Genomic DNA, 57,671 nt, shown 5'->3' with positions numbered 1-57,671 from the left:
TATGGATATTATTTTATGAAAAAAGCGCTTCTTCTCTTTTTACCTCTGGTGGCGACCAGCGCTCATGCAGTATATGTCGACGTTCGTCATGAGTATCTGGATGATAGTAAAGCTAATTATGACCGTGCTTATATCTCCCATCGCTTTGGGAATGGCTTCGGCTTTGCTATTGAAGCTATTGCGAAATCAGGCGGTGATGATACTGACCGTCCGTTTAACGATATGGAGACGCAGGGCAATGAATATACTGTAAGCTATCAGTTTAAAACCGGCGATGTTGCCTGGCAGCCCGGTTTTGTACTGGAGGCGGGTAACGGTTATTCGAACTATAAACCCTATTTACGAGCGACCTGGACACTCAATGAGAGTTGGTGGTTGGGTGCTCGTTACCGTTTTGAATATGTTCGCCGCTCTTCCGATGATCGCGAAGACGATAAGATTAACCGTATGGATGTCTGGGCCGGATATAAATGGAATAACTTTGACTGGACGCTGGAGGGTATCTATAAAAAAGCCGATAAATATGACCAGTTTGATAATGGTAAAACTAATTATGAATACAATTTCAGAACGGCATATCTTATTGGCCAATGGTCTCCGTTTGTTGAAGTCGGTAACGTCTCCGTAAGAAGTACCAGCGACGAACGTCAAACGCGTTTCCGTGTCGGTATTGGTTATACTTTCTGATAATTAATTCCTCTGCTTTTGCTTTTACTTTTCTTTTTTCGGTTATCCTTGCGGATAACCGATTTTTTTGCCCCTGCATAAGTGAGAGGGGCTTTTGTTTTACATGACGCCGAGCAGGCGCGGCAAGAACAGGGTTAATTCAGGCAGGTAGGTAATCATGAGCAGTACGCCGATAATTGCAATGTAGAACGGCATCAGGGGCTTCAATACCTCTTCCACTTTTACCTTCCCGACACTTGCCCCCACGTACAATCCGCTGCCGACGGGGGGCGTGATGGTGCCGATCGCCAGGTTGTAGATCATGATGATGCCGAAGTGAACCGGATCAACCCCCAGTTTCACCATAATCGGCAATAAGATAGGTGTGAAGATCAGAATGGCCGGGCCAATATCCATAAACGCGCCGATAATCAACAGGAAGATTGTGATAACCAGTAAAATCAGCGTTTTACTTTCTGATATGCCAAGAATCATCTGACTTAATGCGCCAGGAATATTGGTAATCGACATCGAAAAGGACATGGCTGAAGATGTTGCCAGAAGAAACATGATGACGCCGGTCATGACGACTGTCTGAATAAATACGGACGGCATATCTTTAAGTTTTAGCGTCTTATAACAGATTAGCGTCAGGAACATCGTGTAGACCACAGCAATAGCAGAGGCTTCAATCGCCGTAAAAATCCCCTTCACGATGCCGCCTACGATGATCACAATTAACAGCAGACTCGGTACCGCTTCGAGCGTTACCTTCAGCGCCATCCCCTTTTGCAGAGCAAAAAAGACACGATAGTTATGGCGTTTCGCTACGATCCAGGTGACAACCATACAGCCAAAACCCCACAGCAGGCCAGCAACCATTCCACCTGCAAAAAGTGCAGCGATAGAGGTGCCGCCGCTGGCCAGAGCGTACAGGATGAAGGCCGTGGTGGGGGGAATGAGCATTCCGGTGGGGGCAGAGGCGATGTTGACGGCGGCCGCAAAGCTACGGTTATAGCCCTCTTTCGCACTCATGGGCACCAGTACGCCGCCAATAGAGGTTGATGCGGCAATGGCTGAGCCAGAAATTGCGCCAAACATCATATTGCCGACGATGTTGGTGTAAGACAGCGCGCCGGGCAGGCGACCGGTGAACAGTTTGGCAAAATTGACCAGTCGGGTGGCGATGCCGCCGCTGTTCATTATTACGCCGGAAAGCACAAAGAAGGGTACGGCCAGTAATGCAAAGCTATCAAGGCTGGAGAACATCTTTTGTGCGGTTGCGAACATAGAAATGTCGAACGGCAGCACCAGCATCATCGTGCAACTGGACGCGATGACGATACAGAGGCCAATTGGCGCGCCCATTGCCAACAGAACAATAAAAACGCCGATCAAGGTTAATGAGGCGGTAATCGGATCAATCATGTTGTTTCTCCACATGCAGTGAGGAAGGTGAAGAGATGGCGCGCAGAGAATCAATAATGTTCATTACGCTATAAATGATGATTAACACGCCTGCAATCGGCAGTGCGTAATAGACTTGCCCCATGGGGATCTGCAATGCGGGTGAAACCTGTAACATCGATATTGCTGATATTTTTAGTCCGCCGATAATCAAAATCCAGACAGAGAAGGCCATGAAGGTCAGTTGCAGGACGATAGTCCAGATATTAAGTAACTTTGCCGGTACTTTATCGACGAGAATAGTCAGGCTGATATGTTGCTGTTTACCTGCGACATAGGCCATCCCCAGCATGGAGATCCAGACCAGAGAAAAACGCAAAAGCTCTTCGGTAATGGTGCTGGGTTGGCCAACAATATAGCGGCTGATGACCTGCCAGCAGGAGACGGCGACCATCATCGCCAGCACCAGGCAGCAGGCTATTTCCAGCAGCCTATCAATCCATTTTCTGATTATATCCATTTCTTATCCTTACTTATCAGTGCTTAGCAGCCTGTATTTTCTGATAAAGCGCATCCAGCTCGGGCCGGCTTTTCAGGTCGGCGTAAATCGGTTGTACCGCTTGCTGGAAAGGTTTGATGTCGATATCAAAAAACTCCACGTTGAAGTCTTTGATTGCCTGCTGCCGGTTTTTTTCAATTTCGGCGTCCCATGCTGATTTCTCAAACTCAATGGATGCTTTAATCGCATCCTGAACAATGCGCTGTTGTTCGGGCGTGAGTTTCTCCAGCGTCAGTGAACTCATCAGCAGGATATCGGGGATGCGCGTGTGCATGTCGTAGGTATAAAAACGGGCGACTTCACCATGCCGGGCGATGGTCAGCGCAAACTCATTATTTTCAGCTCCATCAAGGATCCCTTGTTGAAGTGAGGTATAGACTTCAGCCTGACTCATTGCGATAGGGGAAGCGCCTAATAACTTCATAGTGCGTATTGCGGTTTCGCTTTGCATGACGCGGATCTTTTTGCCCTTAAGATCGGCGATGCCGCGCACGGGGGCTTTACTCATGTAAAAGTTACGTGCGCCGGAGTCATACCAGCCAACACCGATAAATCCCTGAGCCGCGGTCGATTGATAGACCGATGCCATGACTTCCGGGTTATCCATCACTTGATAATATTCGTCGCGATCGGCGAAAAGATAGGGAAGAGAGAACACCCCGTACATCGGGGAAAAGCTTTCCATCAACCCGGATGACACTTTCGTAATATCCACTACGCCAACCTGAGTCAGTTCAACGAGTTCACGTTCACCGCCCAGTTGGCCGTCAGGGAAATACATCACTTTGATATCACCGTTTGTTTTTTCTTCTATCTGGTCGCCCAGATAGCGCAGCGCATCTTTCACCGGTTGGCTATTTTCTGCGTAGGCGAGACGTAACATTGTCTCCGCATGTGATATAGCGGGTAGTGAAAGACAAAACATCAGCACTATTTTGACTGTCCGTAGTAATTTCATAGGGCCCTCAACGTTATGTAGTTTCGCGGCGAAATTACCGACAAAGACGGGCAATGACCTTGTAATTACTGCCATCTCCACGCAAGAAATGGCAAAAAAAGCGTAATCGCGCGTTAATGGTCTTAAAAGCGTAACTTTAGGAATTTGTTTAGTTGTAAAACGATTTATTTTTCTTATATGTCAATGACATAAATATAATTTATGTCATTTGAATTAGTTGAAATCATGGGCGTTATGAATCAGTGATGCATTCCGGCAAAAAAAGATTGAATTTCCCCCTGCAACCAGCGAGCCTTTAATTCATCATTTTCGTGAAACAGGGTGGCGAAATGCAGTATCCGGTTGATGTTTTTATTGGCTCGATCCGTGACTACAAGGGCAGTCGCCCGAGTGCGATTGCTAAAGTACAGGTGGATGGTGAACTTACGCTGACTGAGCGGGGATTAGCGGGTGATGAGCAGGCAGAGAAGAAAATTCACGGCGGCCCGGAGCGCGCGCTGTGTCACTATCCTCGCGAGCATTACGCTGAGTGGATGCGCGAATTTCCCGCTCAGGCCGATCTCTTTTTTGCGCCCGCGTTTGGCGAAAATCTTTCTACGCACGGTTTGACCGAAAAAGAGGCCTTTATCGGCGATATCTTTCGCTGGGGTGAGGCGTTGATTCAGATCAGCCAGCCGCGTTCACCGTGTTTCAAGCTGAACTACCATTTTGGCATTGCCGATATGTCCTCACAGATGCAAAGCCGTGGCAAAGTGGGCTGGTTGTATCGCGTGATTGCGCCGGGGCTGGTGTCGGGCGACGCCCCGCTGGAGCTGGTGTCGCGCCTGAGTGAGGTTTCCGTGCATGAAGCGGCAGCGATTGCCTGGCATATGCCGTTTGATGAAGAGCAGTATCATCGGTTGATGTCGGCGGCAGGGCTATCGACAAGCTGGACAAGAACGATGCAGAAGCGGGTACTTAGCGGCAAGATTGAGGATAGTTCGCGGAGATTGTGGGGGTAAGTAGAGGGGAATCCGTGCGGTTTGATGCCCTCACCCCGGCCCTCTCCCACAGGGAGAAAACCGCACATGCCTACCCCTCTTCTCCCTACGTCCGCTTATACAGCGGCAACCAAATCGTTAACCGCAACCCGCCGAGCGGGCTGTCATCGGCCTTAACCCAGCCGCGATGCTGCTGAATGGCCGCTTCGACAATCGCCAGGCCAAGCCCGGTGCCGCCAGATTCACGGTCACGTGCTTCATCGGTGCGATAGAACGGACGGAAGATTTGCTCTCTGTCCTCCGGGCTGACGCCCGGGCCATCATCATCAACGTTGACGGTGATGCCGTCTTTATCGACCGAAAATGCCACAGCGATTTTGGTATGCGAGTAACGCAGCGCATTGCGCACGATGTTTTCCAGCGCGCTTTCCAGCGCATTCGGGTTCCCGTACAGCGGCCACGGCCCTGGCGGGTAATCGATGCTGAAGGATTTACCCATCTGCTCGGCTTCGAATGCGGCGTTATCCAGCACCTCGCCCCACAGTTGGTTGGCTTTCATCGTCTCGCTGACCAGCGCGTTATTGGCCTGATTGCGTGACATCACCAGCAGGTCATTGATCATGCTGTCCAGACGCTGTGCTTCTGTTTCAATACGCTCCAGCTCTTTGCTCTCGCCGCTACGGCGACGCAACAGGGCGGTACCGAGTTGCAGGCGCGTTAATGGCGTGCGCAGCTCGTGGGAGATATCGGAAAGCAGGCGTTGCTGCGCCGTCATCATGCGTTCCAGCGCCGTCACCATCTGATTAAAGCTGGTGCCTGCGGCTAAAAATTCCTGCGGGCCGGCCTCCAGTTCAGGATGCTGACGCAGATTACCCTGAGCCACTTCATCCGCCGCATTTTTCAGCTTACGTGCCGGTTTTGCCAGACTCCACGCCAACCATAACAGTAATGGCGAGCTGACGAGCATGGTGACGATAAGCAGCAATAACGGGCGGTCAAACAGCAGGTTGATGAAGTCTGACTGTGAACTACTGGCCGGGCGAATCAGGTATAGCTGGTAGTTATCTTCCCCGTCGCGGATGGAGAACGGGCCTACCAGCTCAACGCGGCCATATTTTTTCTTCTGCGGGTGATCTGAGTTATCCGATTGCCCGATAAAGTTGCGAATAATCTGCATTTCGCTGCGTTCTGCGCCGATCACGCGGCCTTCGCTGGTCACCAGCAGAAGGCGTTGGCCGGGCGGCGCCCATTTATCAATGGCACGGAACAGGCGGCGCCACCACATCAAATCGTTCGGTGGATCTGCCGCCAGCTCTTCCTCAACGTGTTGCTCGATCATCATGCCCTGGCGCTGTTCGCTGTCCAGTAGCTCGGTCATCTGGCGAGAATCGAGCTTTGGCAGCATCAGAACCAGCATCAGCACCAGCGCCAGCGTTAACCAGAAAATGGCGAAGATGCGAGCGGTCAAACTTCCAATCATGAAGCCGATACCATCAGATAACCGCGACCACGCAGGGTTTTAAACCATGGGTGCCCATCTTTACGTTCTGGCAGTTTGCGGCGCAGGTTAGAGATGTGCATGTCGATAGCGCGGTCGAACGGGGTCAAGCGCTTGCCCAGCACTTCCTGACTGAGGTGTTCACGAGAAACAACCTGTCCGAGATGCTGAGCCAGCAGATAAAGCAGAGTAAATTCGGTACCGGTCAGTTCAAGCACCTGTCCATCAAAGCTGGCTTCCTGACGACCCGGGTTCAGGCTCAGGGAATCAACTTCAACGGTAGGGGAGCCGACGTCGCTGTTCTGTTGCTGTTCGCTCCAGTGAGAGCGACGCAGAATCGCGCGTATACGCGCAACCAGTTCGCGATCGTTAAACGGTTTCGGTAAGTAGTCGTCTGCGCCCAGTTCAAGGCCCAGAACGCGATCCAGCTCGCTTCCGCGCGCGGTAAGCATAATAACGGGGGTCTGGTGTGTCTGACGAAGCTCTTTAAGCGTGTCGATACCGTTTTTCTTAGGCATCATCACATCGAGCAAAAGCAGGTCGATGCTGTCATCCAGAAGCGCCAGCGCCTGTTCGCCGTCATGGGCTACCAGAACGTTGAACCCTTCCATGTCGAGTAGCTCCTTTAACAAAGAAGTCAGCTCGCGGTCATCATCAACTAATAAAATTTTATTCATATTTTAAATACCTCCGAGGCAGAAATTACGTCATCAAGGCCCGCTAATCCATGACTTTACGTTGTTTTACACCCCCTGACGCATGTTTGCAGCCTGAATCGTAAACTCTCTCTCGTTGAATCGCGACACAAAAGTTTTTGGGAGCAAGTGATGCGCAATGTTATCGCTGCCGTCATGGCCTCAACACTGGCGCTAAGTGCTTATAGCCAGGCTGCTGAAGTCGTCACCAGCGTTAACTGGCACCCCGGTGAGGGTAGCACGCAGCGTAGCAGTCAGGGTCATATGTTTGACGGCATAAGTTTAACCGAACATCAACGTCAGCAAATGCGAGATTTGATGCAACGTGCACGGCATGACCTGCCGCCCGTTAATGTTAGCGAAGTGGAGACAATGCATAACCTTGTCACCGCAGAAAAATTTGATGAAGCCGCTGTTCGCGCTCAGGCCGAAAAGATGGCACAGGAGCAGGTTGCCCGCCAGGTTGAAATGGCGAAAGTGCGCAATCAGATGTATCACCTGTTAACGCCAGAGCAGCAAGCGGCTTTAAACGAGAAACACCAGCAACGTATGGATCAGTTGCGTGAGGTTGCCGGGATGCAGAAAAACCCAACGACAATGTTATTTAGTAGCACCCGCAGTAACCAGTAACAAACCCTGTTTTTCCTTGCCATAGACACCATCCCTGTCTTCCCCCACATGATGTGGGGGTTTTTTTTGCCCAAATTTTAGGACGACCTCCGCTATACTAGCCGCAGTATAAATGGCAGGAGCGTTTATGAATCAATCATATGGCCAGCTTATCAGCCGCGCAGCGCTTGCCGCGACGGTGATGGCCTCAGTGTTACTTTTGATCAAAATTTTTGCGTGGTGGTACACCGGGTCAGTCAGTATTCTGGCGGCGCTGGTGGATTCGCTGGTGGATATTGCCGCATCCCTGACTAACCTGTGGGTGGTGCGTTATTCCCTGCAACCCGCCGATGAAGAGCACACATTTGGTCATGGTAAAGCGGAATCGCTGGCCGCGCTGGCGCAGAGTATGTTTATTTCAGGCTCGGCGCTGTTTCTGTTTTTAACCGGTATTCAGCATCTGGCGCAGCCGCAGGTAATGAATAAACCGGGGATTGGCGTCATCGTTACGGTGATTGCGCTGCTGAGCACGCTGGTGCTGGTAACCTTCCAGCGCTGGGTGGTCAGAAAGACTCAAAGTCAGGCGGTAAGGGCTGATATGCTTCATTATCAGTCTGATGTTATGATGAATGGCGCCATTCTGGTTGCGCTCGGCCTTTCCTGGTACGGTTGGCATCGTGCTGATGCGCTGTTTGCTTTAGGAATTGGCATCTATATTTTATATAGCGCATTACGTATGGGTTATGAGGCGGTGCAGTCTTTGCTGGATCGCGCATTGCCCGATGGCGAGCGTCAGGAAATTATCGACATCGTCACCGCCTGGCCTGGGGTGAGTGGTGCGCACGATCTCAGAACGCGGCAGTCAGGGCCGACCCGCTTTATTCAGATCCACCTGGAAATGGAAGATAACCTACCCTTAGTTCAGGCACATGTGATTGCTGAACAGGTGGAGCAGGCTATTTTGCGCCGTTTTCCTGGTTCTGATGTGATTATTCACCAGGATCCGTGCTCTGTAGTCCCTGATGGTGGCAGGAGCGTTTGAACTTTCGTAAGTCGTTGTAAAAGTGTGGAGTTGATCGGCATTTTTTGTTCAAATAACCACCACTTGGCCTGACCTGAATCAATTCAGCACGAAGCGCTTGATATACTATCTGTAATAAGGTCGTTCTCTCCCTACAGGGAGCGCTTCGGGCAGAAGAATTAATTTTTAGCATTCCTAAGTTCAGAGGTAGTCATGATTAAGAAAATCGGTGTGTTGACAAGCGGCGGTGATGCGCCGGGTATGAACGCTGCCATTCGTGGTGTCGTGCGCGCTGCGTTAACGGAAGGTCTGGAAGTTTTTGGTATTTATGACGGTTACCTTGGTCTGTATGAAGACCGCATGGTACAGCTCGACCGTTACAGCGTCTCCGATATGATCAACCGTGGTGGTACTTTCCTCGGTTCAGCGCGTTTCCCGGAATTTCGTGATGAGAATATCCGCGCTGTGGCTATCGAAAACATGAAGAAACGCGGCCTGGATGCGCTGGTGGTTATCGGCGGTGACGGTTCTTACATGGGGGCGATGCGCCTGACTGAAATGGGCTTCCCCTGCATCGGCTTGCCGGGCACCATCGATAACGATATCAAAGGCACTGACTACACTATCGGTTTCTTCACTGCCCTTAGCACTGTGGTTGAAGCAATTGACCGTCTGCGTGATACCTCCTCTTCTCACCAGCGTATCTCTGTGGTGGAAGTCATGGGCCGTTACTGCGGCGACCTGACCCTGGCGGCAGCGATTGCTGGCGGCTGCGAATTTATCGTGGTGCCGGAAGTTGAGTTCAAGCGTGATGACCTGGTCAATGAAATCAAAGCCGGTATCGCGAAAGGTAAAAAACACGCGATCGTAGCGATTACCGAACACATGTGTGATATCGACGAGCTGGCGCATTTCATCGAAAAAGAAACCGGCCGTGAAACTCGTGCGACCGTCCTGGGCCACATCCAGCGCGGTGGTTCCCCGGTTCCTTACGACCGTATTCTGGCTTCCCGTATGGGCGCTTACGCCATTGAACTGCTGCAGCAGGGCTTTGGCGGACGCTGCGTCGGTATTCAGAACGAAAAACTGGTTCACCACGACATCATCGATGCTATCGAAAATATGAAGCGTCCGTTCAAAGGTGACTGGTTAGACTGTGCGAAAATGCTGTACTAATTTTGTCTGCGTTGCCCGGTGGCGCAAGCGTATCGGGTCTACACATCAAAAAGCCTTCCTGTCCGGAAGGCTTTTTTGTCTGAAGAAGGTGTTGCTTTCACCTGGTCTCGCTTCTGACCGAATTAATCATCGCCATAATGGCCTGACGATTTTGTTCATGCTTCTCTGGGGTGGTGATCACCGTAATGATGACGGTTTCTTTGTCGTCAGTGAGATAAAAATAGTCGACATCTTTTAGCAGGCCAACGGACGTTTCTACGGTGGTTTCCTGGTGAGCACAGGTAAAGTGCTCCGTATTGCAACGCTGCGCGGGCTCAAACTGATCGCCAAGTATCTTCTGGCTATAGGAATTAATGTCCGCCAGCGAGTGTATAGCGCTGATACGTTTGCTTACAACGGCAACAGAGAGATCTTGTGAAAAGAGGATCTCGGGGGCATCGCTTCCCTTTGAGGCCTCCGCCATTTTCCAGTAGCCATCTGGGGCAGTGATAGCCACCTGTGTATCTGCGAACTGGTAGCGCTGAGGGCTCATCAGGCGTAATGCATTGCCCGCGGAAGAGAGCAGTACCAGGCCCAGAACCCAGCTACAGCCGCGGATAAAGCAGCCTTTTGTCTTGTTTTTACGAAAAGCGCAAACTATCGCAGATATCATAGCGGGTAAGAGCAGGGGGCCAAGGATCACCGCGCCAATAAATTCGCCTATGGCGCCTGGATCGCTGCCGGTTGTCTGTAATAAATAACTTTCGCTAATGAATTTGATGAATATAACAATTATAAGCAATATTATATATATAACGTAGCGCATACAATTCCCTGTAATTTAAAAAGTAATGACGTTATTTCACCACTGCTTTTGCCGTATTCATAATTGCCATGACTTCATCGTAATACTCATCAGTATATTTTTCATCGATGATGGCAGCGATTTGTATTAAGTGGATATCATCCAGTAAAAACATACTGATATTGGTTTTTTCTTTTCCGTTTTCGGCAGTCCGGATGTACTCCTGGGTGGCACATTTAAAGCCCTCGATCTTACAGGGCTTGAGTTTAAAGGCGTCCCCTTTGTAATTCTCTTTAAACCTGATTTGTTGGGAGGTAAGTAATTCATCGAAATTGTGAATATTATCAGCATCCTGACTGGTGACGAACACCGATATTCCCACATGGGTGCCCTTCATGACTACCGTCATCCGGTAACCGTGCGGGTTGGTCACAACTGTTTTCCACTCGCCATTCGGAAAAGTCAGGGTAACAGGCGCGTTAGGCGCGGTGTAAGTCCAGCGCCAGAATGTATTTTCCCATAAGTAGAGAGCACTGCTTACGGTCAGAATAATGCCCATCATTACGTTGGTGGCCATGATGATTTGTCGCTGAGCGGTTTTGCGTAATATAACGCAAAATGCCGCACCGACGAGGCATGCGGTTGCCAGAGGATAAAAAAAGACAATATTGATGTATGAAAGGATTTCCCCACTTTCACCAGCAAGTAAATTTTTCCATTGCAGATGTTTGATAATGATAACTGCAATATATAAAACAGTTAAAACTATAAATCGCATATATACATCCATGTATAAAAAAAGGGGAAATAAATTTCCCCTTTATCATATGCGAATTATTTACTCTATATCCAGCGGATCTTCAGACAGGATAATGCCGGTGTTGTCGGCATAAAGATGGTCGCCAGAGAAGAAGGTGACGCCGCCGAAATTAACGCGCACGTCGCTTTCACCAATCCCTTCGCCCGCCGCGCCAACCGGAATGGCGGCAATGGCCTGAATACCGATATCCAGCTCTTCGAGATCGTCCACCTGACGCACCGCGCCGTAGACGACAATGCCTTCCCACTCGTTCTGGGCGGCGAGACGCGCCAGTTCCGCATCGATCAACGCGCGACGTACAGAGCCGCCGCCATCGACCAGCAGAATGCGGCCACGGCCATTCTGTTCGAGCAGATCGTACAGCAGCCCGTTATCCTCGAAACACTTCACAGTGGTGATTTGCCCACCAAATGACAACCGCCCGCCAAAGTTGGAGAACAGGGGTTCCACGACGTTGACATCTTCCTGGTAGATGTCACAAAGCTCGGAAGTATCGTATTTCATAGGTTTAAGGCTCAGTTGCGGCGACTTGTTTCAGTATATCGCGCTCAGCGTACTGTTGGCAAAATCATCAATTGTTAATTGATATTTGTCAGTTAACCCAGCAGCGTACTCAGCACAATCCCTACAATAAACAGGACGTTAGTCAGTAACGCGCCTTTTACCGTTTTTTCCAGCATTGGGCGCATCGCCACCGGCTCGCGCTCAGTGAGGACGTAGCGCGCCTGTTTCAGCAGCAGCGGCGTGGCGAGAATAAACAGCCATCCCCACACGTTTTGCAAAGAGATAAGGTTAAACAGCGCGAGGCACAGTAACGAACCGGCAAGCAGGCAGGCGTGGTAGCGACGCGCGCCAACCGGGCCCAGGCGCACGGCGAGTGTGTTTTTGCCGTTTTCGCGATCGCTGTCGATATCGCGCAGGTTATTGATATTTAACACCGCCGTTGCCAGTAAACCGCAGGCGGTGGCTGGCAGAATAATCGCGGTGCTCAGCATATGCGCCTGCAGGTACCAGCTACCGATAACGCTTAACCAGCCAAAGAAAATCAGTACCGAAATATCACCCAGGCCGATATATCCGTAGGGGCGTGTACCCACGGTATAGGTAATGGCGGCTACGATAGACAACAAGCCCAGCACCAGGAAACCGATAAAATCGCCGATAGTCTGATAAGCCGTGAACAGCAGCCCAAGACCAGAAAGGCAGATCAGAACGACCGTGATAATCAGTGCGCGCTTCATCTGCGGCTGGGTAATCGCGCCTTTTTGCATGCCGCGCAGCGGCCCGATGCGATCGGGTTTATCGCTGCCTTTCACCGCATCGCCATAATCATTGGCGAGGTTAGAAAGAATTTGCAGCAGGCCTGCCGTAACCAGTGAGAGCACGGCCACTGTCGCATCGAAATGCCCCTGCCACCAGGCGAGCGCAATGCCCACAAGGATGGACGCGAAGGCCAGAGGTAACGTTTTAGGTCGCAGGCTTTCCAGCCAGGCCTGGGTGCGGCTGATTTCAGTCATAGTGATTTTTTGCCAATAAAAATGGGGCTTTTCAGCCCCATCAACAGTGATGAATATGCATTGAACGCGATTATAGGATAAAACGGCTCAGATCTTCATCTGCAACCAGCGCATCCAGGTGTTTGCTCACGTATTCCGCATCAATTGTGATGCTTTGGCCATTCAAATCACTGGCATCGTAGGAAATATCTTCCATCAGACGCTCCAGAACCGTGTGCAGACGACGTGCACCGATGTTCTCGGTGGTTTCGTTAACCTGCCATGCGGCTTCGGCAATACGTTTGATACCGGATTCCGTAAATTCGATATTCACGCCTTCGGTCGCCATCAGCGCTTTGTACTGAACGGTAACGGACGCGTTTGGCTCGGTCAGGATGCGTTCGAAATCGCTGGTGGTCAGCGCCTGCAGCTCAACACGAATTGGCAGACGACCCTGCAGTTCCGGGATCAGGTCAGACGGCTTCGCAACCTGGAATGCACCAGAAGCGATAAACAGGATGTGGTCAGTCTTGACCATACCGTGCTTGGTGGAAACGGTGCAGCCTTCAACCAGCGGCAGCAGGTCGCGCTGTACGCCTTCACGGGACACGTCCGGGCCAGAGGATTCGCCGCGCTTACAGATTTTATCGATTTCATCGATGAACACGATACCGTGCTGCTCAACAGCGTCGATGGCGTCCTGCTTCAGCTCTTCCGGGTTCACCAGCTTCGCCGCTTCTTCTTCAATCAACAGCTTCATCGCATCTTTGATTTTCAGCTTACGCGGTTTCTGCTTCTGCCCGCCCAGGTTCTGGAACATGGACTGTAACTGGCTGGTCATCTCTTCCATTCCCGGAGGCGCCATGATTTCAACGCCCATCGGTGCGGCAGCGAGATCGATCTCAATCTCTTTGTCATCCAGTTGGCCTTCACGCAGTTTTTTGCGGAATGCCTGACGCGCGGCAGACGGTTCAGCCTGCTGTTCCGCCTGGCCCCAGTTGTTTTTTGCCGGTGGGATCAGCACGTCGAGGATGCGCTCTTCCGCCATCTCTTCCGCGCGATAGCGGTTTTTCTCGATGGACTGTACGCGCACCATTTTGATCGCAGAATCGGTTAGATCGCGGATGATAGAGTCCACTTCTTTACCGACATAGCCCACTTCGGTGAACTTGGTCGCTTCCACTTTGATGAACGGCGCATTCGCCAGCTTCGCCAGACGGCGAGCGATCTCGGTTTTACCAACACCGGTTGGGCCGATCATCAGAATGTTTTTCGGGGTCACTTCGTGACGCAGCTCTTCATCAAGCTGCATACGACGCCAGCGGTTACGTAAGGCGATCGCAACGGAGCGTTTGGCCGCGTCCTGACCAATAATGTGTTTGTTCAGTTCGCTGACAATTTCGCGTGGGGTCATTTCAGACATGGTCAATCCTTACGCTTTAGACGGTAATTCTTCAATGGTGTGGAAGTGGTTGGTGTAAATGCAGATATCACCTGCAATATCCAACGCTTTCTCAGCAATGTCGCGCGCGCCCAGTTCGGTGTTTTCCAGCAGAGCACGGGCTGCGGCCTGGGCGTATGGGCCGCCAGAACCGATAGCAATCAGGTCATTTTCCGGCTGCACGACGTCGCCGTTGCCGGTAATGATGAGTGACGCGGTTTCATCCGCGACGGCAAGCAGGGCTTCCAGCTTGCGCAGCATACGGTCAGTACGCCAGTCTTTCGCCAGCTCAACGGCGGCTTTCACCAGGTGGCCCTGGTGCATCTCAAGCTTACGTTCGAACAGCTCGAACAGGGTGAAGGCATCAGCGGTGCCGCCAGCAAAACCGGCGATCACTTTGTCGTTGTACAGGCGACGAACTTTTTTCACGTTGCCTTTCATCACGGTATTGCCAAGCGTAGCCTGTCCATCACCGGCGATTACGACGTGGCCGTTACGGCGAACACTTACTATTGTTGTCACGAGCAGACCCCTTGTTGCAAATACGGAATAGGGGCCCCGCAAGCTTTGCGGGGCAGAATGTCATTATAGATGGGGGGTATTTCGGGGGTTTCAACCCCCGGAAGCGAGTCTTATGCAGTTTCCGTGACCGGCCATTTTCAGGCGGCTGAGGGTGCCATCGGCGTTGTCTTTGCCTTTGATAGGCCCAATGACCACGCGGTTCCAGCCGTTATTGGTAGTGATTTTTGAGTCGAAGCCTTCAAACGCCAACTGAGCGCGCACGGTTTCAGCCTGCTCTGCGCCTTTAAACGAACCACACTGCACCATCCAGCGGCGTTCGTCTTTTTTCTCTGCCGTTTGCTTTGGCGGAGTTGTTTCACGCGTGACTGGCGCGGCAGCCTGCTGTTTTGGCTGCGTTGTCGTCGTGTGCGCAGGCGTTTGCAGCAGATCCTGATATGGCTCCTGGTTAGAGGCGGCGGCTTTCGGCTGCTGCGTCTGACGCGGCGGCTGGGTTTGCTGCTGGCGCGCAGGTTGTTGCGTTTGCGTGCGTGGCTGCTGCACAGGTTGGGTTTGCGCCCATTGCTGCTGCTGCGCTTGCTGCGCCTGTTGGGCTAAACGTTGGCGTTGCAGCGTCTGCTGGCGCTGTTCCGGCGTTTGTTCGTTCCACGGCACTTCCGTCAGTTGCGTCGGCTGCTGGCGCATATCCGCCTGCATTTGCGCAAGTAACTGACGTTGCTCATCGGTCAACTGGTTCGGGTTCATCACATCACCGCCCGCAGACGGTTCTGTAGGCGCGCGAACGCCCGGCTGGCGACTTTCCAGCTCTTTAATGTAGCGCCAGCGCTCTTCCGGCTTCGGCGGCAGGCCATTCCCCGTCATCTGACGGCTTTGCAGCGTTTCAGAATCTTCTTTTTTATGATGGGTAATAAAGTACAAGCCACCGATAAAGGCGACGACTACCGCGGCGGCAATGGCCACCATCGCCGGTGAAACCGCCGGGAAGCTACTTTGATTTTTCCGCGAACTCCGCGAGGTGCTCTTTTTGCGCCGCGAAGGAGCCTGTTGGCTGCGGCGTACATAATCTCGTTGTGCCACTATCGTTTCGCTGTATTTACTCGTTCGTGAACCCGACATGTTACTTAAGCGACGAGGCTTTGACCAGACAAGCAGTCCGAAAGCCCTGTTCTTTTATGTCATATTTTTTGTGTACTGCCGCGAATCACCAGTTCACAGTCAAGTAAACGCGATCCGCTGTCGACATATTGCCCGCTGAGCTGATTCAGTAACAGGAGCATGGCTTCCCGACCAATGTCGAAACGTGGCTGGGCGACGGTGGTCAGCGGCGGGTCGCAAAACTCGGACAATGAGATGTTATCGAAACCGATAATTGATAGATCTTCCGGTACTTTCAGCCCGTTGCGTTTTGCGCAGGAGAGTGCCCCCAGCGCCATAATATCGCTATGGCAGAAGACTGCCGTTGGCGGATGCGGCAACGCCAGCAACTGTTCGAGCGCATGTGAACCCGCTTCATAGGTGAAGTTGCCGCGCGCAATGTAGTGCGGGTCAACCTCGACCCCACTGCGACGCAGAGCCTGCACATAGCCCTGCAGGCGGTAGTGGCACAGGGGCATCTCTTCTGGCCCGGCGATACAACCGATGCGCTTGTGCCCCAGTTCATGCAGATAGTTGACGGCGTTGAAGGCGGCGGTGAGGTTGTCAATATGCACCGTCGGCAGCCCCAGTTCAGGGGCAAATTCGTTAGCCATCACCATCGGCGGCAGGTTGCGCTGTTCTTCAATACTGGCGTCGAACGGCAGGCGGGAGCCGAGCAATAGCATGCCATCGATCTGTTTGGTGATGATTAAATCAATGAAGGTTTTTTCCTGCTGATTCTGATGCGCGCAGTCGCCAATCAGTACCAGATAGCCCTGTGCGGCGGCAGTCACTTCAATACCGCGAATTACTTCGCTGAAGAAAGGGTCACAAATATCGGGCACGATGACCAAAATCGTCCGGGATTCATTTCGTTTCATGTTACGCCCCTGCGCCTGCGGGAGGTAACCCACTTCCAGTGCGGCCTGCTCAACGCGATTTCTCGTTGCCTGTGAGACCTTTTCGGGGTTCATTAATGCGCGTGATACGGTTGCCGTGGAGACTTTCGCCTGCAAAGCAACGTCTTTCATGGTTGCGGCCACAACCGGTTTTTTAGCCTTCACCTGATTCTCTCCTCGCTAACTGGCGCAGACACGTCCTCTGTGTCTGACATCACCAACACTTTTATCAGATAGTTAATCCGATCTGTTACAGAATTTTCATAAAAAGTGTGATGATTGTTAGATTCCTCGATCTTGCTCGCAACCCTGGCACTTATCCCTCAATCGGGTCGACATCGAGAACCCATTTGACTTTGCGCGCTTCGGGCAAGGTGTTGATGAGAACAATTGCGCCGTTAACAATATGTTGCAGACGCACGCGGGAAGGGTGTTGTAGCAGTATTTGCCAGCGATAACGGCCGCCACGTTTAGGCGCGAGAGCGGGAACCGGGCCGAGAACCCACAGTTTTTCATCCGCCAGCGGGCTTGCCTGTAGCAGGTTGCGCAGTTGCTGTAAAAATACGGGAGCCTGCTGATTATTGTGATCTTCTGCACGAATCAATACATGGCTGGTCCACGGCGGCAACTGCATGGTTTGGCGTTCAGCCAGCGCCTGCTCGGCAAAGGCATCGTAGCCTTTATAGAGCAGCGTTTGCAGCAGCGGGTGATCCGGGTGGTGGGTTTGTAAAACCACTTCGCCCTGCTTCCCGGCACGCCCGGCGCGCCCGGAAACCTGAGTATAAAGCTGGGCAAACCGCTCTGCGGAGCGGAAATCGGCGGAGAAGAGCGCGCCATCGACATCCAGCAACGCTACCAGGGTGACATCCGGAAAGTGGTGCCCCTTCGCCAGCATTTGGGTGCCAATCAGAATACGCGCGCCGCCGCGATGTACTTCTGCCAGATATTGCTCCAGCGCGCCTTTGCGACTGGTGGTGTCACGGTCGATGCGCGAGAGCGGTACGCCAGGGAAAATTGGAGCCAGCACCTGTTCAAGCTGCTCTGTGCCCAGCCCAACCGGCACCAGGTGCGTAGAGCCGCAGGAAGGACACTGGCGCGGGATCGGGCGTTGGCTGTCGCAGTGGTGGCAGCGCAGGTGATGCTGGGACTGGTGAAGCGTGTAGTAGCTGTCGCATCGTGGACATTCGGCAATCCAGCCGCAGTCGTGGCAGAGCAGTGTGGGCGCGAAACCGCGACGGTTCAGGAACAGGATCACCTGGTTGTCGGCCTGTAAATGCTGGCGCATACGGTTTATCAACGCCGGAGACAATCCAGCCTGAAGCTGTTGGCCTTTTAAATCCAGTACGTGCTGCGTGGCCGGGCGCGCATTACCGGCGCGGCGCGTCAGGCGCAGCAGATGATATTTATGCTGGCGCACGTTGAGCAGCGTTTCCAGCGCCGGCGTCGCAGAGCCGAGAATAATCGGGATTTGCTCACTATGCGCGCGCCAGACAGCAAGATCGCGGGCGTGATAGCGCCAGCCTTCCTGCTGCTTGTAGGAGCTGTCATGCTCTTCATCGATAACGATCACGCCAAGATTTTTAAACGGCGTGAACAGTGAAGAACGCGTACCGATAACAATCGCCGCCTCGCCGCTTTTCGCTTTCAGCCAGGCGTTCAGACGTTCGCTGTCGTTGAGCCCCGAGTGCAGCACTTCCACCGGCGCATTAAAACGTTCACGAAAACGCGCGATAGTTTGCGGCGTCAGGCCAATTTCCGGCACCATCACCAGCGCCTGTTTCCCCTGCGCCAGCACGTTCTCCAGCACGCTGAGGTAGACTTCGGTTTTACCAGAACCCGTCACCCCAGCTAATAACCAGGCGGAAAAACTGTCCGAGGCGCTGTGTATGGCGCCGACAGCGGTAGCCTGTTCGGTATTGAGCCGCAGACGTTCGCCAATAGAAGAGTAGCCTTCGCGCCAGTCGATTAACGCGGGCGCTTCGCTCGCCAGTTCGCTTAAACCTTTACTGCGCAGCGACTGCAAGGCCGCTTCGGTAAATTCCAGTTCAGCGACCTGATGACGCCAGATTTTCCCCTGACGCAGCGCAGCCAGCGCCTGTTGCTGTTTTGGCGAGCGCTTCAGGCTGTTGATATCCACCGCCTGGCCCTGCTCGGTGGCAAACCAGTACCACAGCGGCGCGTGGCTGGCCGGTTTCCCCTGGCGCAGCAGAATCGGCAGCGCGTGGAACAGCACATCACCAATGGGATGATGATAGTAATCCGCCGCCCACAGCAACAGTCGCCATACCGAGGTGGTGAACACCGGTTCGCTGTCGAGCACCTCAACAACCGGCTTCAGTTCATCCAGCGGCAGTTCGCTTTTTTCGCTGACTGATACCACCATGCCAACGCGTTCCTGTTTACCGAACGGCACGCGAACGCGACATCCCGCTTTGGCGCTGAGGCCTTCAGGCAGCAGATAGTCAAACGTACGCGGCAGCGGAACGGGCAGGGCGACGTGGGCAACAGGCATTTTTTCTTCCTGGACTTGAAAAGTGGCGGGTTAGTATACACATTGTCTTCAGGTGAAGAACGGATCAGTTTGCATACACTGCTCAGATTCTGTATGATCCGCCGCCTTTGATGCAGAAAAAATGCGTCGAAAGCCGAGAAGTTTACTATCAACATCGCGTGGTGTCTGGCGTTAGGGCTGGAAGAGCGACGCGGCCTTAACTGAGGTTTCCCATGAAAAAAGGTATTCACCCGAATTACGTAGAAATTACTGCAACTTGTTCTTGCGGTAATGTTATCAAGACTCACTCCACTGCGGGTCATGATCTGAACCTGGACGTTTGTGGCGCATGCCACCCGTTCTACACTGGTAAGCAGCGTGACGTTGCTACCGGTGGCCGTGTTGACCGCTTCAACAAGCGTTTCAGCATCCCGGGCAGCAAATAAGTTTTGCTTCTCAGAAAAAGGCGCCGAAAGGCGCCTTTTTTGTGGCTGAAAGAAGGGCACACGCCAGAGTGAACCCTGCTTACATCAATATTCCCACGTCTCCGGGTCAATACCCAGCTCACGCATAATCACCTTTGCCTCTTCCGGGATTTCATCGCTGCGCTCTTTTCGCAGGTCTTCATCGTTAGGTAACGGTTGGCCTGTAAAAGCATGCAGGAACGCTTCACACAGCAGCTCGCTGTTGGTGGCGTGGCGCAGGTTGTTCACCTGACGACGCGTGCGTTCATCGGTGAGGATCTTCAACACCTTCAGAGGAATGGAAACCGTAATTTTTTTTACTTGCTCACTCTTCTTACCGTGCTCAGCGTATGGGCTGATATATTCGCCGCTCCATTCAGCCATGAGATACCTAATCCTCTTCGTCATTAGTAAAAGGCCGGGCGTTAACCCTGACCATAATCGCGCGTAGTTTACCGTAGTGGCGCGGCTCTGACACGATATGAGCCGTCGCAGTTGTGCGCTAATGCATATAATTTTAACGGCTATTCGCCTTTTGCTCAATCTATACGCAAAGAAGTTTAGATGTCCAGATGTATTGACGTCTATTGTTGCAATGTTTACTCTGGAGCCTGACATTTCACCGATTAAGTCAGGAACGAATCACCATGACCCGTAAACAGGCCACCATTGCAGTGCGCAGCGGTTTAAATGACGACGAACAGTATGGTTGCGTTGTCCCGCCGATTCATCTTTCCAGTACCTATAATTTTACCGGTTTTAATGAGCCGCGTGCTCATGACTACTCTCGTCGCGGCAACCCGACGCGTGATGTGGTGCAGCGTGCGCTGGCCGAGCTGGAAGGTGGCGCGGGCGCGGTGATGACCAATACGGGCATGTCAGCAATTCATCTGGTGACAACCGTGTTCCTGAAACCGGGCGATCTGTTAGTTGCCCCGCACGACTGCTATGGCGGCAGCTATCGCCTGTTCGACAGCCTGGCGAAACGCGGTTGCTATCGCGTGAAGTTTGTCGACCAGAGTAACGAGCAGGCGCTGCTTGCGGCCCTGGAAGAGAAACCAAAGCTGGTTCTGGTGGAAAGTCCGAGTAATCCGCTGTTACGCGTGGTGGATATCGCGAAAATATGCGAACTGGCGCGTAAAGTTGGCGCAGTGAGCGTGGTGGATAACACCTTCTTAAGCCCGGCGCTGCAAAATCCGCTGGCATTGGGCGCGGATCTGGTGTTGCATTCATGTACGAAATATCTGAACGGCCATTCCGATGTGGTCGCCGGCGTGGTGATTGCTAAAGATCCGGACATGGTCACTGAACTGGCGTGGTGGGCGAATAATATCGGTGTGACCGGTAGCGCCTTCGACAGCTACCTGCTGCTGCGCGGTCTGCGCACGCTGTCGCCGCGTATGGAAGTGGCGCAACGCAACGCTTATGCGATTGTCGATTTCCTGAAAAAACAGCCGCTGGTGAAAAAACTGTATCATCCTTCTTTGCCGGAAAATCAGGGGCACGAGATTGCCGCCCGCCAGCAGAAAGGGTTTGGCGCGATGCTCAGCTTCGAACTGGACGGCGACGAGCAGACGCTGCGCCGCTTCCTGAGCGGGCTGTCGTTGTTTACGCTGGCGGAATCGTTGGGTGGGGTCGAGAGCTTAATCTCCCACGCCGCAACGATGACTCACGCGGGCATGGCGCCGGAAGCGCGCGCCGCCGCCGGGATTTCTGAGACGCTGTTGCGTATCTCAACCGGTATTGAAGATAGTGAAGACTTAATTGCCGATCTGGAAAATGGCTTCCGGGTTGCAGCCGAGGGATAAAAATGAGTGTGATTGCGCAGGCAGGGACGAAAGAACGTCAACTGCATAAATTTGGTGGCAGTAGTCTGGCGGATGTGAAGTGTTACCTGCGTGTTGCCGGGATTATGGCGGAGTATTCTCAGCCTGGCGATATGATGGTCGTTTCCGCCGCCGGTAGCACCACTAACCAGTTGATTAGCTGGCTGAAGCTTAGCCAGAGCGATCGTCTTTCTGCGCATCAGGTTCAACAAACGCTGCGTCGTTACCAGTCAGAACTGATCAGTGGCCTGCTGCCCGCAGAGGTTGCCGATGGCATGATTAGCGAATTTATTCACGACCTGGAACGTCTGGCTGTACTGCTGGACGGCGGCGTGACCGACGCGGTGTATGCGGAAGTGGTGGGGCATGGGGAAGTGTGGTCGGCGCGCCTGATGGCTGCCGTGCTGCAACAGCAAGGGCTGGAATCCGCGTGGCTCGACGCGCGCGAGTTTTTACGTGCCGAACGCGCCGCGCAGCCGCAGGTGGATGAAGGTTTGTCTTATCCGTTGCTGCAACAGTTAATGGCGCAGCATCCTGGTAAGCGCCTGGTGGTGACCGGGTTTATCAGCCGCAACAACGCGGGCGAAACCGTGCTGTTGGGGCGTAATGGTTCGGACTACTCGGCGACACAAATCGGTGCGCTGGCGGGCGTGTCCCGCGTGACCATCTGGAGCGACGTGGCTGGCGTTTACAGCGCCGACCCACGCAAAGTGAAAGATGCCTGCCTGCTGCCGCTTCTGCGTCTTGATGAAGCCAGCGAACTGGCTCGCCTGGCGGCCCCGGTGCTGCACGCGCGTACTTTACAGCCGGTCTCCGGTAGCGATATCGACCTGCAACTGCGCTGCAGCTATACGCCGGATCAGGGCTCCACGCGCATCGAACGCGTACTGGCCTCCGGCACGGGCGCGCGCATTGTCACCAGCCATGACGACGTCTGCCTGATTGAATTTCGCGTGCCGGCAAGCCAGGATTTTAAACTCGCGTACAAAGAAATTGATCAGTTGCTGAAACGCGCGGGTATCCGTCCGCTGGCTGTAGGTGTGCATAACGATCGCCAGTTGCTGCAGTTCTGCTACACCTCTGAAGTGGCGGACAGTGCGCTGAAACTTCTTGATGAAGCGGGGCTGCCAGGCGAACTGCGTTTGCGCCAGGGTCTGGCGTTGGTGGCGATTGTCGGAGCGGGCGTTACCCGTAATCCGCTGCACTGCCACCGTTTCTGGCAGCAACTGAAAGGCCAGCCAGTAGAATTTACCTGGCAGTCGGAAGAGGGCATCAGCCTGGTGGCCGTACTGCGCACTGGCCCAACGGAAAGCTTGATTCAGGGTCTGCATCAATCTGTGTTCCGCGCAGAAAAACGCATCGGTCTGGTTTTGTTCGGCAAAGGCAACATTGGTTCTCGCTGGCTGGAACTTTTCGCCCGCGAGCAGAGCACGCTTTCGGCACGAACCGGGTTTGAGTTTACCCTCGCGGGCGTGGTGGACAGCCGCCGCAGCCTGCTGAGCTATGACGGGCTGGACGCCAGCCGCGCACTGGCATTCTTCGAGGATGAAGCGGTCGAACAGGATGAGGAGTCTCTGTTCCTGTGGATGCGCGCTCATCCCTATGACGATTTAGTGGTGCTGGATGTGACCGCCAGCGCACAGCTTGCCGATCAGTATCTCGATTTCGCCAGCCATGGCTTCCATGTTATCAGCGCCAACAAACTGGCCGGGGCGAGCAGCAGCCACAACTATCGTCAGATCCACGACGCGTTCGAAAAAACCGGGCGTCACTGGTTGTATAACGCCACCGTCGGTGCGGGGTTGCCGGTGAACCACACCGTGCGTGACCTGATCGACAGCGGCGACAGCATTCTGTCCATCAGCGGGATTTTCTCCGGCACCCTTTCCTGGCTGTTCCTGCAGTTTGATGGCACCGTGCCATTCACCGAACTGGTGGATCAGGCCTGGCAGCAAGGCTTAACGGAGCCTGACCCGCGGGACGATCTCTCCGGCAAAGATGTGATGCGTAAGCTGGTGATCCTGGCGCGTGAAGCGGGTTATGACATCGAACCGGATCAGGTGCGTGTTGAATCGCTGGTACCTTCCCACTGCGAGGATAGCTCTATTGACCACTTCTTTGAAAATGGCGATGAGCTGAACGAACAAATGCTGCAACGCTTTGAAGCGGCACAGGAGATGGGTTTGGTGCTGCGTTATGTGGCGCGCTTCGATGCTAACGGCAAAGCGCGCGTCGGCGTCGAAGCCGTGCGCCCGGAACACCCGCTGGCAGCGCTGCTGCCGTGCGATAATGTCTTTGCTATTGAAAGCCGCTGGTATCGCGATAACCCGCTGGTGATCCGCGGCCCTGGCGCGGGGCGTGATGTAACGGCCGGGGCGATTCAGTCGGATATTAACAGGCTGGCGCAGTTGTTGTAGTCCTGGGTGAGAGAAAGCAGTATTTGCGTTACGCGCCCTGCGGAAAGCGGGGCGCTGTGAGTAAATTTTGTCTGTTGATGTAGCCAGTGGATAAAGTGTCTGCTGGTTGCTAAAGAGAGCATTTTTGCTTTGCTGTTATTTCCGCCTGTTAATGCACACACCATCTTACGGTTTTTTCCCTGCTCCCAGCGTTGCCACTGATTTTTCCACCAACCATGGTATGTTGTTCCCTGGAAATGCCATGGCGTATCGGCGTTACTGTCACTGATTTCCTCTTCAATAAACCAAATCTCACCTTGTTGTTGGCGGAACTGGTCTGCCCAGGCTGTAATAATTGCGCCTCTGAGAAAACATTCGTGTGAGATGATATGTGTTTTGATATCTGGAAAGCGGATTTTCAGTATTCTGAAATGCCCGTGTGCCGTGATAACCGGGCGTAGTATGGCTCCCTTGCCGTTGCGCTTGAGCACCGCGCTTCCATACTGAATTTCATCGAACTGGCTCCGGCGCAGGAATTGCGCTTCACGCATATCTACCCTCTGCACGATATCGCTGTGCTGCACAGTTGGCTCTGTGTTGCCCCTGTAACAGTACCGCAGACTGTCTCCTGTCTGATGTTGCGTATAATTCGTGGAGAGATGAAGAATGTTGCCGCGAGCGGCGTCAAGACTGACTAAAACATACAGCTTTTGTCCCGCGCTGGCTCCCTGAAAGGGTAGGAGCAGTGGAACGGTTTCAATGGACCGGGGATGCGTAATTTCTCTTGCTGGCTGCTGTTTCGGCGTCCAGACCTTTTTGCACGAACGACATTGAATGCGCTGTGTTCCCTGTGGGTTGTGTCCATAAAAAATCGTTTCTTTACAATAGCATGATGGGCAAAAATGCCCTTTTTCTGCGGCATACGCAGTCAAGTGAACCGACAACCAGTCACGAAATTGTTGTTCGTCAAACAAAGGGGGGTAACTCCCGCATGCCTGGCAGTGCAGTGCCGGATAACCCAGTTTATAGTCTGGCCAACTGTAATCTGCCGATGAGGCCAATCCCAGATTTCGGCAACCGAACGTTTTACAGACATTAATCGCAAACGGATTTGTCATATATCACCAACGATTTTATAAGGTCGTTGATTTTGTCCTGCAATTATCGCCTGCGGATGTGAGTATTCTCACATAAAAAAGCCTTTCAGAACGTAATGTAGCAAACCTTAATACGACTGAAAGGAACTCTTCATGAAAATTAAAATGCTTGCTGTGGGTATCGCATTAACACTGCCGTTTTGGGCCTGTGCCAAAGATGTCACGATTATTTATACCAACGATCTCCATGCGCATGTTGAGCCTTACAAAGTTCCGTGGATCGCTGATGGCAAAAGGGATATTGGCGGGTGGGCAAATATCACCACCCTGGTAAAACAGGAAAAAGCAAAAAACAAAGCTACATGGTTTTTTGATGCCGGAGATTACTTTACCGGGCCATATATCAGTAGCCTGAGCAAAGGCAAAGCTATTATCGATATTATGAATACCATGCCCTTTGATGCCGTCACGATGGGAAATCACGAATTTGATCATGGCTGGGATAACACCCTGTTGCAGTTGAGTCAGGCTAATTTTCCCATTGTGCAGGGTAATATTTTCTATCAGAACAGCAGTAAATCATTCTGGGATAAGCCTTATACCATCATTGAAAAAGACGGCGTGAAAATTGGTGTTATTGGTTTGCACGGTGTATTTGCTTTCAACGATACGGTATCTGCCGCCACGCGCGTGGGTATTGAGGCGCGTGATGAAATTAAGTGGCTGCAACGCTATATCGATGAACTCAAAGGCAAGGTTGATTTGACCGTTGCATTGATCCACGAAGGTGTTCCGGCTCGCCAGTCCAGCATGGGTGGAACAGATGTACGCCGTGCGCTGGATAAAGATATTCAGACGGCAAGTCAGGTGAAAGGGTTAGATATTTTGATCACCGGACACGCGCATGTGGGGACGCCGGAACCGATTAAAGTTGGTAAGACGCTGATCCTCTCAACTGACAGCGGCGGAATCGATGTGGGTAAGCTGGTTCTGGATTACAAAGCGAAGCCGCATAGCGTGACAGTCAAAAATTTCGAGCTTAAAACCATTTATGCAGATGAGTGGAAACCCGATCCGCAAACGAAACAGGTGATCGATAGCTGGAATAAAAAGCTTGATCAAGTGGTGCAGCAAACGGTGGCGCAATCGCCGGTTGAACTGAAACGCGCTTACGGCGAATCGGCTTCACTGGGTAATCTGGCGGCGGATGCATTGCTGGTCGCCGCGGGTAAAGACACCCAGTTGGCCTTAACCAACTCCGGGGGTATCCGCAATGAGATCCCGGCTGGCGCGATTACAATGGGCGGCGTCATCAGTACGTTCCCGTTCCCCAATGAACTGGTCACGATGGATCTCAGCGGCAAACAATTGCGCAGTTTGATGGAACATGGCGCGAGTTTAAGTAATGGCGTTTTACAGGTCTCTAAAGGCCTGGAAATGCAGTACGACAGCAATAAACCAGTTGGCCAGCGGGTCGTCACACTGACTCTTAATGGCAAACCGATTGAAGATACGACGGTTTACCATATTGCCACTCAGAGTTTCCTCGCTGATGGCGGCGATGGTTTTACCGCGTTTACCGAAGGTAAAGCGCGCAATACGACGGGCGGTTATTACGTTTATCACGCCGTGGTTGATTACTTCAAAGCGGGCAACACCATCACGGATGAACAGCTAAACGGTATGCGCGTGAAGGATATTAAATAAAAGTCCATATTGTGGCTGCCTTATCCGACCTGCGCAAAAACGGAGGTCGGATAAGTTTGGCGTTATGGTTGATGAGCAAAGACTTCTTTTGCCGCGAACAAGCCATTCAGCGCCGCCGGGAAACCAGCATAAACCGCCATCTGCATGATCACCTCAGTAATTTCTTCCTGCGTTAACCCCACATGAAGCGCCGCCGCAATATGCACTTTCAATTGTGGCGATGCGTTTCCCAATGCGGTCAATGCCGCGACGGTGGCGATTTCACGACTGCGCAAATCCAGACCCGGGCGGGAATAGATATCACCGAAGGGAAATTCAATCAGGTAACGGGCAAAGTCTGGAGCGATATCTTGCAGACTTTCGACAACTGCATTGCCTCCTTTACCATCCACTTTCTGCAACATGTTCCGGCCGGTAATAAAACGTTCTGAATGCATGGGGTAATCCTCATTTATCTCAGGTGTGACACGAGGATAGGCCGCCGGAAGCTGTTTGGATAATACCGTTTCCGTGATACCTTTTCGGTATGACAAACGCCTCCATTCATTCTCTTGATATTCGCCTGCTACGCTACTTTGCCGTGGTGGCGGAAGAGAACAACATGAGCCGGGCGGCTCAACGACTCTTTATGTCGCAACCGCCGCTCAGCCGTCATATTCGCCAGCTTGAGGAACGCCTGGGGGTAACGCTGTTTGTCCGCCATACCCGCGGGCTAACGTTGACGGAGGAAGGGGCGCGCGTACTGGCGATCGTGCGTCCGCTGCTGGCGATGCAGGAGAAAACCTATGCTGCGCTCGATAAACTGGGTGTGGCAAAAGGCCCGCTGCTGCGTATTGGGCTGACCACGGCGTTTGAACAGGGTGTTTTTACGCCTTTAGAAGATCGGTTACGTGCGCAGGTCGATTCGTTGCGTATTGTGCGCCGTGATTCTCTGGAACTGGTGCGTCAGGTGCAGCGAGGAAAACTGGATGCGGCGCTGGTGGCGCTGCCGCTTGAGACCAGCGGATTATCCGTTATATCACTCGACTGGCAAGAAGCGTTGATTGCTGCCTTACCCGCCATCTGGCCTGAGGCAGAATCGGCTTCGCTCTCTTTACTCTCGTTAAATTCGCGTCCTTTATTCTGGTTCAAGCGAGAACGTAATCCGGCTTTTTTTGATTACACCCGGCAGCGTTTCCAGCGCGCCGGTTATGTGCCATCCTGCATCGAAGAGCCTCTCGAACATGATGTTCTGCTCGCCAGAATCGCAAAGGGAGAGGGGCTTAGTCTGCTTCCGGCATCTTTCGCCGCCATTCAGCGGCAGGGCGTTGTTTTTCGGCCATTATCAGACAAGAGTCTGCGGGTCAGCGCAGGCGTTGTGGTATTACCAGAAAAGCAGGCGAAACTTGAGTGGCTGATTGCGTTATTGAGAAGCCACTGTATCGCACCTGAGTAAGATGAATATTTTTCATCTTCCCTGAATATTCCTCACCGTTTACGCGGATCTTTCTATTGACCTTATCTGCCTTTTCCTTCATCTTTACTTCTAGACGTCTAAATGGATGGATGTTTACAACACAACAAATAATGACACGCGATTGATGAGGTAAGGTATGAGCTTTTTTCACGCCAACCAGCGGGAAGCCCTGAATCAGAGTCTGGCCGAAGTCCAGGGGCATATTAATGTTTCGTTCGAATTTTTCCCGCCGCGCACCAGTGAAATGGAGCAAACCCTGTGGAACTCTATCGATCGTCTGAGCAGTTTGAAGCCAAAGTTCGTCTCCGTCACCTATGGCGCCAACTCTGGCGAGCGTGACCGCACACACAGCATCATTAAAGGCATTAAGGATCGCACCGGCCTGGAAGCGGCACCGCATCTGACCTGTATTGATGCGACGCGTGATGAGCTTCGCACTATCGCACAGGATTACTGGAACAACGGCATTCGCCACATCGTCGCCCTGCGCGGCGACCTGCCGCCAGGCAGCGGTAAGCCAGATATGTATGCGGCGGATCTGGTCGCTCTGCTGAAAGAGGTTGGCGATTTTGATATCTCCGTTGCCGCTTACCCGGAAGTGCATCCGGAAGCGAAAAGCGCACAGGCCGATCTGCTGAACCTGAAACGCAAAGTGGATGCGGGTGCGAACCGGGCTATCACTCAATTCTTCTTCGATGTAGAGAGTTATTTGCGTTTTCGCGATCGCTGTGTCTCAGCCGGCATTGATGTCGAAATTATTCCAGGCATCCTGCCGGTCTCCAACTTTAAACAGGCGAAGAAATTTGCAGACATGACCAACGTGCGTATACCGGCGTGGATGTCGACGATGTTTGATGGCCTGGACGACGACGCGGAAACGCGCAAACTGGTTGGGGCAAACATCGCGATGGATATGGTGAAAATTTTAAGCCGGGAAGGAGTGAAAGATTTTCATTTCTATACACTTAACCGCGCTGAAATGAGCTACGCCATCTGCCATACGCTGGGCGTCAGACCTGGCTTATGATGAAAGAAGCCCTCTTCGTAGGGCTTTTTTACATTCGTTTTGATCTACATCTCTGTCACTAAAAATTAAACGTTTCTGGCTATCGAATCTGTGGATTATTTCAATTATAACTAAACTCTAATGCTGTATATCGTAACGGTAACATTGTAGAGGGAGCATATTGATGAGTACGTCAGACGATATTGAGAACAAAACATCTGCAGGGAAGTGCCCTTTCCATCAGGGCGGACACGATCAGAGTGCGGGTGCTGGGACGACCAGCCAGGATTGGTGGCCAAAACAGCTTCGTGTGGATCTTCTTAATCAACACTCCAACCGTTCTAACCCGCTGGGTGAAGACTTCGATTATCGCAAAGAATTTAGCAAACTGGATTACGCTGCTCTGAAAGGCGACCTGCGTGCGCTGTTGAGCGAATCGCAGCCGTGGTGGCCTGCCGACTGGGGTAGCTATACCGGTCTGTTCATTCGTATGGCGTGGCACGGCGCAGGGACTTATCGTTCCATCGATGGTCGTGGCGGTGCTGGTCGCGGTCAGCAACGTTTTGCGCCGCTAAACTCCTGGCCAGATAACGTGAGCCTGGACAAAGCGCGTCGCCTGCTGTGGCCAATCAAGCAGAAATATGGCCAGAAAATTTCCTGGGCTGACTTGTTTATCCTTGCCGGTAACGTGGCGCTGGAAAACTCCGGCTTCCGTACCTTCGGTTTTGGTGCCGGGCGTGAAGACGTTTGGGAACCGGATCTCGATGTCAACTGGGGTGATGAGAAAACCTGGCTTGCTCACCGTGACCCGGAAGAGCTGGCGAAACGTCCGTTAGCCGCCACCGAGATGGGCCTGATTTACGTAAACCCTGAAGGCCCGAACGCCAGCGGTGAACCGCTTTCCGCGGCTGCGGCGATTCGCGCGACCTTTGGCAATATGGGGATGAACGACGAAGAGACCGTGGCGTTGATCGCCGGTGGTCACACGCTCGGTAAAACCCACGGCGCAGGCCCGGCAACCCATGTAGGGCCAGATCCGGAAGCCGCACCGATTGAAAACCAGGGCCTCGGCTGGAAGAGCGATTTTGGCACCGGCGTCGGTAAAGATGCGATTACCTCTGGTCTGGAAGTGGTGTGGACGCAGACCCCGACCCAGTGGAGCAACTACTTCTTCGAGAACCTGTTCAAATACGAGTGGGTTCAGACTCGCAGCCCGGCTGGCGCAATCCAGTTTGAAGCTGTTGATGCGCCTGAAATTATTCCAGATCCATTCGACCCGTCGAAAAAACGTAAGCCAACTATGCTGGTGACTGACCTGACGCTGCGTTTCGACCCGGACTTCGAAAAAATCTGCCGTCGTTTCCTCAACGACCCGCAGGCGTTTAACGAAGCCTTCGCGCGTGCATGGTACAAGCTGACGCACCGTGATATGGGGCCAAAAGCGCGTTATATCGGGCCGGAAGTGCCGAAAGAAGATCTGATTTGGCAGGATCCGCTGCCGCAGCCGACCTACCATCCGACGGAAGAAGATATTCTGAGCCTGAAAGCGGAAATCGCTGCTTCTGGTCTCTCGGTGAGTGAACTGGTTTCCGTGGCGTGGGCCTCTGCGTCTACCTTCCGCGGTGGCGACAAACGCGGTGGGGCGAACGGTGCGCGTCTGGCACTGAACCCGCAGCGCGGCTGGGCGGTGAATGCCACTGCAGCTCGCGTGCTGCCGGTGCTGGAAAAAATCCAGCGCGCCTCTGGCAAAGCGTCTCTGGCTGATATCATTGTGCTGGCAGGCGTTGTCGGTGTGGAGCAAGCGGCAAGCGCCGCAGGCGTTAGCGTTCATGTGCCGTTCACGCCGGGCCGCGTAGATGCGCGCCAGGATCAGACCGACATCGAGATGTTCGAACTGCTCAAACCTATCGCTGATGGTTTCCGTAACTATCGTGGCGAGCCGGGTGCGGCGACCACCGAATCCCTGTTGATCGACAAAGCTCAGCAACTGACCCTGACCGCGCCGGAACTGACGGTGCTGGTGGGTGGTCTGCGTGTTCTGGGCGCGAACTTCGATGGCAGCAAGCACGGCGTCTTTACCGATAATCCGGGCGTACTCAGCAACGATTTCTTCGCGAATCTGCTGGATATGCGTACCGAATGGAAGGCAACTGACGACGCCAGCGAACTGTTTGAAGGCCGCGACCGCCAGAGCGGCGAAGTGAAATACACCGCTACCCGTGCGGATCTGGTATTCGGTTCTCACGCCGTACTGCGCGCGCTGGCGGAAGTGTACGCCAGCAGCGATGCCCACGTGAAGTTTGTGAAAGACTTCGTGGCGGCATGGGTGAAAGTGATGGAACTTGACCGCTTCGACCTGCAGTAATGTCATAGCGTAACCCTTCAGCGACTGCTTTGCGGTAGTCGCTGAAGTTTTTTTTGAGGCGTATAGTGCACGCAGAAATCGTCACTCTACGGGATTCATTATGTCTGCCTCAGGAAAGAGCAACCCCCTGGCCATCAGCGGCCTCATCATTCTGACCCTCATCTGGAGCTATAGCTGGATTTTCATGAAGCAGGTCACGGGCTACGTTGGCGCGTTCGACTTCACTGCTTTGCGCTGTATTTTTGGCACCCTCGTTTTATTCCTTGTCTTGCTGCTACGCGGTCGCGGCCTGCGCCCGACGCCGTTTAAGTTTACCTTCGCTATCGCCTTACTTCAGACCTGCGGCATGATTGGATTCGCCCAGTGGGCGCTGGTGAGTGGCGGTGCGGGGAAGGTCGCTATCCTCACCTATACCATGCCATTCTGGGTGGTGATCCTCGCCGCGCTGTTGCTGGGCGAGCGTTTGCGACGCCTGCAATACGCTGCGATTGGTATCGCTGCTGTAGGATTGATATTCGTGATGCAGCCGTGGCAGCTTGATTTCAGTTCAATGAAAAGCGCGCTGCTGGCGATTCTTTCCGGTATAAGCTGGGGAGCGAGCGCTATCGTCGCCAAGCGGATGTACACCCGTCATCCGGGGATTGATCTGCTGTCGTTAACCGCCTGGCAAATGTTATATGCCGCGCTGGTGATGAGCCTCGTAGCCTGGCTGGTGCCACAACCGGAAATCGACTGGCAGCCTATCGTTTTCTGGGCGCTGGCCTATAGCGCGATACTGGCGACGGCGCTGGCCTGGAGTCTGTGGCTGTTTGTGCTGAAAAATTTACCGGCCAGTATCGCCAGCCTGAGCACCCTGGCTGTACCGGTCTGCGGCGTACTGTTTTCCTGGTGGCTGCTGGGTGAGAATCCAGGCCCGGTCGAAGGTGCGGGGATTGTGCTGATTATCCTGGCGCTGGCGGTGGTGAGCAGGAAGAAGCGTGAAAGGGTGGTCGTGAAACAAAGCTAAACCATTGTTGGTCGGGTAAACGTAGCGCCACCCGACCAACAACGATCAATCAGGCCTTATTAGCCATTATTCCCACTCATGCAGAAAACGTTGACCGTACTGGTCGGCAACCAGCAGCGCTGCGTAAACGCGATCCGGGTCGGCACCGCCAGGCATGTTGTGGATGGTTTCGCCTTCCGCGCAGGACGCTTCAGCGACTTTACGCATTTTCGCCGGGATATCCTCTTTGATATCCAGTTGCGCGAGGGTAATCGGTAGGCCGACTGAGTGGCACAGGGCGGCGACGGTTTCAATCTCTTCTACCGGCGCGTTCTCGAAGACCAGTTGCGCCAGCGTACCAAACGCCACTTTCTCACCGTGATAATAATGATGCGCATCCGGAATGGCCGTCAGACCGTTGTGGATAGCGTGCGCAGCCGCCAGGCCGCCGCTTTCAAAGCCGACGCCGCTCAGGTAGGTATTTGCTTCAATCACGCGTTCCAGCGCCGGGGTAACGACGTGTTGCTCCGCCGCCAGCATCGCTTTTTCGCCTTCTTCAATCAGCACGTTGTAGCACAATTCGGCCAGCGCCAGCGCGGCCTGCGTGCAATTCCCGCCCGCCATGGTGGTAGCGCCGCTACGTGAACAGGCGCGGGCTTCAAACCAGGTCGCCAGCGCATCGCCGATACCGGCGGCCAGCAGACGAGCCGGTGCGCCCGCGACGATTTTGGTATCGACAATGACCACGTTCGGGTTGTGCGGCAGCAGCAGATAACGATCAAATTCGCCGTCGTCGGTGTAGATAACAGACAGCGCGCTGCACGGCGCATCGGTAGAGGCGATGGTCGGTGCGATAGCGACCGGAAGTGACATAAAGTGCGCCAGCGCCTTAGCCGTATCCAGCGTTTTACCGCCGCCGATGCCCAGCACGGCGCCACATTGCGCTTTTTCCGCCACGCCGCGCAGGCGGTCGATTTCGTTTTGTGAACATTCGCCGCCGAATGGGGCGATTTCCAGCGCCAGACCCGCGTCGCGGAAGCTTTTCTCCAGTGCGGTCTGGGCAAAACCTAAAACAAACTTATCGCCGACAACCAGCCAGCGCTCCGCCATCGGTTTCAGGTAGTCGCCCAGACGGGTGATGACATCGGCGCCCTGGATGTATTTACCAGGTGATTGAATAATGCGATCCATACTCTATTTCCCTCACAGGTTGATGTGACCAAATGCGTTATTCCAGTCCTGCTCAAACTTCTCTATTGCCGACTCTACCGCAGGGGTATTGAGCATTTGTTGCGCTACATCTAAAGGAAGAGTGATCGCTTCACATCCTGCCAGTAGACAATCGAGCGCCTGGCGCGGCGTTTTGAAGCTCGCCGCCAGTACCATGCTTTCCGGCGCGTGGAGTTCCAGCAGGGATTGCAGTTCCTGCACCGTGCGAATACCGTCGCCGCCCTGGGCGTCAACGCGGTTGACGTAAGGCGCAACGTATTTCGCCCCTGCCAGCGCGGCGAGCAGACCTTGCGATGCGCTGTAAACCGCTGTGCCAAGCGTAGTAATTCCCTCTTTTTTCAGCATCTTAATAGCAGCCAGCCCTTCAGTCGTGACCGGGATTTTCACCACAAGCCCCGGGACGGCTTCGCTCAGACGTTTTGCTTCCGCCACCATGCCCGCCGCATCGCGGCTCATGGTCTGGGCGAACAGAATCCCTTCCGGGCCGACCGCTTTTTGCAGACGCGGCAGTACGTCCCAGATCGATTCTTTGCTGGCCGCGACGATGCTTGGGTTGGTGGTCACACCCGCCAGCGGGAAAATACGCGCCAGGCGTTCAACTTCCGCCACGTTGGCGGTATCCAGATACAGTTCCATGATTCGTCCTCTTACAGTTCCAGTTCGTGTTGCAGCAGGCTGGCGATGGCGTCAGCGGACGCGGCATTCACCAGCGCGTTGCGGAAATCTTCGTGCATGATGCGGCGCGCCAGGCGGGAGAAAATTCGCATGTGCTGGTCGCCCGCAGCGTGTTTATTGAGCGTCAGCATAATGATGAACTGCGCCTCTTCGTCGCCCCAGCGCACCGGCGCTTGCAGGCGCGCAACGCTAATGGTCGATTGCTCAATATGTTCTGATTTGCTGTGTGGAATGGCGAAGCTGAAGCCCAGCCCGGTGGAGAACACCGCCTCGCGCGCCCACAGATCCGCCTCCAGCTTGCGCGGGTAGCGGCAGCGTCCGGCCAGCAGCAGATTGTCGGTCATCCCTTTGATCACTTCTTCTTTGCTCTGCCAGTCGTTATCCAGCGAGATGCAGGAGGCGGCGATCAGCGGCGCGTCCTGCTGGCTCATGCGGAACTGCGCCAGCAGGTGTTCCACTTCCAGCGAGGTGCGGCAGGCCATCGCCTGATTGAGCAACTGGCGGCAGGCGCGGCTGTCGAGCTGTGCGAGGCGTGATTTGGTCGCCGGAATTGACGGCGCGCTCATGCTCAGTTCATCCAGCCCCAGGCCAACCAGCAGCGGCAGCACGGAACCTTTTGCGCCCAGTTCGCCGCACAGGCCAATCCATTTCCCCTGGCGATGCACCGCCTGCACGGCGTAATCGAGGGCGCGCAGGAACGCCGGGTTCAGGCTGTTGTAATGACGGGTGACTTTGGCGTTATCGCGGTCGACGGCCAGCAGATACTGGGTTAAATCGTTACTGCCGATACTGAAGAAGTCGATCTCTTCGCAGCACTGATCGATGATGAACATCACCGACGGCACTTCCAGCATGATGCCCAGCGGGATACGTTCATCAAACGGAACGTGCTCGTTGCGTAGTTGCTGTTTGGCTTCTGCCAGTTTCTCTTTTACCCACAAGATCTCTTCCATTGAGGAGATCATCGGGATCATGATCTTCAGCTTGCCGTGGGCCGAAGCGCGCAGGATCGAACGGAGCTGAGTGGTAAACAGTGCCGCATACTCTTCGTAAATACGCACCGCGCGATAACCAAGGAACGGGTTGTTCTCCGCCGGAATATTGAGGTAGTCCACCGGCTTATCGCCGCCGATATCCATGGTGCGCACGATAATGCTGCGGCCATTGGCGGAACCCAGCGCCTGGCAGAAAATGTTATATAACTCGTCCTCGCCCGGCGCGCTGGCACGATCCATATAGAGCATTTCGGTGCGGAACAGGCCGACACCTTCCGCGCCGTTGCCAAATGCCGCCTGCGCTTCTACCGAGTGAGCGATGTTGGCCGCCACTTCGATGCGTAAACCATCGGCAGTACGCGCTTCCTGATTCAGCCAGACGCTTTGTTGCTGACGCAGTTGTTCCTGTACCCAGGCTTCCTGCTGATAGTAGCGGGTAACGGCGTTTTCCGGCGCGACGACAATCGCCCCGGCGTTGCCGTCGAGAAAAATGTGCTGCCCCTGCCAGGTGTGAAGAGCGTCGATATCCACACCAACCAGCGTTGGGATGTTGAAAGAACGCGCAAGGATCACCGTATGCGAGGTGGTGCCGCCGCTTTGCAGCAACAGGCCCTTCAACAATGTTTTATCCAGTTCGAGGAACTGGCTTGGGGTGAGTTCTTCCGCCATGCAGATGGTCGGCTGCGTGAGCTTGCCGGGGGCCGGGAAACGCTGCTCGCCGTAAATCTGCTGCAGCAGTTGATAGCCGACATCGCGCACGTCCAGCGCGCGTTCCTGTAAGTAAGCGCTGCTGGAGCGGGAAAATTCGTCGCAGAAATGGTTGGCGGTACGGATGATTGCCTCCGCACAGCTTAGCCCTTCGTTCACGCCTGCCAGCAGATGCTGGCGAAGAGAGGTATCGGTGGCGAGTGAGCGGTGCGCTTCCAGAATCGCACTGGCGGTAGCGCTGCTGTCGAGCAGATGCAGTTCCAGCATTTTCGTAAGCCGCGCCAGGCCGCTGTCCAGCGCGCTCTGTTCCGCTTCAACGGTGCCTGCTTCAGGTAAATCGGTCAGACGATTCAGATCCAGCGAGGCAAGGCGCGTCAAAACTCCGCCAGCGCTGCCGCTACAGACCGGTTGCGCGCGGAATAGCGTTGGGTTGAGACGGGTGAGTGATTCCGGTAGTGGCGCCTGTTCGACAGTGGTGGCCTGCGCCAGCGGCGCGTCGCACAGGGGAAATTCTTCGTGCAGCCAGCGGGAGAGATGCAGCCAGGCAGCCTGTTCATCTTCGCCGGAAATCAGTAGCTGGCAGGCATCGTTAACCAGCGTATCGGTGCCGATCAGCGCAAGGGCGCTTTTAGCATTGCCTTTACGGTCGGTACGCAGGTTGTGCCATTCAATCGTGCTGGTGAATTTATTGCACTGCGTTTCGACATGGCTGGCGGGGCGCGCATGGACGCCGTTCGGTAATTCACAGACAAACTCAATAACCTGAGCCATCACTTTATCTCCCAAATCATTCGATATGGGGAACAGGATGGAGCGTTGAGTGCGGCAGGGCTATCTGACAAATCTGTCAAAAACTGGATAAATGTAATATCTAGCGCAAAGTGCGAGTTGCTTCACAAGTTACCATTTTAAGGCAGTTCCGGGGGTGGGATGAACTTTTGAGTCCGATCGCATTTTTCTTCTGCGATCACAAATATCCAGTAAATGCAGCTTTTATCCACTGTCTGTCTCTTTGCCAATTGCCTATTGTCTCCACAACTTCTCTATGGATATGGGCAGTAATAGCCCGGGAGCAACTGATGAAAGAGTTGGTGCAAATATTAAAAAACACCCGTCAGCATTTAATGACCGGTGTGTCGCACATGATCCCGTTTGTTGTGGCGGGTGGGATCCTGCTGGCGGTTTCCGTCATGTTATACGGCAAGGGCGCGGTGCCAGATGCCGCTACCGATCCCAATCTGAAAAAGCTGTTTGATATTGGTGTGGCGGGGCTGACCTTGATGGTGCCGTTTCTGGCGGCCTATATCGGTTACTCCATCGCCGAACGCTCCGCGCTGGCGCCTTGCGCCATTGGCGCGTGGGTCGGTAACAGCTTTGGCGCTGGTTTTTTCGGGGCGCTGATCGCCGGGATTATCGGCGGGATAGTGGTTTATTACCTGAAGAAGATCCCCGTGCATAAAGTGCTGCGCTCGGTGATGCCGATTTTCGTGATCCCGATTGCCGGTACGCTGATCACTGCGGGCGTCATGATGTGGGGGCTGGGTGAACCAGTGGGCGCATTGACAGCCAGTTTGACCCAATGGTTGCAGGGCATGCAGCAGGGCAGCATTGTGGTGCTGGCGATCATCATGGGTCTGATGCTGGCCTTTGATATGGGCGGCCCGGTGAACAAAGTGGCCTACGCGTTCATGCTGATCTGCGTATCGCAGGGCGTGTATACGGTAGTGGCGATTGCTGCCGTCGGGATATGCGTACCGCCGCTGGGGCTGGGCCTCGCGACGCTGATTAATCGTAAAAACTTCAGTAGCGAAGAGCGCGAAGCGGGCAAAGCGGCGCTGGTGATGGGCTGCGTGGGCGTGACGGAAGGGGCGATTCCCTTTGCGGCCGCTGACCCGTTGCGCGTGATCCCGTCCATTATGATCGGCTCCGTTTGTGGCGCAGTGACGGCAGCGCTGATGGGCGCACAGTGCTACGCCGGGTGGGGCGGGCTGATTGTACTGCCGGTGGTGGAAGGCAAGCTGGGCTACATCGTGGCGATTGCTGTTGGCGCGGTGGTGACGGCGGTGTGCGTGAATCTCCTGAAAAGTCTGGCACGTAAAAATGCGAAACCGGTCGCGGAAAAAGAAGACGACCTGGATCTGGATTTCGAAATTAACTGATTGAAGAGGTAGTTATTATGACCATGATTATCGCAGTAACAGCTTGCCCGTCTGGCGTCGCACATACTTATATGGCGGCGGAAGCGCTGGAAAGCGCGGCGAAAGCCAAAGGCTGGGACGTGAAGGTTGAAACGCAGGGTTCCATTGGCCTCGAAAATGAACTGACTGCAGGCGACGTAGCCGCCGCGGATATCGTGATTCTGACCAAAGATATCGGTATCAAGTTCGAAGAGCGCTTTGCCGGGAAGACCATCGTGCGGGTAAATATCAGCGATGCAGTTAAACGCGCAGACGCTATTATGAATAAGATAGAAGCGCATCTGGCGCAAATCGCATAAGCAGCATGAACGGGCTGGTGGTAAGCGCGCCAGCCCGCAGCGGGCAATAAGCAGGAGAACCCGATGACGGTAAGACGGTTAGTCGCAGTCACTGCCTGTGTGAGTGGTGTGGCGCATACGTATATGGCTGCCGAGCGGCTGGAAAAGCTGTGCCAGCAGGAGAAGTGGGGGATTAAAATTGAAACTCAGGGCGCGCTGGGGGTTGAAAACCTGCTCACGGCTGAGGATATCCAGCTCGCTGACGCGGTGTTGCTCATTACTGATATCGAGCTAAGCGGTGCGGAGCGTTTTTCCCACAGCCGCTATGTGCAATCCGGCATTAATGCTTTCCTGCGCGAGCCGCAAAAGGTGATGAGCGCAGTGCGTAAACTGCTTTCAGCGCCGCAGCAGACACATATCATTCTGCATCCCTGACCTTTTCAATGAGCTGACTGTGGTACTGGCGACGGTACTCTGATGGCGAGCGTTCGGTATTTTTACGAAACAAACGGCAGAAGTAGTTGCTGTCGACAAAACCGCAGGCGTGGGCAATCTCTTTTACTTTCAGGTCATATCCCTTCAACAGCATTCTGGCATGTTCCAGCCGCGTGTGATTCAGGTATTCGTTAAATCCCACCGCCCCGGTTTTCTGAAACAGGTGCGAGAGGTAGTTGGGCGAGATATAAAACGCCTGCGCGACCGATTCGCGGGTGAGCGGTGAGGCGTAATGTTCGTCGATATAGTCGCGAATAGCGTCGAAAAGCGCCTGGCTGCGCGAAGCCGTTTGGATCTGGCTGCCCAGCAGGTCGCAGCAGTGGCTCAACAGGCTGGCGACAATCAACCGCGCGGTGTGTTGTTCCTGCGGCTGCATCTGCATTTCATGCAGGGTTTGCAGCAGAAATGAACCGATGCGTGGCCCGCGGCGGGCGACATGCTGGCGATTGAGGTTCTGCGAATGGCTGCCGTCCCAGTGTACCAGGCTAAAGCCGAGCTGCTGTTTGCCAAACAGAATACTGAGGGTGGTGACGGGCGTTTGCCATTGCGGGAAGTTCCAGCCGCCTGCGGGAACAAACAGCACATCATGACGCTGCATGCGCGTGGCCGTGCCGGCGTCAGTAAACTCGCCCTCCAGCACAATTTCCAGTCGTGGAAAATCGACCTGATACGCCAGCTCGGGCGCCGGGCTGGTGGTGCTGGCAAAGTGAATGTTTTGCAGTTCAGACGGCGTATTGATAAGCCGGGTGAGCAGTTGCGTAATGTCGTGATGCATGGCGATCCCTTGTCTGTTGCATACAGCGCAACATTAACGGGGCGCGATAAAAAAGGCCACTCCTGAATGGAGTGGCCGTAATCAGGATCACTGATTTCCCTGGAGTTCCCCGTAAGGTAACGAGTCGTAATCCTTTAAGCCGTTTTTCTTGTACGGGTTGCCAATCCAGCGCGTCATCGGCGTGAACTGCGGGCTGGTGATGGAACGCGTCGCATCAAAGCCATCATAGCTGAGCCCCGCTAAGTCGGACCAGGTGTGGATAAGCTCCGAACTGCTGTACTTACGGTTGACGTCCTGCGAGAAATCTCGCGGATGGGCCGCCTGCCATTTTTCTGACGTCCACAGTATAAACGGCACGGTGTACATGTGGCGTGTCGGCGCCAGTTCGTTGCGTCCCTGAATGTTATGCGGTGGCGTGTCATACACCTCTTCGCCGTGATCGGAGAAGTAAAGCAGGAAACCATTTGGATCCGTCGCTTTGTACTCGTTGATCAGGCTGGCGACAACGTGGTCGTTATACAGGTTTGCGTTATCGTAGGCGTTGTATTCGTCCTGTTGATCCTGCGATAACCCGGCGGGCAGATTGTCGGTTTTGCCATTAAACTTGCCCCATTTTTCCGGATAGCGGTACTCGTACTTGATATGTGTACCCAGCAGGTGAACGATAATGAATTTCTTCGGCGCCGGGTCAGCCATCACTTCTTTAAATGGATCCAGCACATTGGTGTCGTATTCACGCGCACTCTGTGTGCGCTGCTGGTTCATATAGAACTGCTTATCGGTTTGCTTCGAGAAGACCGTCAGCATGGTGTTACGTTCGGTCATCGTCTGCTGGTTGGTGATCCAGAACGTTTTATACCCTGCCTGTTTCATCATGTTCATTAATGAAGGTTTGGTCAGGTAGAGATCCGGGTTTTTCTCGTTAGCAAAGGTCAACGCCTGTTGCAGGATCTCGATGGTGTAAGGACGAGACGTGACGACGTCGTTGAAGACGGTCAGGTTTTTATCGTTCTTATGCAGAGCGTCGAGTTCTGGCGTGGTTTCACGTGGGTAGCCGTACAGGCTCATACGCCCACGTTGGGTGGATTCGCCAATGACTAACACCAGGGTGCGCGGCGCATCGCCGGAGCTGTCTTTTAAATTCGCCAGTGGCGGTAATGCGTTGTTTGCGCTTAACAGTTTGTTCAGGCTGGTTAATTGCTGGCGATATTGATAGTAGCCGGTAATAAACTGCCACGGTGCGGCGGGCTCCATACGGGAAGCCATACCGTTCAGCGTTTTTTCCAGCGGTTTATCACCAACAACGCTGCCAGCAACAATAGGATTAAGAATTAACCCATACAGCAGAGCAAAAGAAATCAGCCAGCGGCTGAGGTGCGGGATATAGACAGGCTTCAGTCTCGACCACAGGAAAATCGCCACTGCGGTATACGCCACCGCCGTCAGAACAATCTTCAGGCTGAAATACTGGCTCATGTATTCGCTGGCTTCATTGGCGTTCGATTCGAACATAATGAACAGCACGCTTTGTGAAAATTCCTGCCCATAGATCACGAAGTAGCACAAAGTCGCCAGCGAGGCGGCCCACAGCACTATGCCAATAACGGCAGCAATAATGCGCGTTTTACTGGGGAACAGAAAAATGGGGATCAGCCACAGTGAACTGAATAAAAGCGAGTCGCGAAAACCATTGGTGCCGCTATAACCCGTTAACAGAATAATGGCCTGCAACAGGGTTGAGAAAAACCAAAAGTAGAGCAGCGCCCAGCCAAGGGCTTTCCAGCTAAATTTGCTATCAGCCGGTGTGTTTGTGGAGAGCATAGATTAAGCCTGTCTGAATTCGTGGTGCCAACCGTAACGGCATTTTATTAAGCGAACCTTAAGGTATACCAGGGTTATTGTTACGGCAGTAAAAAATCACGTTAAGCACAACGATAGACAGAAGGAAAAAGAAAAGGTTGTGTCGCGAGGGGATAATTTTTAATGTGCCTGCTTACAATAAGCAGGCACATTATTTTTTCAGGAAAGGCTTATTTAGCCGGTGTTACGCATACCTGCAGCGACGCCAGCAATAGTGACCATCAGCGCTTGTTCAACGTTTGGATCAGGCTCTTTGCCTTCCTCTTCCGCCAGGCGTGAACGGTGCAGCAGTTCGGCCTGCAGTACGTTCAGTGGGTCGGTATAGATGTTACGTAACTGAATGGACTCGGCAATCCACGGCAGGTCAGCCATCAGGTGGGCATCGTTGGCGATGTCCAGCACGACTTTGATATCGGCTTCCAGCAGATTACGCAGTTCTTCACCCAGGCCCCATAGCTCTTTTTTCACCAGGCGCTGATCGTAGTATTCCGCCAGCCACAGGTCTGCTTTGGCGAATACCATTTCCAGCATGCCAAGACGCGTGGAGAAGAATGGCCAGTCGCGGCACATTGATTCCAGTTGGCTCTGTTTGCCATCTTCCACTACTTTTTGCAGCGCCGCGCCCGCGCCCAGCCAGGCGGGGAGCATCAGGCGGTTCTGCGTCCAGGCGAAGATCCACGGAATCGCGCGGAGAGATTCCACGCCGCCGGTTGGGCGACGTTTTGCCGGACGCGAGCCAAGCGGCAGTTTACCCAGTTCCTGTTCCGGGGTGGCGGAGCGGAAGTAAGGCACGAAGTCTTTGTTTTCACGCACATAGCCGCGGTACATCTCGCAGGAGATATCGGAAAGCTCATCCATGATGTGGCGCCACTCTGCCTTTGGCTCCGGCGGCGGCAGCAGGTTAGCTTCCAGAATCGCGCTGGTATAAAGCGACAGGCTACTGACGGTAACTTCAGGCAGGCCATACTTGAAACGAATCATCTCGCCCTGCTCGGTGACGCGCAGGCCGCCTTTGAGGCTTCCCGGCGGTTGTGAAAGCAGCGCGGCATGGGCTGGCGCGCCGCCACGTCCAATTGAGCCGCCGCGACCGTGGAACAGAGTGAGTTCAATGCCGGCTTTTTCGCAGGTTTTGATTAGGGCATCCTGTGCCTGGTACTGCGCCCAGGAAGCGGCCATCACACCCGCGTCTTTCGCGGAGTCGGAATAGCCAATCATCACCATCTGTTTGCCCTGAATAAAGCCGCGATACCAGTCGATATTCAGCAACTGGGTCATGACATCGTTCGAATTATTCAGGTCATCAAGGGTTTCAAACAGCGGCGCGACCGGTAGTGCAAACGTAATGCCTGCTTCTTTAAGCAGCAGATGCACCGCCAGCACGTCGGAAGGCGTTTTCGCCATGGAGATGACATAGGCGGCGACCGAGCCGATTGGTGCATCGACAATCGCTTTACAGGTATTCAGGACTTCTCGCGTTTCGTTGCTTGGCTCCCAGCTACGCGGCAGCAACGGACGCTTGGAATTGAGTTCACGGATCAGGAACGCTTGTTTGTCAGCTTCAGACCAGCTTTCATAATCGCCGATGCCGAGGTAGCGGGTCAGTTCGCCCAGCGCTTCGGTGTGGCGGGTGCTCTCCTGGCGCACATCAATGCGCACCAGCGGGACGCCGAAACACTTCACGCGGCGCAGAGTGTCGAGCAGTTCGCCGTTGGCGATAATGCCCATTCCACAGGCCTGAAGTGATTTATAACAGGCATACAGAGGATCCCAGAGCTGTTCATTCTGGCTGATAAGCCCTGCGGGTTTCGGCAGGCGCTGGCCTTTGAGGCGGGCTTCCAGCCAGGCTTGCGTCGCCATTAACTGGCTGCGAATGTTTTTCAGCAGATAGCGATACGGCTCCTGCTCGCCCTCTTCGCCAACCAGCGCGCGCAGTTCGTCGGTACACTCGACCATCGACAGTTCCGAGATAAGCAACTGAATATCTTTCAGGAACAGATCGGTGGCCTTCCAGCGGCTTAGCAGCAGGACATGGCGTGTAATATCGGCGGTAACGTTCGGGTTGCCGTCACGGTCGCCGCCCATCCACGAAGTGAAGCGGACTGGGACGAAATCAACCGGCAGGCGGTAGTTCAGATTCTCTTCGAGCTGTTCGTTCAGCTCGCGCAGATAGTTCGGTACGCCTTCCCACAGGCTGTTTTCCACCACAGCGAAGCCCCATTTGGCTTCATCTACCGGGCTTGGGCGGTGTTTACGAATTTCATCCGTATGCCATGATTGAGCGATAAGCTGGCGCAGGCGACGCATTAACTGGTTACGCTCGTAGTCGGCGATATCTTTGTTATCCAGTTGCTTCAGGCAGCCGTTTATTTCGCCCATTTTGTGGATCAGGGTGCGGCGCGTAATTTCGGTCGGGTGAGCGGTCAGAACCAGCTCCAGCGACAGCGATTCGACGGCTTTTTTAATGGTGGCTTCGTTGAGATTGGGTTGGTCTTTGAGTTTACGCAGCGTGCGTGCAATCACTTCCGGGTTGCTCGCGGCTTCGCCTTTCGGCGAGATGCTGTGATACTGCTCGGCGGTATTCGCCAGGTTCAGAAACTGGCTGAAGGCACGAGCCACCGGCAGAAGTTCATCGTTGGAGAGGTTTTGCAGCGTTGTCAGCAGTTCCTGACGGTCGGCTTCATTGCCGCCGCGTGAGGATTTTGACAACTTACGGATAGTTTCTACACGGTCAAGAATGTTCTCACCAAGCGCATCCCTGATGGTATCGCCTAGCACTTTACCGAGCATACTGACATTACTACGCAACGCGGAATATTGTTCGTTCATGTTAACCCAGACACCCCATCTCATTTATTTTTGTTATACCCCAGGCTTTGGAACGCAAGGCCGGAATATGAAACCTCCTTTATAAAGCCACGTAAAAACCCCCACGTCAATTGCTGCGAAATCGGTTCAGCAATCGAGTAAATTGCGGCAATTTACGAAATTTAATTCGCATCGTGTCAGATAAGTAATGCTTATGAAAATAGGGGGCGTGCGGTTTGCCCCTCACCCTAACCCTCTCCCCAAAGGGGAGAGGGAACGATCGTGCCCACAGTTACAATTAGCGCGGATTTTCCCCCTCGCCCCTTTGGGGAGAGGGCCGGGGTGAGGGGGGGCATATCAATGCCAGCAGAAGTGATGCACAACCTGGGTAATCAATTCGCGGGTCGGCTTAATAAACCGCGTTTCCAGATATTCATCCGGCTGGTGGGCCTGATTGATCGAACCCGGGCCGAGCACCAGTGTTGGGCAAAGGGTCTGAATAAACGGCGCTTCGGTGCAATAGTTCACCACTTCGGTTTGCGCACCGAGGAGTTTTTCAACCACACCTACCAGAGCGTGATCCGGTGGACATTCATAGCCCGGGATCGGCGGATGTAGCTCAGAGACGGTTAAACGACCAGGCCACTGTTCGCTGACCGGCGCCAGGGCTTCATCCAGCAGCCCGTTCAGGTCGTTCAGCGTCATTCCTGGCAGCGGGCGAATATCCATATGCAGTTCGCAGCAGGCGCAGATACGGTTTGACGCATCGCCGCCGTGGATAGCGCCGAGGTTCAGCGTCGGGTAGGGCACAGTGAACGCCTCGTAGTGATAGCGCTCTTTCAGGGAGTCTCGCAGTTGCATCACGCGGCCAATCGCATCGTGCATAATTTCAATCGCGTTTACGCCGCGTGCCGGGTCGCTGGAGTGACCCGACTGCCCAAGCACGCGGATAGCGCTGGAGATATGGCCTTTATGGGCGCGAACCGGCTGCAATGAGGTTGGTTCGCCGATGATGGCGCAGTCCGGGCGCAGGGCGGTGGTTTGGGCGAAGTAGCGCGCGCCCGCCATGCTGGTCTCTTCATCGGCAGTTGCCAGAATGTAGAGCGGCTTTTTCAGCGTCGTCACATCAACATCACGCAGAGCGTCGAGAATAAAGGCGAAGAAGCCTTTCATGTCGGCGGTGCCCAGACCGTAAAGCTTGTTTTCATGCTCGGTCAGCGTGAAGGGATCGCGTGTCCAGCGGCCATCGTCGAAAGGAACGGTATCAGTGTGGCCGGCAAGCAGCAGGCCGCCTGCGCCATGCCCGGTACTCGCCAGCATGTTGAATTTGTTGCGCGTACCAGGAACGGGTTGGATCTCAACATTGAAGCCTAAAGAGGTGAACCAATCACCCAGCAGAGTGATTAAAGACGCATTGCTTTGATCAAGGGCTTCTTCGGTGGCGCTGATGGAAGGTGTGGCGATCAATGCACGGTAAATCTCGATAAATGGCGGTAAATTGTTTTTCATTGTTGACACACCTCTGGTCGTGATAGTATCAATATTCATGCAATATTTGTGAATAAAAATACAATATCGTTAAGCGTAATAAAACCCAGAATCACCAGGGATATACGTTTAACAGGGTGAGGAAGAGAACGTTCTTCCCGGGCATATATGACGTAAGAAGGTGAACAGCCCCGATGTTGAATACGCTGATTGTAGGTGCCAGTGGGTATGCTGGCGCAGAGCTTGTGACCTATGTAAATCGCCATCCGCATATGAACATAACCGCTTTGACGGTCTCAGCGCAAAGCAATGATGCGGGAAAGCTAATCTCCGATCTGCATCCACAGCTCAAAGGCATTGTCGATATGCCGCTGCAGCCGATGTCGGATATCAGTGAATTTAGCGCCGGGGTGGATGTGGTTTTCCTCGCCACCGCGCACGAAGTCAGCCACGATCTGGCACCGCAGTTTCTGGCGGCAGGTTGCGTGGTGTTTGACCTTTCCGGGGCGTTTCGCGTGAACAACGCGCCTTTCTACGAAAAATATTACGGCTTCACCCATCAGCATCCTGAATTACTTGAGCAGGCGGTGTATGGCCTGGCCGAGTGGTGCGGCGATGCGCTGAAAGAGACCAATCTGATCGCCGTGCCGGGCTGTTACCCCACGGCGGCACAATTGTCGTTGAAGCCGCTGATTGATGCCGATTTGCTGGATCTCACCCAGTGGCCGGTGATTAACGCCACCAGTGGCGTGAGCGGCGCCGGACGCAAAGCGGCGCTCTCTAATAGCTTCTGTGAAGTGAGCCTGCAACCGTATGGCGTATTCAACCATCGTCATCACCCGGAAATTTCAACCCACCTGGGCGCAGAGGTGATTTTTACCCCACACCTGGGTAACTTTAAACGCGGCATACTCGAGACCATCACCTGCCGCCTGAAACCGGGCGTTGACGCGGAACAGGTGGCAGCCGCCTTCCAGCAGGCGTATGCCCATAAACCGCTGGTACGCCTCTATGATAAAGGTGTTCCGGCGCTGAAAAATGTGGTCGGTTTGCCCTTCTGCGATATTGGTTTTGCCGTGCAGAACCAGCACCTGATTGTGGTGGCCGCGGAAGATAACCTGTTAAAAGGCGCAGCGGCGCAGGCTATGCAGTGCGCCAACATTCGTTTCGGCTTTGCCGAGACGCAGTCTCTTCTTTAAGGTGTGATGACGATGAATCCATTAATTATCAAATTAGGCGGCGTGTTGCTGGATAGCGAAGAGGCGCTGGAGCGCCTGTTTACCGCACTGGTGAATTATCGTGAATCACATCAGCGCCCGCTGGTGATCGTGCACGGCGGCGGCTGCGTGGTGGATGAGCTGATGAAGCAGCTTAATCTGCCAGTGAAAAAGAAAAACGGCCTGCGTGTGACGCCCGCCGATCAAATCGACATCATTACCGGCGCGCTGGCGGGCACTGCTAATAAAACGCTGCTGGCGTGGGCGAAAAAGCATGATATTGCCTCTGTGGGGTTGTTCCTCGGTGACGGCGATAGCGTAAAAGTTACGAAGCTCGACGAAGAACTGGGTCATGTTGGCCTGGCGATGCCGGGTTCGCCAAAGCTCATTAATCTGCTGCTGGAGGGTGGTTTCCTGCCGGTGGTGAGTTCTATTGGCGTCACTGCTGAGGGTGAGCTGATGAACGTCAACGCTGACCAGGCGGCGACGGCGCTGGCGGCAACGCTGGGCGCGGATCTGATCCTGCTTTCTGACGTAAGCGGTATTCTGGACGGTAAAGGCCAGCGCATCGCGGAGATGACCGCCGCGAAAGCGGAACAACTGATCGAACAGGGCATTATTACCGATGGCATGATCGTGAAAGTGAATGCGGCGCTGGATGCTGCCCGCACGTTGGGTCGCCCGGTGGATATCGCATCATGGCGTCATGCGGAGCAACTACCGGCGCTGTTTAACGGCACGCCGATTGGTACGCGGATTCTGGCTTAATATTTCCCCTCACCCTAACCCTCTCTCACAGGGAGAGGGAACCGATCGGTGCGTGAGGGTAGCTTTCAGGCAACATTAAACGAATTTTAAGGAAACAAGTTATGGCACTTTGGGGCGGGCGTTTTACACAGGCAGCGGATCAACGGTTCAAACAGTTCAATGACTCTTTGCGCTTCGACTATCGCCTGGCGGAGCAGGATATCACTGGCTCTGTCGCCTGGTCCAAAGCGCTGGTAACAGTAGGTGTGTTGACTGGAGAAGAACAGCAACAACTGGAAGAAGCGCTGAACGTGTTGCTGGAAGAGGTTCGCGCCAATCCGCAGCAAATCCTGCAAAGTGATGCCGAAGATATTCATAGCTGGGTGGAAGGCAAACTTATCGATAAAGTCGGCCAGTTAGGCAAGAAACTGCATACCGGGCGCAGCCGTAACGACCAGGTGGCGACTGACCTTAAACTGTGGTGCAAAGATACCGTTACGGAACTGCTGTCGGCGAATCGTCAGTTGCAGAGCGCGCTGGTGGAAACCGCGCAGCAGAATCAGGATGCCGTCATGCCGGGTTACACCCACCTGCAACGTGCGCAGCCAGTGACTTTCGCGCACTGGTGTCTGGCTTATGTTGAGATGCTGGCGCGTGATGAAAGTCGCCTGCAGGATGCGGTAAAACGCCTCGACGTTAGCCCGCTGGGTAGCGGTGCGCTGGCCGGTACGGCATACGAAATCGATCGTGAACAACTGGCTGGCTGGCTGGGTTTTGCCTCTGCCACCCGTAACAGCCTGGACAGCGTTTCCGACCGCGACCACGTGCTGGAACTGCTGTCCAATGCCTCTATCGGCATGGTGCACTTGTCGCGTTTTGCTGAAGATTTGATCTTCTTTAACTCCGGTGAAGCGAATTTCGTTGAGTTGTCTGACCGCGTGACCTCTGGCTCTTCCCTGATGCCGCAGAAGAAAAACCCGGACGCGCTGGAGCTGATTCGTGGTAAATGTGGCCGCGTGCAGGGCGCGCTGACCGGCATGATGATGACCCTGAAAGGCCTGCCGCTGGCGTACAACAAAGATATGCAGGAAGACAAAGAGGGCCTGTTCGACGCGCTCGACACCTGGCTGGACTGCCTGCACATGGCGGCGCTGGTGCTGGACGGCATCCAGGTGAAACGCCCGCGTTGCCAGGAGGCGGCGCAGCAGGGTTACGCTAACGCCACCGAACTGGCGGATTATCTGGTCGCCAAAGGCGTGCCGTTCCGCGAGGCGCACCACATCGTGGGCGAGGCGGTGGTCGAAGCGATTAAACAGGGCAAACCACTGGAAGCCCTGGCGCTGGCGGATCTACAAAAATTCAGCAGCGTGATTGGTGATGATGTGTATCCGATTCTGTCGCTGCAATCGTGCCTTGATAAACGTGCGGCGAAGGGTGGGGTGTCACCGAAGCAGGTGGCGCAGGCGATTAGCGAGGCGCAGCAGCGTTTGATTTAACGATTTGCACCCCCTCACCCTAACCCTCTCCCGAAGGGAGAGGGAACCGATCGAGCACAGATATAAGTTCACAATTATTCTGCGGACTAGCCCCTCTCCCTTAGGGAGAGGGGTTGGGGGTGAGGGGTATTCGCCCAAAAAAAATGCGGACCTGAGAGTCCGCAAAAGTTCACGTTGGCTTTAGTTATTTCGAGTTTGAGAGAAACTCTGCGAAACATCACGGTGACTTCAAGGGTTAAGGAGGTACCGCTCCGTTTCTGTGTTGCATTATTGAACAGAAAGCTTGATAGGGATAATCGTTCATTGCTATTCTATCTATCGCCGCGAACTATCGTGGCAATGGAGGATGAATAATGAATATTCGTGATCTTGAATACCTGGTCGCGTTAGCCGAACACCGGCATTTCCGTCGGGCGGCAGACTCGTGCCATGTCAGTCAGCCAACGCTGAGTGGGCAAATCCGCAAGCTGGAAGATGAGCTGGGCGTGATGTTGCTGGAACGCACCAGCCGTAAAGTGCTCTTCACCCAGGCAGGTTTGCTGCTGGTGGATCAGGCGCGCACGGTGCTGCGTGAGGTCAAAGTGCTCAAGGAAATGGCAAGCCAGCAGGGAGAGACCATGTCCGGTCCGCTGCATATCGGTTTGATTCCAACGGTCGGCCCTTACCTGCTGCCGCACATTATCCCAATGCTTCACCAGACTTTCCCAAAACTCGAAATGTACCTGCATGAAGCGCAAACGCATCAACTGCTGGCACAACTCGACAGCGGTAAGCTGGATTGCGCCATTCTGGCACTGGTGAAAGAGAGCGAGGCGTTTATCGAAGTGCCTTTGTTTGATGAGCCAATGATGCTGGCGATCTATGAAGATCACCCCTGGGCTGAGCGCGATCGTGTGCCAATGTCCGATCTGGCGGGTGAGAAACTGCTGATGCTGGAAGATGGTCACTGCCTGCGCGATCAGGCGCTGGGTTTCTGTTTTGAAGCGGGTGCTGATGAAGATACGCACTTCCGGGCGACGAGCCTTGAGACGCTGCGTAACATGGTGGCGGCAGGCAGCGGCATTACGCTGTTACCGGCGCTGGCCGTGCCGCGGGAACGTCGCCGTGATGGGGTGATCTACCTGCCGTGCATCAAGCCTGAGCCACGTCGTACCGTAGGTCTTGTCTATCGCCCGGGATCACCCCTGCGCAGTCGCTATGAGCAACTGGCAGAGGCTATCCGCGGAACGATGGAAGGTCACTTCGACGAGAAAGCGTTACCAAAGGCGGTTTAAGCCATTGAGCGCCGCTACCCGATAGGCTTCGGCCATGGTCGGGTAGTTAAAGGTGGTGTTAACAAAGTACTCGATCGTGTTACCACCGCCTTTTTGTTCCATAATCGCCTGGCCGATGTGAATAATTTCGGCTGCGCGTTCACCAAAGCAGTGGATCCCCAGAATTTCTTTCGTTTCCCGGTGGAACAGAATTTTCAGCGTTCCCACATTCATGCCAACAATCTGCGCGCGCGCCAGATGCTTAAACTGCGCCCGACCCACTTCATAGGGTACTTTCATCGCGGTGAGCTGCTGCTCTGTTTTGCCGACGGAGCTGATTTCCGGAATGGTGTAGATGCCGGTTGGAATATCTTCCACCAGGTGCGCTGAGGCTTCACCCTTAACCATCGCCTGCGCGGCAATACGGCCCTGATCGTAAGCCGCAGAGGCCAGACTTGGATAGCCAATGACATCGCCCACCGCGTAGACATGCGGTAGCGCGGTTTGATACATGCTGTTTACTTTCAACTGACCACGGCTGTCGGCTTGCAGTCCGATGTTTTCCAGCGCCAGTGAATCGGTGTTCCCGGTGCGCCCGTTAGCGTAAAGCAGGCAGTCGGCTTTCAGCTTTTTACCTGACTTCAGGTGCATGATGACGCCGTCATCCAGCCCTTCGATTTTCTCGTACTCTTCGTTGTGGCGAATCACCACGCCGCTGTTCCAGAAGTGGTAAGAGAGCGAATCCGACATCTCCTGGTCAAGGAACGCCAGCAGACGGTCGCGGGTGTTGATCAGATCAACTTTGACGTCCATTCCACGGAAAATGGAGGCGTATTCACAGCCAATTACCCCTGCTCCATAAATAATAACGTGGCGAGGCTCGTGGTGCAGGCTGAGGATGGAGTCGCTGTCGTAAATACGCGGGTGGCTAAAATCGACATCGGCCGGACGGTAAGGGCGCGAGCCGCAGGCGATGACGAATTTTTCTGCTGTCAGCGTTTCAACCGAGCCGTCCGGGCACTCCAGCGCCAGCGTGTGTTCGTCTACAAAATGCGCGTTGCCCTGCAAAATTTCACAGTGGTTACGTTCATAAAAGCCCTGACGCATGCGAGTCTGCTGATTAATCACGCTGTCAGCATGGTTCAGAATGTCGGCGAAAGAGGAACGGAGAAGTCGGGTGTGGTCGCTGTAAAGAGGGTTCTGGTTAAATTCGATAATACGGCTGACGGCATGGCGAAGTGCTTTTGAGGGGATAGTGCCCCAGTGGGTACATCCGCCGCCGACATTATGATAACGCTCAATAACGGCGACACGTGCTCCCTGTTTCACCAGACCCATAGCAGCACCTTCGCCGCCGGGGCCGGAACCAATTACTATTGCATCATAATCGTAGGAATTTGGCATGGTAAGGCTTACCTGTTCTTATACATAAAAGCAACAGAATCATAACATCTTCACCGGGATAACCCAATTATCATTGTGCTTTTTTCATGCAAAAGAGCATAAATCGCCCGTAAACAATCATTCACAAAGCAGTGTAAGTCGATTAGTTTTAATCTCTGGTATAGTGCCAACAAGGCATCTGGAAGGATTCAATCATCGTGATGGGCGTTAGAGCGCAACAAAAAGAAAAAACCAGGCGTTCGCTGGTAGAAGCAGCATTTAGCCAACTGAGCGCAGAGCGAAGCTTTGCCAGCCTGAGTCTGCGTGAAGTGGCACGAGAAGCGGGCATTGCGCCAACCTCCTTTTATCGCCATTTCCGTGATGTTGATGAGTTAGGGCTGACGATGGTGGACGAAAGCGGCCTGATGCTGCGTCAACTGATGCGCCAGGCGCGTCAGCGTATCGCCAAAGGCGGCAGCGTGATCCGCACTTCCGTGTCGACATTTATGGAGTTCATCGGTAATAACCCTAACGCATTTCGTCTGCTTTTACGCGAACGCTCCGGCACCTCTGCGGCGTTTCGTGCTGCGGTTGCGCGCGAAATTCAGCACTTCATCGCGGAACTTGCCGACTATCTGGAAATCGAAAACCATATGCCGCGCGCTTTCACAGAAGCGCAGGCTGAAGCGATGGTGACGATTGTCTTTAGCGCGGGCGCGGAAGCGCTGGATGTCACGCCGGAACAGCGACGTCAGCTTGAAGAGCGACTGGTGCTGCAACTGCGGATGATCTCTAAAGGGGCTTACTACTGGTATCGTCGCGAACAGGAAAAAATGTCACATCATTCCGAATAAGGTGGAAGACGAGCAATGAAACAGTCAGGGCAAGATAAAGGAACGCTGTTGCTGGCGCTGATAGCTGGCTTATCAATTAACGGTACATTTGCGGCGCTGTTTAGTTCCATCGTGCCGTTTTCTGTATTCCCGATTATTGCGCTGGTGCTGACGGTCTATTGTCTGCATCAACGCTATCAGAATCGCACGATGCCGGTGGGGCTGCCCGGTCTGGCAGCGGCCTGCTTTATTCTGGGTGTGCTGCTATACAGTACCGTGGTGCGCGCCGAGTATCCGGATATCGGCTCTAACTTCCTGCCAGCGGTGCTGTCGGTGATTCTGGTGTTCTGGATTGGCGTGAAAATGCGTAACCGGAAGCACGAGATTTCTGAGTAAGACGCCAGTGCCGGTGACTATCCGGCACCCAACGCATTATTTCCTCGTCAGCAGAACCCCACACTCCATATGGTGCGTATACGGGAACTGATCAAACAACGCCAGGCGCTCAACCTTATGCGTCTGGCTTAATGTTTCCAGATTCTGGCACAGCGTTTCCGGGTTGCAGGAGATGTACAGAATGCGCGGATACGCCTGCACCATTTTCTCGGTTTCGCTATCCAGCCCGCTGCGCGGCGGATCGACGAAAATCGTTTCACACTGATAGCTTTTTAAATCAATGCCCTGCAAGCGGTTAAACTCCCGCGCGCCGTTCATCGCCTGGGTAAACTCTTCCGCCGACATGCGAATGATCTGCACATTATCAATGTGGTTCGCCGCAATGTTGTATTGTGCAGCAGCGACGGAGGGCTTGGCGATTTCGGTTGCCAGCACGCGGTCAAAGTTGCGCGCCAGCGCCAGCGAGAAGTTGCCGTTCCCGCAGTAGAGTTCCAGTAAATCCCCGGTCGAATTTTCTGTGGCGTTGAGCGCCCACTCCAGCATCTGCACGTTCATTGCCGCGTTCGGCTGGGTGAAGCTGTTTTCCACCTGGCGGTAGATCATCTCTTTACCGGCAACGGGCAGTCGCTCGTCGATATAGTCCTGATCCAGCGCGATTTTGGTTTTTGTCGCACGGCCAATCAGGTGCACATTAAGGTTTTGTGCTCGCAGGGCATCGCGTAGCGCTTCCGCTTCCTGACGCCATTCGTCGTCGAGTTTTTTATGATACAGCAGCGACACCACCGCCTGATTGCTTTGCGTAGTGAGGTAGTCAATCTGGAACAGTTTGTGGCGCAGCGCGTGGTTATTACGCACACCATCCAGCATGGCGGTCATCAACGTATTGATAAGCTCGCTGGCAGCCGGAAAGGAATCGACGCGAATGCGGCTTTTGGTCTGCTGATCGAAAATGATGTGGTACAGGTCATCCCCATCATGCCAGATGCGAAATTCCGCGCGCATGCGGTAATGACTGACTGGCGAGCGAAACACCTCCGGAACCGGCGCGTTGAACGGGGTCATCATCGATTGCAGACGGACCACTTTCTCGGCCAACTGCGCTTCATATTGCTCGGTAGGAAGGTGTTCGGGGGTCATGATGCATCCTGAATAATAAAAGTACGCGGGGATTGTAGGGCCTGTTCAGGGGATGTCCAGCGATTGATGTTTTCCTAAATGGTGATGGAAGTCTGGACATCTATATGTAACTAAATGTAGCATCCGGGTTCCGGTCCTGTGAGTTAAAAGGGAATCCAGTGAAAATCTGGGGCTGACGCGCAGCGGTAAGGAGTGGTGGGATGAACGCATTTTGCAGACACTGCCTGAAAAGGTGGGAAGTCTTCATCCGGTAAAACGCCCCCGAGCCCGAAGACCTGCCGGGTGACGTCGCACTGGGTTTTCATCATCGCGGGCTATCGATGAAACCGGCGGCATCCTTATTCTATTGTGGATGCTTTAACAATGATTAAAAAAACTTCGCTGATGACGGCGTTATCCGTCTCGGCTTTTTCCGTTTGGGCGCAGGACAGCACTTCAGACACCCTCGTCGTAACCGCCAGTCGTTTCCAGCAACCGGTCAATACCGTCCTTGCGCCGATGGATGTCGTCACGCGCGATGACATCGACCGCTGGCAGGCTAAAAATCTTAACGATGTGATGCGTCGCCTACCGGGCGTGGATATCGCGCAATATGGCGGGATGGGGCAGAGCTCTTCGCTTTTTATCCGCGGTACTGAAACCAAACAGGTTTTGGTGCTGGTCGATGGCATTCCGATGACCCGCCCTGGTATCTCTAATAACCCGGATCTTAATCAGATCCCGCTTTCGTTAGTTCAGCGCGTGGAGTACATCCGTGGGCCGCGCTCGGCGATTTATGGTTCCGGCGCGATGGGAGGGGTGATCAACATCATTACCCACTCCAACGAGGAACAATCGAAAATTTCCGCCAGCATGGGCTCTAAAGGCTATCAACAATATGATGGCACGTTGCGTCACCGTTTCGGCGACACGGTGGCAACGGTGGCGGGTTCTTATGAAACCACCAAAGGGTTTGATGTGCAGCCGGGCTCGACCTGGAGCCACGATAACGACCGTGACGGTTTCCGCAATAAAACCTTCTGGGGAAGCCTGGAGCATAAATTCAACGATAACTTCGATGGCTTCTTCCGTGGCCACAGCTATACCAATAATGTCGACTATGACCTGGGAAGCCCGCCGTACTCCCCAGCCTATAGCGCCGACGAAGAGCAGCTTTATAACCAGACCTGGGATACCGGGTTGCGATTCCATTCCGGGAGCTACTCCTCTGAGCTTATCGCCAGCTATCAGAAGGTGAAGGACTATAACTACAGCAGCATTTATGGTCGTTACAAAGATGGTACTACGCTTGACCGTATGACCCAGCGCAACCTTCAGTGGGGGAACAACCTGATTGTTGGTCACGGCTCGGTAAGCGCCGGGGTGGACTGGCAGCAGCAGCGTTTGACCTCGTCGGATACGGCGATATCTGATACCTATAAGCGCGACAATACCGGGCTTTATCTTACCGGTCAGCAGCAGTTTGGTGATGTGACGCTGGAAGCTTCTGGCCGTGAAGATCACGATAATCAGTTTGACTGGCACGGGACATGGCAAACCGCGGCAGGCTGGCAGTTCGTTGAGAACTATAAAGTGACGTTATCGTATGGTACCGGCTTCCTGGCGCCGTCGTTAGGTCAGCAGTTTGGCTCTACACGCTTTGGTATCAGTTCGAATCCGGACTTGAAACCGGAAGAGTCGAAACAGTGGGAAGCGGGACTGGAAGGATTGACCGGGCCGCTGGACTGGCGTTTGTCGGCGTATCACTACAAGATCTCTAACCTGATTACCTACTACTCCGATCCGGTTACCTATGACGGCGAGTACGCCAACATCAACTCGGCGACGATTAAAGGTGTTGAATGGACAGGTAGTTTTGATACAGGGATCTTTAATCACCGCGTTACGCTGCAATATATGGATCCGCGTAATGACGAGAATGATGAAGTGCTGGCGCGCCGCTCTAAGCGTCAGGCGAAATACCAACTGGACTGGACAATGTTCGATGTGGATATGGATGTGGCGTGGCAGTATTACGGCCGCCGTTACGATAACAACACGTCGCAATACAATCCGAAACAGCAGGTTTTACCGAGCTACAGTACGGTTGATGTTTCCGCGTCATATCCAGTCACCTCACAGCTCACAGTTCGTGGTAAAATAGCCAACCTGTTCGATAAAGATTACGAGACAGTTTATGGCTACCAAACTGCAGGACGGGAATACACCTTGTCTGGCAGCTACACCTTCTGAACCACGCCCTACCGTACTGGTGTTTGACTCCGGTGTCGGTGGGCTGTCGGTCTATGATGAGGTTCGTCAACTTCTGCCGGACCTTCATTACATCTACACCTTCGATAACGTTGCATTTCCTTATGGGGAAAAAAGCGAAGAGTTTATCGTTGAGCGCGTGGTAGAGATTGTTACCGCCGTTCAGCAGCGTTACCCGCTCTCGCTGGCGATTATCGCCTGCAATACCGCAAGCACCGTTTCATTACCCGCCCTGCGCGAAAAGTTTGGCTTCCCGGTGGTCGGTGTGGTGCCGGCCATTAAGCCGGCGGCGCGTTTATCCGCCAACCGTATTGTCGGTTTGCTGGCAACGCGTGGCACGGTGAAGCGTCCTTATACGCATGAACTCATCGCCCGTTTTGCCAATGAATGCAAAATTGAAATGCTGGGGTCGGCAGAGCTGGTGGAGCTGGCAGAAGCGAAACTGCACGGCGACCCCGTCTCTCTTGATGAGCTTCGCCGCATTCTGCGCCCATGGCTGCGGATGCAGGAGCCGCCGGACACGGTTGTGCTGGGCTGCACGCATTTCCCGCTGCTGCGCGATGAACTGCTGCAGGTGCTTCCGGAAGGTACGCGGATGATCGATTCCGGCGCGGCGATTGCGCGTAGAACGGCCTGGCTGCTGGAACATGAAGCGCCGGATGCGAAATCGACGGAAGAGAATAAAGCATTTTGCATGGCGTTGACGGCGGAAACTGTACGACTTTTACCCGTTTTGCAGCGCTATGGCTTCGAAACGCTTGAAAAACTGCCAGTTTAAAGCGGTTTTGCTCAAAAAAGAGACGGTTGAAAAGATTTTTTTAAACAGGGGTTGTCAACGTCTCAGAACTCCCTATAATGCGCCTCCACTGACACGGAACAACGGCACGCAAGCCGCCGGGTCAGCGAGGTTCTTAAGAGAACTTCCGCAGAGAAAAGTGAAATAAAAACTTGACTCTGTAGCGGGATGACTTAATATGCACAACCCGCGCCGCTGAGA

At 53.9% G+C, this 57,671-nt stretch carries 50 protein-coding genes and 1 riboswitch; of the genes, 24 read left to right on the top strand and 26 right to left on the bottom strand.

Annotated elements, in window-relative coordinates:
* The first annotated feature begins 15 nt into the window (after positions 1 to 15).
* Positions 16 to 687 carry an oligogalacturonate-specific porin KdgM family protein gene (locus VSR74_RS21970; protein ID WP_347796666.1) on the top strand — a complete coding sequence of 224 codons (672 nt, stop codon included), beginning with the start codon at positions 16 to 18 and terminating at the stop codon, positions 685 to 687.
* A 99-nt stretch (positions 688 to 786) separates the two neighbouring features.
* Here the strand turns inward: VSR74_RS21970 and VSR74_RS21965 are convergent, their stop codons facing one another.
* The 3 genes from VSR74_RS21965 to VSR74_RS21955 are packed head-to-tail and all read right to left on the bottom strand — an operon-like array spanning position 787 to position 3,590.
* Positions 787 to 2,094, bottom strand: coding sequence for a TRAP transporter large permease (locus VSR74_RS21965; RefSeq protein WP_347796665.1), 1,308 nt, complete (start codon positions 2,092 to 2,094; stop codon positions 787 to 789).
* Positions 2,087 to 2,593 (bottom strand): TRAP transporter small permease, encoded by a 507-nt coding sequence (locus VSR74_RS21960; RefSeq protein WP_347796664.1) that lies wholly within the window; start codon positions 2,591 to 2,593, stop codon positions 2,087 to 2,089. The genes VSR74_RS21965 and VSR74_RS21960 overlap by 8 nt, the downstream gene beginning before the upstream one ends.
* A 16-nt stretch (positions 2,594 to 2,609) precedes the next feature.
* Entirely contained in the window at positions 2,610 to 3,590 is a 981-nt protein-coding gene (locus VSR74_RS21955; RefSeq protein ID WP_347796663.1) for a TRAP transporter substrate-binding protein, read from the bottom strand.
* Between the two features lie 329 nt (positions 3,591 to 3,919).
* On the opposite strand from VSR74_RS21955, the gene yiiM reads away from it, so the two are divergent.
* Positions 3,920 to 4,591 (top strand): 6-hydroxyaminopurine reductase, encoded by a 672-nt coding sequence (gene yiiM, locus VSR74_RS21950; protein WP_347796662.1) that lies wholly within the window; start codon positions 3,920 to 3,922, stop codon positions 4,589 to 4,591.
* Positions 4,592 to 4,676: 85 nt separating this feature from the next.
* On the opposite strand, the gene cpxA is transcribed toward yiiM, so the two are convergent.
* Both cpxA and cpxR read right to left on the bottom strand, forming a co-directional pair.
* Positions 4,677 to 6,050 carry an envelope stress sensor histidine kinase CpxA gene (gene cpxA / locus VSR74_RS21945; RefSeq protein ID WP_149464227.1) on the bottom strand — a complete coding sequence of 458 codons (1,374 nt, stop codon included), beginning with the start codon at positions 6,048 to 6,050 and terminating at the stop codon, positions 4,677 to 4,679.
* Positions 6,047 to 6,745 (bottom strand): envelope stress response regulator transcription factor CpxR, encoded by a 699-nt coding sequence (cpxR, locus tag VSR74_RS21940; protein WP_015966513.1) that lies wholly within the window; start codon positions 6,743 to 6,745, stop codon positions 6,047 to 6,049. Before cpxR ends, cpxA begins: the two co-directional genes overlap by 4 nt.
* Before the next feature lie 150 nt (positions 6,746 to 6,895).
* Here cpxR and cpxP point away from each other — a divergent pair, with 150 nt between their 5' ends.
* The 3 genes from cpxP (at position 6,896) to pfkA (ending at position 9,569) form a co-directional block, all read left to right on the top strand.
* Positions 6,896 to 7,393: a cell-envelope stress modulator CpxP gene (gene cpxP / locus VSR74_RS21935; protein ID WP_347796661.1), complete on the top strand. Its 498-nt coding sequence runs from the start codon at positions 6,896 to 6,898 to the stop codon at positions 7,391 to 7,393.
* A 127-nt stretch (positions 7,394 to 7,520) separates the two neighbouring features.
* On the top strand, positions 7,521 to 8,414 hold the full coding sequence (fieF, locus tag VSR74_RS21930) for a CDF family cation-efflux transporter FieF (protein WP_347796660.1): 894 nt from the start codon (positions 7,521 to 7,523) through the stop codon (positions 8,412 to 8,414).
* A gap of 192 nt (positions 8,415 to 8,606) precedes the next feature.
* Entirely contained in the window at positions 8,607 to 9,569 is a 963-nt protein-coding gene (gene pfkA, locus VSR74_RS21925) for a 6-phosphofructokinase (RefSeq protein ID WP_347796659.1), read from the top strand.
* Positions 9,570 to 9,666: 97 nt separating this feature from the next.
* Here pfkA and VSR74_RS21920 read toward each other — a convergent pair whose 3' ends face one another.
* The 9 genes from VSR74_RS21920 to priA all read right to left on the bottom strand — a co-directional run bounded on the left by VSR74_RS21920 (position 9,667) and on the right by priA (position 19,174).
* Complete coding sequence (locus VSR74_RS21920) at positions 9,667 to 10,221, bottom strand: hypothetical protein (protein WP_347796658.1); 555 nt, start codon at positions 10,219 to 10,221, stop codon at positions 9,667 to 9,669.
* Positions 10,222 to 10,405: 184 nt separating this feature from the next.
* Positions 10,406 to 11,131: a hypothetical protein gene (locus VSR74_RS21915; RefSeq protein ID WP_347796657.1), complete on the bottom strand. Its 726-nt coding sequence runs from the start codon at positions 11,129 to 11,131 to the stop codon at positions 10,406 to 10,408.
* A 60-nt stretch (positions 11,132 to 11,191) separates the two neighbouring features.
* Positions 11,192 to 11,677, bottom strand: coding sequence for a ribonuclease E activity regulator RraA (rraA, locus tag VSR74_RS21910; protein ID WP_347796656.1), 486 nt, complete (start codon positions 11,675 to 11,677; stop codon positions 11,192 to 11,194).
* A gap of 92 nt (positions 11,678 to 11,769) precedes the next feature.
* The gene (gene menA, locus VSR74_RS21905; RefSeq protein ID WP_347796655.1) at positions 11,770 to 12,690 is read right to left on the bottom strand and encodes a 1,4-dihydroxy-2-naphthoate polyprenyltransferase; all 921 of its coding nucleotides are present in this window, start codon (positions 12,688 to 12,690) and stop codon (positions 11,770 to 11,772) included.
* A 70-nt stretch (positions 12,691 to 12,760) separates the two neighbouring features.
* Complete coding sequence (hslU, locus tag VSR74_RS21900) at positions 12,761 to 14,092, bottom strand: HslU--HslV peptidase ATPase subunit (protein WP_108476307.1); 1,332 nt, start codon at positions 14,090 to 14,092, stop codon at positions 12,761 to 12,763.
* A gap of 9 nt (positions 14,093 to 14,101) precedes the next feature.
* Entirely contained in the window at positions 14,102 to 14,632 is a 531-nt protein-coding gene (hslV, locus tag VSR74_RS21895) for an ATP-dependent protease subunit HslV (protein ID WP_015966504.1), read from the bottom strand.
* A gap of 90 nt (positions 14,633 to 14,722) precedes the next feature.
* The gene (ftsN, locus tag VSR74_RS21890) at positions 14,723 to 15,706 is read right to left on the bottom strand and encodes a cell division protein FtsN (protein ID WP_347796654.1); all 984 of its coding nucleotides are present in this window, start codon (positions 15,704 to 15,706) and stop codon (positions 14,723 to 14,725) included.
* Between the two features lie 98 nt (positions 15,707 to 15,804).
* Complete coding sequence (cytR, locus tag VSR74_RS21885; protein WP_347796653.1) at positions 15,805 to 16,827, bottom strand: DNA-binding transcriptional regulator CytR; 1,023 nt, start codon at positions 16,825 to 16,827, stop codon at positions 15,805 to 15,807.
* Positions 16,828 to 16,978: 151 nt separating this feature from the next.
* Positions 16,979 to 19,174, bottom strand: coding sequence for a primosomal protein N' (priA, locus tag VSR74_RS21880; RefSeq protein WP_347796652.1), 2,196 nt, complete (start codon positions 19,172 to 19,174; stop codon positions 16,979 to 16,981).
* 212 nt (positions 19,175 to 19,386) lie between these two features.
* On the opposite strand from priA, the gene rpmE reads away from it, so the two are divergent.
* Positions 19,387 to 19,599 (top strand): 50S ribosomal protein L31, encoded by a 213-nt coding sequence (gene rpmE, locus VSR74_RS21875; RefSeq protein ID WP_015966500.1) that lies wholly within the window; start codon positions 19,387 to 19,389, stop codon positions 19,597 to 19,599.
* A gap of 84 nt (positions 19,600 to 19,683) precedes the next feature.
* Here the strand turns inward: rpmE and metJ are convergent, their stop codons facing one another.
* The gene (gene metJ, locus VSR74_RS21870; RefSeq protein WP_015966498.1) at positions 19,684 to 20,001 is read right to left on the bottom strand and encodes a met regulon transcriptional regulator MetJ; all 318 of its coding nucleotides are present in this window, start codon (positions 19,999 to 20,001) and stop codon (positions 19,684 to 19,686) included.
* Between the two features lie 263 nt (positions 20,002 to 20,264).
* Here metJ and metB point away from each other — a divergent pair, with 263 nt between their 5' ends.
* Together metB and VSR74_RS21860 are read left to right on the top strand one after the other, a co-directional pair.
* The gene (gene metB / locus VSR74_RS21865) at positions 20,265 to 21,425 is read left to right on the top strand and encodes a cystathionine gamma-synthase (RefSeq protein ID WP_347796651.1); all 1,161 of its coding nucleotides are present in this window, start codon (positions 20,265 to 20,267) and stop codon (positions 21,423 to 21,425) included.
* Positions 21,426 to 21,427: 2 nt separating this feature from the next.
* Positions 21,428 to 23,860: a bifunctional aspartate kinase/homoserine dehydrogenase II gene (locus tag VSR74_RS21860; protein ID WP_347796650.1), complete on the top strand. Its 2,433-nt coding sequence runs from the start codon at positions 21,428 to 21,430 to the stop codon at positions 23,858 to 23,860.
* Here the strand turns inward: VSR74_RS21860 and VSR74_RS21855 are convergent.
* Positions 23,824 to 24,957 (bottom strand): cytoplasmic protein, encoded by a 1,134-nt coding sequence (locus tag VSR74_RS21855; RefSeq protein ID WP_347796649.1) that lies wholly within the window; start codon positions 24,955 to 24,957, stop codon positions 23,824 to 23,826. The two genes, VSR74_RS21860 and VSR74_RS21855, sit on opposite strands and share 37 nt — an antisense overlap.
* Before the next feature lie 132 nt (positions 24,958 to 25,089).
* On the opposite strand from VSR74_RS21855, the gene VSR74_RS21850 reads away from it, so the two are divergent.
* Positions 25,090 to 26,643 (top strand): bifunctional metallophosphatase/5'-nucleotidase, encoded by a 1,554-nt coding sequence (locus VSR74_RS21850; RefSeq protein ID WP_347796648.1) that lies wholly within the window; start codon positions 25,090 to 25,092, stop codon positions 26,641 to 26,643.
* Positions 26,644 to 26,705: 62 nt separating this feature from the next.
* Here the strand turns inward: VSR74_RS21850 and VSR74_RS21845 are convergent, their stop codons facing one another.
* Entirely contained in the window at positions 26,706 to 27,080 is a 375-nt protein-coding gene (locus tag VSR74_RS21845) for a carboxymuconolactone decarboxylase family protein (protein WP_347796647.1), read from the bottom strand.
* Between the two features lie 89 nt (positions 27,081 to 27,169).
* Between VSR74_RS21845 and VSR74_RS21840 the strand changes: the two genes are divergently transcribed.
* The 4 genes from VSR74_RS21840 to VSR74_RS21825 all read left to right on the top strand — a co-directional run bounded on the left by VSR74_RS21840 (position 27,170) and on the right by VSR74_RS21825 (position 32,476).
* Positions 27,170 to 28,078 carry a LysR family transcriptional regulator gene (locus VSR74_RS21840; protein ID WP_347796646.1) on the top strand — a complete coding sequence of 303 codons (909 nt, stop codon included), beginning with the start codon at positions 27,170 to 27,172 and terminating at the stop codon, positions 28,076 to 28,078.
* Between the two features lie 157 nt (positions 28,079 to 28,235).
* A complete protein-coding gene (gene metF / locus VSR74_RS21835) occupies positions 28,236 to 29,126 on the top strand; it encodes a methylenetetrahydrofolate reductase (RefSeq protein ID WP_347796645.1) in 891 nt (296 codons plus the stop codon).
* Between the two features lie 163 nt (positions 29,127 to 29,289).
* Positions 29,290 to 31,470, top strand: coding sequence for a catalase/peroxidase HPI (gene katG / locus VSR74_RS21830; protein WP_347796644.1), 2,181 nt, complete (start codon positions 29,290 to 29,292; stop codon positions 31,468 to 31,470).
* 100 nt (positions 31,471 to 31,570) lie between these two features.
* Complete coding sequence (locus VSR74_RS21825) at positions 31,571 to 32,476, top strand: DMT family transporter (RefSeq protein WP_347796643.1); 906 nt, start codon at positions 31,571 to 31,573, stop codon at positions 32,474 to 32,476.
* 66 nt (positions 32,477 to 32,542) lie between these two features.
* Here the strand turns inward: VSR74_RS21825 and gldA are convergent, their stop codons facing one another.
* The 3 genes from gldA to ptsP are packed head-to-tail and all read right to left on the bottom strand — an operon-like array spanning position 32,543 to position 36,834.
* Entirely contained in the window at positions 32,543 to 33,646 is a 1,104-nt protein-coding gene (gldA, locus tag VSR74_RS21820) for a bifunctional L-1,2-propanediol dehydrogenase/glycerol dehydrogenase (protein ID WP_347796642.1), read from the bottom strand.
* A gap of 12 nt (positions 33,647 to 33,658) precedes the next feature.
* Positions 33,659 to 34,321, bottom strand: coding sequence for a fructose-6-phosphate aldolase (fsa, locus tag VSR74_RS21815; protein WP_347796641.1), 663 nt, complete (start codon positions 34,319 to 34,321; stop codon positions 33,659 to 33,661).
* A gap of 11 nt (positions 34,322 to 34,332) precedes the next feature.
* Positions 34,333 to 36,834, bottom strand: coding sequence for a phosphoenolpyruvate--protein phosphotransferase (ptsP, locus tag VSR74_RS21810; RefSeq protein WP_347796640.1), 2,502 nt, complete (start codon positions 36,832 to 36,834; stop codon positions 34,333 to 34,335).
* A 308-nt stretch (positions 36,835 to 37,142) separates the two neighbouring features.
* On the opposite strand from ptsP, the gene VSR74_RS21805 reads away from it, so the two are divergent.
* From VSR74_RS21805 to VSR74_RS21795, 3 genes are all read left to right on the top strand, one after another.
* Positions 37,143 to 38,222 (top strand): PTS fructose transporter subunit EIIC, encoded by a 1,080-nt coding sequence (locus VSR74_RS21805; RefSeq protein WP_347796639.1) that lies wholly within the window; start codon positions 37,143 to 37,145, stop codon positions 38,220 to 38,222.
* A gap of 17 nt (positions 38,223 to 38,239) precedes the next feature.
* Positions 38,240 to 38,560, top strand: a complete 321-nt coding sequence (locus VSR74_RS21800; RefSeq protein WP_347796638.1) for a PTS fructose-like transporter subunit IIB — start codon at positions 38,240 to 38,242, stop codon at positions 38,558 to 38,560.
* Between the two features lie 63 nt (positions 38,561 to 38,623).
* Complete coding sequence (locus tag VSR74_RS21795) at positions 38,624 to 38,974, top strand: PTS fructose-like transporter subunit IIB (RefSeq protein WP_347796637.1); 351 nt, start codon at positions 38,624 to 38,626, stop codon at positions 38,972 to 38,974.
* Here the strand turns inward: VSR74_RS21795 and VSR74_RS21790 are convergent.
* The 4 genes from VSR74_RS21790 to argE form a co-directional block, all read right to left on the bottom strand.
* The gene (locus VSR74_RS21790) at positions 38,958 to 39,809 is read right to left on the bottom strand and encodes a helix-turn-helix transcriptional regulator (RefSeq protein WP_347796636.1); all 852 of its coding nucleotides are present in this window, start codon (positions 39,807 to 39,809) and stop codon (positions 38,958 to 38,960) included. The genes VSR74_RS21795 and VSR74_RS21790 overlap by 17 nt on opposite strands.
* 87 nt (positions 39,810 to 39,896) lie before the next feature.
* Positions 39,897 to 41,630, bottom strand: a complete 1,734-nt coding sequence (locus tag VSR74_RS21785; RefSeq protein WP_347796635.1) for a phosphoethanolamine transferase CptA — start codon at positions 41,628 to 41,630, stop codon at positions 39,897 to 39,899.
* A gap of 213 nt (positions 41,631 to 41,843) precedes the next feature.
* Positions 41,844 to 44,495, bottom strand: a complete 2,652-nt coding sequence (gene ppc / locus VSR74_RS21780; RefSeq protein ID WP_347796634.1) for a phosphoenolpyruvate carboxylase — start codon at positions 44,493 to 44,495, stop codon at positions 41,844 to 41,846.
* Between the two features lie 336 nt (positions 44,496 to 44,831).
* Positions 44,832 to 45,983, bottom strand: coding sequence for an acetylornithine deacetylase (gene argE / locus VSR74_RS21775; protein WP_347796633.1), 1,152 nt, complete (start codon positions 45,981 to 45,983; stop codon positions 44,832 to 44,834).
* A 173-nt stretch (positions 45,984 to 46,156) separates the two neighbouring features.
* On the opposite strand from argE, the gene argC reads away from it, so the two are divergent.
* From argC to oxyR, 4 genes are all read left to right on the top strand, one after another.
* Positions 46,157 to 47,161 carry an N-acetyl-gamma-glutamyl-phosphate reductase gene (gene argC, locus VSR74_RS21770; protein WP_347796632.1) on the top strand — a complete coding sequence of 335 codons (1,005 nt, stop codon included), beginning with the start codon at positions 46,157 to 46,159 and terminating at the stop codon, positions 47,159 to 47,161.
* A gap of 12 nt (positions 47,162 to 47,173) precedes the next feature.
* Positions 47,174 to 47,947 carry an acetylglutamate kinase gene (gene argB / locus VSR74_RS21765; RefSeq protein ID WP_347796631.1) on the top strand — a complete coding sequence of 258 codons (774 nt, stop codon included), beginning with the start codon at positions 47,174 to 47,176 and terminating at the stop codon, positions 47,945 to 47,947.
* A 101-nt stretch (positions 47,948 to 48,048) separates the two neighbouring features.
* Entirely contained in the window at positions 48,049 to 49,422 is a 1,374-nt protein-coding gene (argH, locus tag VSR74_RS21760) for an argininosuccinate lyase (protein WP_347796630.1), read from the top strand.
* A 353-nt stretch (positions 49,423 to 49,775) separates the two neighbouring features.
* Positions 49,776 to 50,696: a DNA-binding transcriptional regulator OxyR gene (gene oxyR, locus VSR74_RS21755; RefSeq protein ID WP_347796629.1), complete on the top strand. Its 921-nt coding sequence runs from the start codon at positions 49,776 to 49,778 to the stop codon at positions 50,694 to 50,696.
* Here the strand turns inward: oxyR and sthA are convergent.
* A complete protein-coding gene (gene sthA / locus VSR74_RS21750) occupies positions 50,679 to 52,079 on the bottom strand; it encodes a Si-specific NAD(P)(+) transhydrogenase (RefSeq protein ID WP_347796628.1) in 1,401 nt (466 codons plus the stop codon). The genes oxyR and sthA overlap by 18 nt on opposite strands.
* A gap of 197 nt (positions 52,080 to 52,276) precedes the next feature.
* On the opposite strand from sthA, the gene fabR reads away from it, so the two are divergent.
* Together fabR and VSR74_RS21740 are read left to right on the top strand one after the other, a co-directional pair.
* Positions 52,277 to 52,912: an HTH-type transcriptional repressor FabR gene (gene fabR / locus VSR74_RS21745; RefSeq protein WP_347796627.1), complete on the top strand. Its 636-nt coding sequence runs from the start codon at positions 52,277 to 52,279 to the stop codon at positions 52,910 to 52,912.
* Between the two features lie 15 nt (positions 52,913 to 52,927).
* Positions 52,928 to 53,287, top strand: a complete 360-nt coding sequence (locus VSR74_RS21740) for a YijD family membrane protein (protein WP_015966475.1) — start codon at positions 52,928 to 52,930, stop codon at positions 53,285 to 53,287.
* 36 nt (positions 53,288 to 53,323) lie between these two features.
* Here the strand turns inward: VSR74_RS21740 and trmA are convergent, their stop codons facing one another.
* A complete protein-coding gene (trmA, locus tag VSR74_RS21735) occupies positions 53,324 to 54,424 on the bottom strand; it encodes a tRNA (uridine(54)-C5)-methyltransferase TrmA (RefSeq protein WP_347796626.1) in 1,101 nt (366 codons plus the stop codon).
* A gap of 114 nt (positions 54,425 to 54,538) precedes the next feature.
* A riboswitch (cobalamin riboswitch) is annotated at positions 54,539 to 54,721 on the top strand.
* A 66-nt stretch (positions 54,722 to 54,787) separates the two neighbouring features.
* On the opposite strand from trmA, the gene btuB reads away from it, so the two are divergent.
* The gene (btuB, locus tag VSR74_RS21730) at positions 54,788 to 56,656 is read left to right on the top strand and encodes a TonB-dependent vitamin B12 receptor BtuB (protein ID WP_347796625.1); all 1,869 of its coding nucleotides are present in this window, start codon (positions 54,788 to 54,790) and stop codon (positions 56,654 to 56,656) included.
* Positions 56,601 to 57,452, top strand: coding sequence for a glutamate racemase (gene murI, locus VSR74_RS21725; RefSeq protein WP_015966472.1), 852 nt, complete (start codon positions 56,601 to 56,603; stop codon positions 57,450 to 57,452). Before btuB ends, murI begins: the two co-directional genes overlap by 56 nt.
* Positions 57,453 to 57,671: the final 219 nt, after the last annotated feature.

The organism is Pseudocitrobacter cyperus (assembly GCF_039889165.1).
GTDB lineage: Bacteria > Pseudomonadota > Gammaproteobacteria > Enterobacterales > Enterobacteriaceae > Pseudocitrobacter > Pseudocitrobacter cyperus.
This window is presented reverse-complemented; position numbering and strand designations above follow the sequence as displayed.

Bases quoted from the DNA above. Each gene is read 5' to 3' on its own strand.
- VSR74_RS21845 (WP_347796647.1), bottom strand. From the start codon at position 27,080: ATGCATTCAGAACGTTTTATTACCGGCCGGAACATGTTGCAGAAAGTG.
- cpxR (WP_015966513.1), bottom strand. From the start codon at position 6,745: ATGAATAAAATTTTATTAGTTGATGATGACCGCGAGCTGACTTCTTTG.
- fsa (WP_347796641.1), bottom strand. From the start codon at position 34,321: ATGGAACTGTATCTGGATACCGCCAACGTGGCGGAAGTTGAACGCCTG.
- metF (WP_347796645.1), top strand. From the start codon at position 28,236: ATGAGCTTTTTTCACGCCAACCAGCGGGAAGCCCTGAATCAGAGTCTG.
- VSR74_RS21860 (WP_347796650.1), top strand. From the start codon at position 21,428: ATGAGTGTGATTGCGCAGGCAGGGACGAAAGAACGTCAACTGCATAAA.
- VSR74_RS21960 (WP_347796664.1), bottom strand. From the start codon at position 2,593: ATGGATATAATCAGAAAATGGATTGATAGGCTGCTGGAAATAGCCTGC.
- gldA (WP_347796642.1), bottom strand. From the start codon at position 33,646: ATGGATCGCATTATTCAATCACCTGGTAAATACATCCAGGGCGCCGAT.
- VSR74_RS21795 (WP_347796637.1), top strand. From the start codon at position 38,624: ATGACGGTAAGACGGTTAGTCGCAGTCACTGCCTGTGTGAGTGGTGTG.
- cpxA (WP_149464227.1), bottom strand. From the start codon at position 6,050: ATGATTGGAAGTTTGACCGCTCGCATCTTCGCCATTTTCTGGTTAACG.
- VSR74_RS21965 (WP_347796665.1), bottom strand. From the start codon at position 2,094: ATGATTGATCCGATTACCGCCTCATTAACCTTGATCGGCGTTTTTATT.
- VSR74_RS21790 (WP_347796636.1), bottom strand. From the start codon at position 39,809: ATGCATCACGACATTACGCAACTGCTCACCCGGCTTATCAATACGCCG.
- rpmE (WP_015966500.1), top strand. From the start codon at position 19,387: ATGAAAAAAGGTATTCACCCGAATTACGTAGAAATTACTGCAACTTGT.
- VSR74_RS21805 (WP_347796639.1), top strand. From the start codon at position 37,143: ATGAAAGAGTTGGTGCAAATATTAAAAAACACCCGTCAGCATTTAATG.
- ppc (WP_347796634.1), bottom strand. From the start codon at position 44,495: ATGAACGAACAATATTCCGCGTTGCGTAGTAATGTCAGTATGCTCGGT.
- trmA (WP_347796626.1), bottom strand. From the start codon at position 54,424: ATGACCCCCGAACACCTTCCTACCGAGCAATATGAAGCGCAGTTGGCC.
- argB (WP_347796631.1), top strand. From the start codon at position 47,174: ATGAATCCATTAATTATCAAATTAGGCGGCGTGTTGCTGGATAGCGAA.
- pfkA (WP_347796659.1), top strand. From the start codon at position 8,607: ATGATTAAGAAAATCGGTGTGTTGACAAGCGGCGGTGATGCGCCGGGT.
- VSR74_RS21825 (WP_347796643.1), top strand. From the start codon at position 31,571: ATGTCTGCCTCAGGAAAGAGCAACCCCCTGGCCATCAGCGGCCTCATC.
- VSR74_RS21915 (WP_347796657.1), bottom strand. From the start codon at position 11,131: ATGCGATTTATAGTTTTAACTGTTTTATATATTGCAGTTATCATTATC.
- VSR74_RS21840 (WP_347796646.1), top strand. From the start codon at position 27,170: ATGACAAACGCCTCCATTCATTCTCTTGATATTCGCCTGCTACGCTAC.
- menA (WP_347796655.1), bottom strand. From the start codon at position 12,690: ATGACTGAAATCAGCCGCACCCAGGCCTGGCTGGAAAGCCTGCGACCT.
- VSR74_RS21740 (WP_015966475.1), top strand. From the start codon at position 52,928: ATGAAACAGTCAGGGCAAGATAAAGGAACGCTGTTGCTGGCGCTGATA.
- murI (WP_015966472.1), top strand. From the start codon at position 56,601: ATGGCTACCAAACTGCAGGACGGGAATACACCTTGTCTGGCAGCTACA.
- metJ (WP_015966498.1), bottom strand. From the start codon at position 20,001: ATGGCTGAATGGAGCGGCGAATATATCAGCCCATACGCTGAGCACGGT.
- rraA (WP_347796656.1), bottom strand. From the start codon at position 11,677: ATGAAATACGATACTTCCGAGCTTTGTGACATCTACCAGGAAGATGTC.
- hslU (WP_108476307.1), bottom strand. From the start codon at position 14,092: ATGTCTGAAATGACCCCACGCGAAATTGTCAGCGAACTGAACAAACAC.
- VSR74_RS21920 (WP_347796658.1), bottom strand. From the start codon at position 10,221: ATGATATCTGCGATAGTTTGCGCTTTTCGTAAAAACAAGACAAAAGGC.
- VSR74_RS21785 (WP_347796635.1), bottom strand. From the start codon at position 41,630: ATGCTCTCCACAAACACACCGGCTGATAGCAAATTTAGCTGGAAAGCC.
- argE (WP_347796633.1), bottom strand. From the start codon at position 45,983: ATGAAAAACAATTTACCGCCATTTATCGAGATTTACCGTGCATTGATC.
- priA (WP_347796652.1), bottom strand. From the start codon at position 19,174: ATGCCTGTTGCCCACGTCGCCCTGCCCGTTCCGCTGCCGCGTACGTTT.
- VSR74_RS21855 (WP_347796649.1), bottom strand. From the start codon at position 24,957: ATGACAAATCCGTTTGCGATTAATGTCTGTAAAACGTTCGGTTGCCGA.
- metB (WP_347796651.1), top strand. From the start codon at position 20,265: ATGACCCGTAAACAGGCCACCATTGCAGTGCGCAGCGGTTTAAATGAC.
- VSR74_RS21850 (WP_347796648.1), top strand. From the start codon at position 25,090: ATGAAAATTAAAATGCTTGCTGTGGGTATCGCATTAACACTGCCGTTT.
- fieF (WP_347796660.1), top strand. From the start codon at position 7,521: ATGAATCAATCATATGGCCAGCTTATCAGCCGCGCAGCGCTTGCCGCG.
- katG (WP_347796644.1), top strand. From the start codon at position 29,290: ATGAGTACGTCAGACGATATTGAGAACAAAACATCTGCAGGGAAGTGC.
- argH (WP_347796630.1), top strand. From the start codon at position 48,049: ATGGCACTTTGGGGCGGGCGTTTTACACAGGCAGCGGATCAACGGTTC.
- oxyR (WP_347796629.1), top strand. From the start codon at position 49,776: ATGAATATTCGTGATCTTGAATACCTGGTCGCGTTAGCCGAACACCGG.
- VSR74_RS21970 (WP_347796666.1), top strand. From the start codon at position 16: ATGAAAAAAGCGCTTCTTCTCTTTTTACCTCTGGTGGCGACCAGCGCT.
- VSR74_RS21800 (WP_347796638.1), top strand. From the start codon at position 38,240: ATGACCATGATTATCGCAGTAACAGCTTGCCCGTCTGGCGTCGCACAT.
- ptsP (WP_347796640.1), bottom strand. From the start codon at position 36,834: ATGGCTCAGGTTATTGAGTTTGTCTGTGAATTACCGAACGGCGTCCAT.
- argC (WP_347796632.1), top strand. From the start codon at position 46,157: ATGTTGAATACGCTGATTGTAGGTGCCAGTGGGTATGCTGGCGCAGAG.
- yiiM (WP_347796662.1), top strand. From the start codon at position 3,920: ATGCAGTATCCGGTTGATGTTTTTATTGGCTCGATCCGTGACTACAAG.
- btuB (WP_347796625.1), top strand. From the start codon at position 54,788: ATGATTAAAAAAACTTCGCTGATGACGGCGTTATCCGTCTCGGCTTTT.
- VSR74_RS21955 (WP_347796663.1), bottom strand. From the start codon at position 3,590: ATGAAATTACTACGGACAGTCAAAATAGTGCTGATGTTTTGTCTTTCA.
- cpxP (WP_347796661.1), top strand. From the start codon at position 6,896: ATGCGCAATGTTATCGCTGCCGTCATGGCCTCAACACTGGCGCTAAGT.
- sthA (WP_347796628.1), bottom strand. From the start codon at position 52,079: ATGCCAAATTCCTACGATTATGATGCAATAGTAATTGGTTCCGGCCCC.